A 43,266-nucleotide genomic window follows, 5' to 3' on the forward strand; every position below is an offset into this window, starting at 1 on the left:
AGTTCTTTATCCGACATAGACACCAACATATCAAACCGTCCGCTTCGATAATCGCAAAAGCGCATATTCTAAAAGCGGACATTTTTACTTTGGAGAAACCGGACATTTCTACTTTGGGCTTACAAAAATTATTTCGTATAACGTGTATTATGTTAATTTTAGATAATATTAACGATGTGGGAACTATGAATGAAAATAATTAAAGGTATTGAGTAATGCAAGATATTGGCGATCTATATCCAAATGGTGAAGTTGAAAAGAAAGTAATTCAAAACTTTGCTAATACTCTAGGTGTAGAATTCCCACCTGAATATATTAAACTTATTTCACAACATGATGGATTTTTCCCCAAATTAGTAGCTTTGATTTTGTTGATACTAATGGAGAGCTAAATATTTCTTGTATTGCTGAATTTGGTGGATATATACATACGCCTCGAATAGAAGGTATGCAGTTCCCTGAAGGTGACGATGACTATAGTGGCAAGTTAATTGGATTTGGTATGACGCCTGGAGGCGACTTTATTTGCTTTGATTACAGATTTCCATGGATAAAAGATCAACCTAAAATTGTCTTAGTCCTACATGATGATTTCTATGATTATGGTGTAAATGAGGATAAGAGAAAAGTTCTTTATTTAGCTGATAGATTTGAATATTTTATAAATTCATTACATGAATATATTGAATATATTGAATATTAAAAGGTTTCAAAAGACTATTTTTTATTTAAAATGATGGCTGTTATAGAAAATGAAGAAGCCTAGACCGAAGATCTGGGCTTTAAATTTAAAAAATATATAAAAATTAAGTCTATAGTATCAATTTTTTCAACTTCGCATCACGTGTATTATGCTAATTTTAGAGAAAATCAAGAATCAGTTGGAATAATCAATGACATTAAAAGCGTTATATATAGAACTTTATTATGGAGAATATTCTTATTCAGAAAGGAGAAAAAAATTAATTGAATATATTGATAACAATGAAAATATTCCTGCTGAATTACTTGAACTATATCCTAATTATGAACCACTATTACTCAGTGTAATACAGATAAAAGATTCTGAATTTTCATCCAATTGTTTAGAAGCCGAAATATTGGCAGCTAAATTCTTTTTAGGTGTTTTAGCTGACTATAAAAATGGTAATTTAAGCCCTCTTAAGCTATGTAAAATTTTTAGTAATTTAGAAAAAGGGTTCCTTGATGCACCAAGAGGACTTGAAAATAACATAGCTTACTATCCCGAATGGATAGGTGACCTCTATGACGCTTGTGACTGGTGCGATGAAACATGGACAATCGAAAATTCACCTCATTTAATAGATGCTATACAGCATCAGATTAATGTCATTCATGGGTGGCTTTTGAAGCCTATTTAACATCATAGAGGTTATAAGAAATAAAAAACCAAGACCTAAGATCTAGGCTTTAAATTAAAGCGCACAAGTTAGATATGATTCTTTGTCCATTTTTCTGTGAGATTTTGCGTCCATACTCATAAGAATATACATCTATCCAACATTCATCCCATATTCGCATATTTTAAGATCAATAAAAAAGTACTTTTTCAGCATTCACATGCATTCTCTGCTGAATTTAGTGCGCATTAAACCCAATCATCAACATATATTTTTTCAAATCAATCAAAGACAAAACTAAATATTCTCAATATGATAAAAAATGCGTCAATTAAAGTTGAAGAACATGAATACCAAGACAACACCGATACTCGTTACAGGCGCCACAGGCTATATTGCCAGCTGGGTCATTAAAAATCTGCTTGAACAAGGACATACAGTTCACGCCACCGTACGCGATCTGAATAAGAAAAAAAGCTTTGCTCACTTAGAGAATATCGCAAACCAAAGTACTGGCACATTCAAACTGTTTGAAGCCAATTTACTTACACCGCATGCCTTTGATGAAGCCATGCAAGGCTGTGAAATTGTGATCCATATGGCATCCCCTTTTGTAGTGACCAACTATAAAGATGCAGTAAAAGATATTATTGAGCCTGCGGTAATAGGCACAGAAAATGTATTAAACAGCGTCAACCAAACAGAATCTGTAAAACGCGTGGTGGTGACATCCAGTATTGCTTCAACTTATGGCGATGCGATCGACATTAAGCAAACAGCAAATAACCAATTTGATGAGTCTCACTGGAACACCACCAGCTCTGAAACCCATCAGCCCTATCCATATTCAAAAGTCATGGCGGAGCGCAAAGCTTGGGATATGCAAAAAGCACAAAACCGCTGGGAACTGGTTTGTGTCAACCCAGCGCTGGTTCTTGGCCCTTCACTAACTGCGATGACCAAGTCTGGCAGCGTTGAAGTGCTTGAGCAGTTTGCTAACGGTATGACCCTCGCAGGTGTACCGCCGATGTGGAATGGCATTGTAGATGTCCGTGATGTTGCGGATGCACACTTGCAAGCAGCCTTTAACCCAAATGCAAAAGGCCGTTATATTATCAGCGGCGGCACGCTCAGCCTGCTGGAAATGGGCAAAATTCTGCGCCAGCACTTTGGTCCAAAATTCCCCTTCCCGCGCAACCAGTTGCCTAAAGCCGCATTTAAATTGTTTGGCCCTCTTGCAGGTTTCCCACGAAAGTTTGTTGAACTGAATATGGGTTACCCAATTTACTTTAATGCTGAAAAAAGTAAAAAAGAATTGGGCATTGAGTACCGAAATATTCAACAAAGTGTGGTTGAACATTTCCAACAACTCCTCGATGACGGTGTGGTTAAGCAATATATTCCGTAAATCATTCATTTGCAAAAAAGCCACCTGACGGTGGCTTTTTATATAAAAAAACTAAACTAACTTAGAAATCAAAAGTCACGCCAACTTTATAGGTACGTGGACCACCCACTAAGGCATAACCTGAGTTGAATGTACCTTCCCAATATTGCTCATCAGTCACGTTATCAACATTGGCTAAGAATGTAGTATTTACACCACCCAAATTGGTTTTATAACGCGCACCTAAATCTAAAATTGTATAGTCTGGCAGTTTAAGTGTATTGGTTTCATTTAAGTACTGTTCACTCACGTAGTTTGCACGCGCATTAACATTCAAACCATCCACATACGGCACTGCATAATCCAAACCGAGTGTTGCGGTAAAGTCAGGAATACCATACACCGAATTACCTTGCTTAGTTACACCATTTTTCACCGCTGCTTTGGTATATTCAGCATCGATATAAGCCAAACTACCCATCAGATTTAGACCTGTATAAATCTCTCCTGAAAATGCCCATTCCACGCCACGTGAACGTGTTTCTGCATCATCTGTGGTAATTTGATTGATTGTACTATTGGGTTGACCATCAGAATATGAAGATACCATGGTCGATGGTTTTTCAATTTGATAAAGGGCAAATGTATTCAACCAAGAACCTGCTTGATATTTTGCACCCAATTCATATTGCTTAGTTTGGAATGGCGCAAAGGTGACATTATTGTTGGCATCTGCAGCGTTATTCACCGTTACACCTTCAGAAAGACCTTCAACATAGTTTGCATAAATAGAAAGATTCTCACCAAATGGTTTAACCACAACACCTAAGCTTGGGGATATTTTATCGTCTTGATAGCCTGTATTTTTCTGTAAATTCTTTGTGTCGATATCTTGATAACGTGCACCAACAATAAATTGCAACTTATCATCTAACATTGAAATCTGATCAGATACCGTATAGCTAGTATATTTATTATCTAAATTCGGTTTAACCACTGGGTACGCAGAAGGCATCCCTACAGTCGTGTTAGGAGCATACAAATTAGTTGAATCAATATTCTCTTGCGTCGCTTTCACATGCTGATCTGTTTCTTTGGTCAAATAATCAGCTCGGACATTTATAGCATGTTTTATAGCACCCGTATTAAACTTATAATGAATACCTGTATTTGCTGATGTAATCGACTCAGATGACCCTGTACGATAGTACTGTGAAGTAGCATGACCATCAGCTTGCCCTACGATAAGACGCGTACCAAAAATGTGTCCGCTATAGGCCTTTTCAATATGCCCTACACCCGCATACACATTTAAATCAGGCGTGAATGCATATTCACCACTTAATCCTACAAACTCACTGTCAGTATGACCTTCTAAATTCCTAAAGTAATTGGTATCGCCTTTAGGTGCATCCAGCACACCATTATAGGTATGCTTATGCGCATCTGCCACGCCGAACGCCACCATCGCAGGTGATCCACCATTACGATCATCACGTACCGCATAGGCATCAAAATTCAGTTTCAATTTATCGGTTGTATAGTCTGCAGCAATTGCACCTGATGCATGTTTATCTTCCATGCCTTCAATAATGTGCTCACCTTGACCATAAGCACCATTCACACGTAGACCAAATTCTTTTTCAGCACCAAAACGTCGCGAAACGTCAAAACCTGATTGGTAAAACCCACCTTCTTCCATCGAAGCTGAAACTTGAGTTTTTTCTTTATCTGCACGCTTAGTTTTAGCGATGACCACACCACCGACCTCACCAGCAGGCGACATACCTGCAACCAAGGCATTCGGGCCTTTTAAAACCGTTACCGAATCTAGAAATTCAGTCGGTACGCGTCCATAAGGCGCCATACCGTACATACCATTGAGTGCAATGTCATCGTGATTGATGTCAAAGCCACGAATATTAAAGTTTTCGTTTAAATGACCTTGGTTTGTTGTGATACGAACACTCGCATCATTTCTCAGCACTTCACCCACGGTGGTCGCTTGCTGTTCTTCAATTAATTTTTCACTATATGCAGCAACGCTAAATGGCGTATCAACAATTTTTTTATTTCCCAAAGCACCAAGGTCTGTCTGCGCTTTCAACTTACCATTTGCAAGTTGCTTTTCTGCAGGTACCTCAACTTCAATTGTTTCAAGCACGGTTCGCTCTGCTGCATTTACTACTGCAGATGTGCCCACCCCTAAGATCGCGATTGAAATCGCACGGACTAAATGAGTTTTTGGAAAATTGATCATTGTTGAACGCTTAATTTATTTTAATAAGAATCATTATTATATTTAGAATAATTCTTAACTGCATCATGATTCCCGATGATAATATTTTTTAATGAAAAATATAAATATTCATTTTTTATAAATTATCGACAACACAAATGTAAATAATTGTTTATTATTAATTTTATAAAAAATAAAAACACAAACTGTGCATGTTAAATTAAAGTTCTCAGGCAAACAAATGATTAATTAATATACAAATAATTTGAATTTTTACATGCTTTATAACCTTTGAATAGATGTATCCATTTACATCCTACGATTATTCAAAAGTTAATAAGGCATTTTGGTTAGTGCCTTTTAGCCAAATTTAAGTCTCTTTTTTAATTTTTTAACAAAAAAAAAGCGACTCAAAAGAGCCGCTTTTTTCTAACCGAAGTTAAACTCAAATTATTGAGCTTGACCAGGTTGAGCCACTACAGTACGGCTACCAGAAATCGTAGCGAATACGCGACGGTTCATAGCACGGCCTTCTTTAGTGTTGTTGTCAGCGATCGGTTGATCCCACGCGAAACCTTGAGTAGATAAACGAGCTGGGTCAACGTTGTATTCGTTAACAAGTGAAGATTTAACAGAGTTAGCACGAGCTAGTGATAAACGTTCGTTTAGAGCACGTGGACCAGTGTTATCTGTGTGACCTTCGATGTTAGCTGTAGCATTAGGGTATTCGCCTAATTTTTCAGCTACTTTAGCGATTTCAGGTTTGTATTGATCTTTGATGTTTGATTTGTTTGTATCAAAGAACACACGAAGTTCCATGTTAAGATCTTCAGTCAACTCTTGAGGAGCTGGAGCAACAGGAGCAACAGGAGTTACAGGAGCAACTTCAACTACAGGAGCAGCAGGTTTCAAGTGACCGCCAAGAACTACGTTAAGACCAGCTAAAGCTGTGTAGTTCCAGAATTTTTCGTCAAAGTGGTAAGTACCACGTGCTTCTGTACGAAGAGATAAAGCATCGTTCAAACGGAAGAACGCACCAACACCAGCATTACCTAAAGTACCTTCAATATCTTCACCATCAGCAATAGAGCCTTCTGGCGAGTATTTATAATGACCAGCACCTAAAAGTACGTATGGCTTGATTTTGCTATCGTAGTTTTTAGTGATCAAGTCAGAAGTTGCATAGAAGTTACCAGCAATATTTTGAGCTTTATACTCAGCACCCGCACCAGCACCGTCTACATCACCTTTAACTTGGCTATATTCAGCTTCGAAACCTAACCAAGGAGTAAGTTCAACACCAAGTGCTGCACCAACAAATAAATCGTCCTGTAATTCTGGACCATCTGTTAGCTTGTCATTGTTGTGTTGAGTGTCTTGGAAAGTGTAACCAAGCATTAATGGGGTAACAGTTACGCCCGCGTTTGCAGCAGCTAAAGGAGCAGCTACGAGCATTGCTAATGCAATACGACTCATTTTCATGGATTTATCCTCCAGAGATAACAATTGTTGTTCAAGCTCAAGCCTAAATTTTCGACTACCCTGAGATAGGCTTTCTTATACCCCAGTTTTTTTTTAAGCTATTTACGCTGAATCATACAAACACTTTATTCTTTTTCCAAGTGCTTGATTAATCTAATCAAGTAAATTATTGACAAAATTACTTACAATTTCCGTTGTAATTCGGTAAATTTTTACTCAATTTTGAGCAGTGAATCGCCTATTGTCACTTGCTATTTTCATTTTAACAGCTTTATCTAAAATTGAGTAATAAAATTCTATACTCAAAATTAATATCGCCATTAAAAACACATATAACACTAAACATATAAAAATAATATTAAATTTTGGATTAAATCAATGCTTTATAATAAAGAAACCGGCTTTACGTTATTTGAACTTTTAGTCTCAATTGCGATTATGGTCATTATCGTGACGATAGCTTTACCACATTTCAACAATTTAATGGCGCAGCGAGAAGCGAATAACATCAAATCGACTATTCAAAATCACAATGCATTCGCACGGGCTCATGCCACTATTTATCATTCCAATATTGTGATTTGTCCTAGTCTTGACTTTAAACTTTGCCAACCTAACAACTGGAACAGTGGTCTGATTATATTTATTGACAGTAATAAAAACCGTCAAGTCGATGCAAATGAAAAAATATTACGACAAGACAAACTCAACTTAAAATATGGCGATCTCTCTTGGCGTGGGACTCTACACATTCCAAGTCTCACCTTTCAAGCTAGCTCAGGTTTACCCAATGGTTCAAATGGCAGTTTCTACTACTGTTCAAAATCAGCACTTCAACCGATCCGGGCAGTCTTAAGTCGAATGGGACATATCCGATTTGAAAACCCAACCAGTTGCTAATTTGAGAACCGGTGAGTCCAAAGCAGCCTTTTAAATTTGCTTTATTCCTGTTCAATTTTACTTATACTGCTGACGTATTCAAAAATTAATGTATAAGAAAATGGAGACATGTAATGACTGATATCGTCATCGTGAATGGTGCCCGTACAGCAATGGGTGGTTTTCAAGGGAGTTTAGCCGCTGTCACTGCACCAGAATTAGGCGCAGTCACAATTAAAGCAGCCATCGAACGCGCGGGTTTACAACCGACAGATGTTGAAGAAGTCATTATGGGCTGTGTGCTTCCGGCTGGTCTGAAACAAGGTCCTGCCCGTCAAGCGATGCGTAAAGCTGGTCTTCCAGATTCAACTGGTGCCGTAACCATCAACAAGCTGTGTGGTTCAGGTATGAAGGCCGTGATGCAAGCGGCAGATATGATTAAGGCTGGTTCGGCTCAAGTCGTGGTTGCAGGTGGTATGGAGTCAATGACCAATGCCCCTTATGTTTTGACCAAAGCACGAGCTGGCTACCGTATGGGCCACGGTGACGTTAAAGATCATATGTTCTTAGATGGCCTAGAAGATGCAGAAACGGGCCGACTCATGGGTTCTTTTGCGCAAGATATGGCAAATACAAAAGGCTATACACGTGAACAAATGGATGACTTCGCCATTCGCTCGCTTAAACGTGCTCAAACTGCAATTACTGAGGGTTATTTTGCTGACGAAATCGTGCCTGTCACTGTTTCGAGTCGTAAAGGCGATGTGATTATCGATAAAGATGAACAGCCTTTTAACGCCAATATCGAAAAAATTCCAACACTGCGCCCTGCTTTTGCTAAAGATGGAACAATTACCGCTGCCAATGCCAGTTCTATTTCTGATGGTGCGTCTGCTTTAGTATTAACATCAGCAGAACAAGCATCAGCAAAGGGCTTAAATCCGCTCGCAAAAATTGTGGCTTATGCATCAAATTCACAGCATCCTTCAGAATTTACTATTGCACCTGTAGGCGCAATTCAAAAAGTTCTAGATAAATCGGGTTGGAATGTTGCTGATGTCGATTTATGGGAAATTAATGAAGCTTTTGCCATGGTCACGATGTGCCCAATTGATGAATTTAAATTAGATGCTGAAAAAGTAAATATCAATGGTGGTGCTTGTGCGCTTGGACATCCTGTTGGTTCTACCGGTTCACGCATTATCTTAACGCTGATCCATGCATTAAAACGTACAGGTGGTAAGCGCGGTATTGCAGCGCTGTGTATTGGTGGTGGTGAAGCAACTGCTGTGGCGATTGAATTGCTTTAATGCTCTGTAGACTCCCTTCGCAAAGGGCGATTTAGAGGGAATATTCTTTAATCCTCCCCTAACCCCTCCTTTAATAAAGGAGGGAGACTGAAAATCCCTCTGTAAGAGGGATTTTTTATGCTTACATTTTAGACATAAATTGTTCACATACAGGTCAGCAAAGGCTCTTAAAATAAATGTCAACATAATAAAAAATGGATGACCATTATGCAGCTCAATCACTACTTGAATTTTCAAGGCAATACCGAAGCAGCCTTTAATTTTTATCGCTCTGTACTTGGTGGAGAATTCCTCAATGTGATGCGTTATGGCGATATGCCTGCCGAGGAAGGCATTTCACTATCCGATGCAGATCGGCAAAAGATTATGCATATTTCCCTGCCAATCAATGAATTTACCGTGCTGATGGCCTCAGATGTCAACGAACAATTTTGTGCACAAACCAATCAACCCTTTACCTTAGGCAGCAATCACTATATTTCGATTAATTTAGAAAGCAGTGAACAAGCTGAAGCCAAACGATTGTTTGATGCATTGTCCAAAGGTGGCTCTATAGAAATGCCTCTCGAAAAGACCTTTTGGGGTGCGCTGTATGGCGCATTTACCGATCAGTTCGGTATTAAATGGATGGTCTTGCCAGCTTAAAAACGAATAATCACTCATTAAAAGTATTTCGATAAATAAAAAAGCCTCCCAAAGGAGGCTTTTTTTATCAATCAACGTACTTAAGCACCTGTTTGATAATGCGCTTGCGGCACAGCAGTTGAAGCTTGGTATGGATTGGTAAAATCACCTAAACCAGCAGCAGCTTCAGCTATATCTTTACCTTCTTTCACCACAAAAGTATCGAAACCTGAACGCTTCATGTAGTTCAACACGTCTTTGAATACATCACCTGTCGCACGTAGTTCTCCTTGGAAACCTTGGCGACGTAACAATGCAGCAAATGAGTAACCTCGACCATCGTTAAAACCGGCAAATTCGATGAAAATAGCATCTAACTGGTCAAGCGGGAATTCATTGGTTTCAGGTGAAGCATCCACCGTTACGAAAAGTGCTTTTTTACCAGTTACATTCGCAAGTTGATCTAACTGCTCAACCGTTAAAACCACGTCACCTTGTGGCAACACACCATCTTCACCAATGAGTTGGTAAGTATTGTCTGCAATCGAGCCATCTTTAGAGAGGACTTGTAGTGCTGTATTAAGCATATGCACGCTCCTTAAATGGTTGGATGCCAACACGGCGGTAAGTATCAATAAACTCTTCGCCTTCAGTACGAAGGTCTAGATAAGTATTTAAGATCTCTTCGATAATGTCAGGTACAACTTCAGCTGCAAATGATGGGCCTAAGATGTCACCAATCGATGCATCATGATCGGCATTACCACCTAAAGTGATTTGATAGAACTCAGCACCCTTTTTGTCTACACCTAAAATACCGATGTTACCGACATGATGGTGACCACACGCATTCATACAGCCAGAGATGTTTAGATCCAATTTACCTAAATTGTAAATGGTGTCTAAGTCATCAAAACGACGTGTAATGGCTTCAGAAATTGGAATCGATTTCGCGTTCGCCAATGAACAGAAATCACCACCAGGGCAGCAAATGATGTCAGTTAAGAAACCGATATGCGCACGTGCAAGATTGTGTTGATCAAGGATCTTCCATAGATCAAACAAATCTTTTTGCGGTACATCTACAAGCGCAATATTTTGCTCATGTGTGGTACGGAACTCACCAAAGGTATATTTATCAGCCAAGTCAGCAATTAGGTTCATTTCTTCAACGGTCATATCGCCCGGTGCAATACCCGCACGTTTCAAAGAAATCGTAACGATGCGATAACCTTTGACTTTATGTGCATTGGTGTTGATGTTGAACCATTGTTTAAATTTCGGCTCTGCGGCAAATTGCTCTGCGAAGTCTTCATCTGCATAATCTTGGTAATCAAATGGTGTGAAGTTCTCATCCATTTTCGCCAAGGTATCAGCATCAATTTTTAACGTTTTGATGGTATGTGCAAATTCAGCTTCCACTTTCTCTGCAAATACTTCTGGTGTTAATGCTTTCACCAAAATTTTGATACGCGCTTTATATTTGTTATCACGACGACCGTGTAAGTTGTATACACGAAGTACCGCTTCTAAATAAGCAATCAAATCTTCACGTGGCAAGAAGTCACGAATAAAGCTACCAATCACTGGTGTACGGCCTAAACCACCACCAACTTTGATTTTATAGCCAATCTCGCCTGCTTCATTTTTCACGATATACACACCGATATCATGGAAAGACGTTGCCGCACGATCAGTTTCTTCCAGTGCTGAAACTGCAATCTTGAACTTACGTGGCAAGAAAGCGAATTCTGGGTGGAAAGTTGACCATTGACGAATCAATTCACACGTTGGGCGTGGGTCAGCAATTTCACCCGCAACCACACCTGCATATTGGTCAGTAGTTGTGTTACGAATACAGTTACCCGAAGTTTGAATCGCATGCATTTGAACAGATGCGAGCTCTTGTAACATATCAGGCACATTTTCTAGTGCAGGCCAGTTAAACTGAATGTTTTGACGAGTAGATACGTGCGCATAACCACGGTCATAGTCCTGAGCCAATGACGCAATTTTACGTAATTGTTTAGAATTCATCAGGCCATAAGGTACTGCAATACGTAGCATCGGTGCATAACGTTGTACATAAAGGCCGTTTTGAAGACGCAGTGGACGGTATTCATCTTCCGTCAATTTACCTGCTAAATAACGTTCCGTTTGATCACGGAACTGTGCAACACGTTCATTAACCAGTTGCTGGTCAAAATCAGTATATAAATACATGGCGTACAGCTAGTAATTTCTATTATAACAATGCACAGCATAACGAGATTTTATCTATCAAGAAAATGCGTTTTTTACATATTTAATAGCGATTTTATTGATAAGACTGTCGCAATTTCACTGATATAGCGGAATTCGATCATTTATCTTTTATTTATTAATATATTGAATTATTTTTCCATTACTTAGCATAAATTTACATAAAGAATTCCAGCCAATAAAAAGCCCGATAAATCGGGCTTTTTACTTAGCGATGTAAAATCACTTATTTTTTATCTGGCAAAGCATACGCAACAAGGTAATCACCAAGTTTTGTACCAAATGAACCATGACCACCAGCCATGATCACAACATATTGTTTACCATTTGCTTCATAAGTCATTGGAGTCGCTTGACCACCTGCTGGTAGACGACCTTCCCACAAAGTATCACCATTCGTTACATTAATTGCACGGATATAGTTATCTTGTGTTGCGCCTACAAACATGACATTACCAGCAGTCGAGATTGATCCACCAAGACCTGGTACACCAATTTTCACAGCAGGTAATTGGAACAATTTCGGTAAACTGTCACGAATTGTACCAATACGTTTTTTCCAGACCACTTCATGTGTATTTAAATCTACACCTGCAGTAAAGCCCCATGAAGGTTGTTTACAAGGTAAGCCAAGTGGTGACAAGAAAGCTTTGATTTCCACACCATAAGGCACGCCATACATCGGTTGCACGCCTTGTTCAGTACCCGCACCTTTCGCAGTTTGCTCACGGTTTGGATCTGTAGGAATCAACTTAGTGACAAATGGCAAGCCAATTGGGTTCATCACAGCAACTTGACGGTCTTGGTTCACCGACATACCACCCCATTCGAATACCCCAAGGTTACCTGGGAATACCAATGTGCCATTTTCAGAAGGTGGTGTATAAATACCGTCGTAGTTTAATGATTTGAAATACACACGACACATCAACTGGTCAAACATAGTGGCACCCCACATTTGTTTATCAGTCAATTTATCTTTTGGTGCTAAATCAAAATCAGAGAACGGTTGAGTTGCAGAATAATGCTCACCTTTAGTTTGTGGACCACGTTTTACAGTTTGTGGAACCGCTTTTTCGGTGATTGGCACAATCGCTTTACCAGTACGACGGTCAAGGACGAATGCATTACCTGTTTTGGTTAAGACATAGATCGCAGGAACAGTATTACCTGATTTATCTTTGATATCTGCCAATGAAGGTTGTGATGGTACATCCATATCCCACAAATCATGATGTGTGGTTTGGAAGTTCCAAATCAATTTACCAGTCGATGCATTAATCGCAAGCATTGAGTTTGCATAACGTTCATCTAAAGGCGTACGGTGACCACCGAAGATATCCGGAGTACCCACACCTGTTGGAACATAGACGATATCTAATTTTTCATCATATGCTAAAGGTGCCCATGCGTTTGGAGAAGCAACAGAGAAGGTTTTTCCTTCGCCAGGCATAGCATTCGGGTCTTGTGCACCCGTATCAAAGATCCATAATAATTCACCAGTATTAACATCATAACCACGGATGACACCAGATGGCTCTTTAGTCGAGAAGTTATCAGTTGTTGAACCGCCAATCACAATGGTTGTGCCAGTAACCACTGGAGGTGAAGTTGGGATATAACCGCCCGGATACGGATAAGGCATATCTTTTTGTAGATCGACTTCGCCGTTATGACCAAAATCACTACATGCTTTACCTGTGTCAGCATTGACTGCAACCAAACGACCATCATTTACAGGCAAGATCACTTTGCGCGGACATTCAGTTGAAGTCGAGCGTTTGTTCTCTAAGCTTTTTGCAAACTGAGTGGTATTTGCAGCGTCAAAATAAGACACACCACGACATGTTAAATGTTGATAGGTATTGTCCGCTTTAAGTTTAGGATCGAATGCCCATTTTTGTTTACCTGTCGCAGGATCAAGTGCAATTAAACGTTGGTGAGTTGTACACATAAACATGTCATTGCCGACTTTAATCGGAGTGACTTGGTTTGTGGTTTCACCTGAGTCATTTTCTGTTGGTAACTCACCTGTACGGAAAGTCCATGCTACTTCTAAATCTTTAACGTTGTCGCTATTGATTTGGGTAAGTGGAGAATAACGTACACCACCTTGTGTACGACCATAGGCAGGCCAATCTTCAGGAGCAATACCCTCAATCGCTTTGGCAGTTTGAGGTTGTGCATTTTTAATTTCACCGTTAATTTCTTGCGGATCATTAAAAATTGAATAGATCATTACGATAATCGCAATCACCAGTGTGCCTGATAATGCAATTTTCGCCGTTTTGCCATTTTCCATGCCGCGTGTCACGGCAGGAATCAGTAACCAAAGGCCCAATAAGCCTAAAATATCAAAACGCGGTGCAAGTGCCCAAAAGTCAGAACCTGCTTCCCAAAGTCCCCAAATCACTGTACCCAGCATCAACGCTGCATAAATGTATAAAGAACTGTTTTGAATTTTTCTTAAGTATATTGCTGAAGCCAGCATTAACAGGCCGGCGATTATGTAGTACCAAGAACCGCCAAGGACTGCCAGCCAGATACCACCAATCAATAGAACTAAGGCGAAAATTGCCATCACAACGACGGTAAAAGTTCGCATCCCAGTTCCAGTAGATGGGTTGCTCATGTTGACCACCTCTATTGTCGAATGTTGTATTCGGTGCGTGAAACACATTCAACACACCACCATTTTTATGTCGCAAAGAGAAGTTGTTACAAAAACAATTCAAGAGGAAATATCGTAATTTTTCTCAGAATTACCGAATTGCTTTTATAAGAACTCTAATTTGACATCAATTAAAATGCTGTTTGAAATTTGATACCGCCGACCCACGCATTCTCACCATTTTTGTAAGCACCGACGTGACGGATATATTGAATATTTGGACGAATAGTCAGCCAGTTTGCTGCATGAATACCGTAGTAAATTTCTGCGTCATACTCTTCACTTTGTAGACCGCGTGCATCAACGCTGTTATTGGCATCATTCACATCATCATTAATGCTGATACGACCTAAACCAATCGCAATTTCATCCTGAGGACGTGCATCGAATGCACCTTTGTAGACCAAGCCAATGTTTTGCATATCACTCACATTGTTGGTGTCTGAGTCATGCACGGTGACATTCACAAAACCGCTTAAGCCACGTGAAGCATCGTCTTTGTGTGCTGTCAGTTGTTGTTTCGCCACAATCCAACCACCTTGATGGTGATCTTTTTCATTTACTGGGCTATCAATGACATCGGCATCAGCGGTACTGTAGTAGTAACCTGCACGGTATTCACCCGGTAGCTTTTGTGTCCCCACTTTTGGAGTCCACACCACTTCAGCAGGAATAATCGCACCTTTAGAACCATCAGTACTCAAGTTCCAACCTTTACCACGTTTTAGATTTTCAGGGTTGTATTCATACACACCAGTTTGTACATAAAATTCTGGGTTTACGTTGTATTTAACACGAGCCGCCCATTGTGAAACTGGCCAGTTGTACCATTGGTCGCCCACCCAGTTACCTACTTGTGAACCACATAAAGCTAAGTTCTGAAAATCACAATCGAAACTGTTAAAATCCTCACCCTCACCAAAACGTCCGACTTTGATATCTAATTTTTGATCAAAGAATTTTTTCTTGATCCAAAAGTCTGTTAAACGCCAAGTTTGACCGCGACCCCATACCTCTTGTGCTGAGCTTAAATGTCCATTTTCAACACCTGTAGATTGGCCATTTAAAGCACCAGAGGTTTGAGAGAGAGATCGACCATTACGCTCTGTAATGTTAATTTGCGCTTCGGTATCCTTCCAGCCTGCTATCTCTTCTAAGTCTAAGTGAGCACCTATAACAAATTGATCTGCATATTCAGTGCCATGACTTGAAGCATGCTTTGCATCTAACAAAGTGGCTAATTCGCCACCATAACTAAAACTAAAATCGTAACCTTTCTGTTGAAGCGCTGTTCGTTGACCGTTCCAATCACCGAACATCCATGGGCTTTCAGAACTGAAAGCATCTGCAGCAGTTGCCGCTTGGGTTGCTGAACCCGCAAGCATTATTCCGAGGCTAAGATATAAAGATCCAAGTTTACTCACAGCTATTTTCATTTGGAGACCTATATACCAATTGTGTTAATAGCTCATATAATACTCTCACATTTGTATAATTTATTTATTTTTTTGTTAACAACGCTCAATATTTATATGGATATTTATCTAATTAAGAGATTTTAAAGGTTTTATTGTTTAACTTATCACCTTTTTTCATACCATTCATAACCAATTATCCGCACCTAAAGTTTTACCCACATGGGTATAAATCAATGCTGATCTAGAAAATTTAATTGGGCATGCCAGTTGAGTTTGTGTCATTGTGTCGCCTTCTTGTAGCGGAACTTCAACACACCAATGCCGCTCTTGGGCCAATTGTGAATTTAGAGCTTCATCCAAACTTAAAACTGGCTCCACACAGACATCTTGAGTGGCAAAGATCATTTTCCACTCATCCCATGTTTTGGTCAGTATCTTGCTGGCAACTGCATGCTTAATTTCAGTCTGATATTGTGAATCAAATGACATGCCTTGCGTCGCTAAAGCGGGTAAATCTAGAATTTGCGCCAATCCATGTAAAAACTGCGGCTCTAGACCACCTATAGACAGATAACGACCATCTTGAGTTCGATAATAGTCATAGAAACTTCCGCCATTCAGATGTGCAGTTTCTGCCGCGGTTACCGCATTGGCAGCCAATACGCCAGCTGCAGCCATATTGTTCAATGCGACGGCACAATCGGTCATGGAAATATCAATATATTGCCCTAAACCGCTACGGTAACGCTCAATCACCGCAGCTAAGATGCCAGTAATTGCATGCATTGATCCGCCTGCGACATCGGCGATTTGAATCCCCATCGGTGGCGGGCCACTATCTTGGCGTCCGCTATGACCTGAAATGCCTGATAAAGCCAAGTAATTGATGTCATGCCCTGCGCGGTCTTTGTAGTGCCCAGTTTGACCATAACCCGTAATCGAGCAGTAAATAAGTCGCGGATTAATTTCGGCCAAATCTGCATAATCCAAACCCAGGCGTTGCATGACACCTGGACGAAATTGTTCTACGACGACATCAAAATCTGAAATTTTGGCTTTGATCAGTTCAATGCTTTTCGGATCTTTTAAATCCAAAGCGATGGATTGCTTGTTGCGATTTAAATAACTATGCGCTGTAGCTTGCCCATTGGCATAAGGTGGCATCAAACGAACCAGATCGGGACGCGTCGGTGACTCAATATGCACAACTTCCGCACCCATATCAGCCAAATACAAGGTCGCAAATGGTCCTGGGAGTAATGTCGAAAAGTCGAGTACTTTCAATCCTTTTAAAGCAGCTTCCATGGATATTTTTCTCTAATTGTGTAGATTTTTTATCCATGGTAGAAATATAAAATGATTAAAACAATGTCATGTTCAGCCATTTACCTTGATAGTTTCGGCAATTTACCATGTAAAAATGGCAAAACCGCTGTTGTAAATTGCCATGATTTCTTTTTTTAGCGTCATTTAGGTCAAACATTTGTGAACATTAAAGAGACTGAAGGATTAAACATGAGTCGTGATACGATCAGTATCCATTTCGTCAACGCAGCCTTAACTGGTGTGAAACGTCTCGGCATGGATGTCGAAACTTTATTGTCTCATGTTGGCATTGAGGCTGAACTTCTACGCCAACCCAAAGCCCGTATTTCACCTGAACAATACACACGTTTTATTAAAATGTTGTGGATGGTGACCCAAGACGAACATGTCGGTTTTGATATTCAACCGCGCCGCTTGGGTACTTTTGCCATTATGTGCCAATTGATTATTCATGCAAAAACCCTTGGTGATGCACTTGAATTGTCTTCGCAGTTCTACAAACTGTTTGGTGATGAATGGTCAGTGACACTAGAACGTGATAAACACGAAGCACGTTTAGTTCCTCAAATTCCAAAATCTATGGACCCAGACCATTTCATTACAGAAAGTATGCTGATGATTTGGCATGGTCTCGCTTCTTGGTTGATTGAACGTCGTCTGCCTTTAGAACGCGTACACTTCGGTTATGAACGTCCTGAACATGCTGACGAATATGATGCCTTGTTTTTTGCACCTGTCATGCAGTTTGATACACCACGAACTGAAATTACATTTGCAGCGGATTATTTAGATTTACCCATTCGTCAAAACGAAGAAACGCTTGAAGAATTCTTAAAAGCGGCTCCTGCACAGTTATTGGTTAAATTTAAAAATACCAATTCATTAACGTCTCGTATCCGTGATGTGCTGAAGAGTCAAATTGGCGAAGAAATGCCAACCTTGAACGATGTTGCTTCAATGCTGTATCTATCGCCACAAACACTTCGTCGTCGTTTAGCCGCTGAAGGTAAGAGCTACCAAGGTGTGAAAGATGCCTTACGTCGAGATGCTGCAATTCACTTATTGCTTAATCCAGACTTAACGCTTGAAGATGTTGCACAGCAAGTCGGCTTTAGTGAAACCAGTACTTTCCACCGTGCATTTAAAAAGTGGACCGGTGTAACACCAGGCCTATACCGCCAATTACATGGTTATCACTAAGCATCATTCAAAACTAGTATTCTCTAAAACCTGATCTCGATCAGGTTTTTTATTTCGGAAAATCTGCGCGTTGTTTTTGACAAAGCAATGGATCGACAGGCGTAATCACTCGTTTGCCATCCTGTATCCGATACATTTCTGCCTTGGTCACATGATCATTTCGATCATACTCACAGGCTAAACCGCCCGTCCCTTCATCTGAAGGATGAATGCCATAGATCATATAAATATAAAAACCGATCATGCATACAAAACCTAAGCAGCCTGCAAAAACAAGCAAAGCCAGACCTTTCAACACTCGCTTCACATTTTTATGCATAAGTAGATCTTCAATTTCAACTAAATCGATAGCAACTGATCTTAGCCGATCCTCGCTTTCAATATGCAGGTTGATTTTGACCTTATTTAGCAGCAAGCGTTGACCAAAAATATCAAACGACTCGCCCGTTCTCATCATTGCACTGGCTTGATTAATCCGTACACTCAAAAAACCAATAAAAATTTATAGATCATAGGGACAGGATTATGAGCGAGGCTTACATCATTGATGCCATTCGCACGCCCCGCGGAAAAGGAAAAAAAGACGGTTCACTACATGCCGTTAAACCGATTAGCCTACTGACCGGTTTATTGAACGAATTACAAAACCGACATCAATTTGACACCGCTGCAGTTGACGACATTGTACTGGGCTGTGTAACCCCCATTGGTGACCAAGGCGCAGACATTGCCAAAACCGCAGCCATTGCAGCAGGTTGGGACAATGATGTGGCAGGCGTTCAAATCAACCGTTTTTGTGCATCAGGTTTAGAAGCTGTGAATATGGCAGCGCAAAAGGTCCGCTCTGGTTGGGAAGACCTTGTGGTGGCTGGCGGTGTAGAGTCGATGTCTCGTGTGCCAATGGGCTCAGATGGCGGCCCTTGGGCGCTCGACCCTGAAACCAATATGGCCTGTGATTTTATTCCGCAAGGCATTGGGGCAGATTTAATTGCCACCATTGACGGTTACAGCCGAGCAGATGTGGATGCCTTTGCAGCCAACTCTCAGCAAAAAGCCGCAGCAGCTCAAGCCAATGGTTATTTTGACCAATCTGTCGTTCCTGTTAAAGACAAAGCAGGCGTGACAGTTTTAGCCAAAGATGAATTTATTAAACCAACGACCACAGCAGAAGGCTTGGCCAAACTCAACCCAAGTTTCGCCATGATGGGTCAAATGGGCTTTGATGCCATCGCCTTGCAAAAATATCCTGAAGTCGGCGCAGTCAACCATGTACACCATGCAGGGAACTCATCGGGCATCGTTGATGGTGCTGCCGTAGTATTGCTTGCCTCTGAAAAAGCGATCAAAGAACAAGGCCTAAAACCGCGTGCCAAAGTGCTTGCCACTGCATTGGTGGGTGCAGACCCAACCATTATGCTGACTGGCCCTGCACCTGCTGCACGTAAAGCCTTAGCCAAAGCTGGCTTAACCATTGATGATATTGACCTATTTGAAGTGAACGAAGCTTTTGCAGCAGTCGTGATGCGTTTTATTACCGAACTCAAGGTTGATCCTACCAAAGTCAATGTGAATGGCGGTGCAATTGCATTAGGACATCCGCTGGGTGCAACAGGCGCCATGATTTTAGGCACCCTGATGGATGAACTAGAACGCCAAGGTAAAAAACGCGGTTTAGCAACCTTGTGTGTGGGCGGTGGTATGGGCATCGCAACGATTATTGAGTTGGTATAAGGAGAATAAAAATGAGCGCAATTCAATTTGAAAAAAATGCCGACAATATCGTCATTTTAACTTTAGATTCTCCAAACCAATCTGCCAACACCATGAATGCAGACTTCCGCACGGCACTGGCTGAAACGGTAGACAAACTGCAAGCAGATGAAAATATTGTAGGGATTATTTTCCGTTCCGCAAAAAAAACCTTCTTTGCCGGCGGCGACTTAGACGAACTGATTCAAGCTACACCTGAACATGCAACTGAATTCTTCAATATGATTGAAGAGATGAAAGCCAAACTACGTTATATCGAAACCCGTGGCATTCCAGTTGTGGCAGCTTTAAATGGCACAGCGCTTGGCGGTGGCTGGGAGTTAGCACTCGGCTGTCATTATCGTATTGCGCTTAATGATGCTAAGGCTAAATTTGGCTTGCCTGAAGTGACCTTAGGCTTACTGCCGGGCGGTGGCGGTATCGTCCGTATGGTACGTTTATTGGGTCTGCAAAATGCATTTCCACTCTTAATGGAAGGCAAACAAATTGGTGTCGAAAAAGCCAAATCATTAGGGCTGATTCAAGACACTGCAGATAGCCTTGAAGAATTGATGGACAAAGCCATTGCGTGGGTCAAAGCCAATCCAAAATCACAGCAGCCCTTTGATGTAAAAGGCTATAAAATTCCGGGCGGTACGCCATCGACTCCTGCTGTGGCGCAAATGCTCGCCATTGCCCCCGCTATGCTGCGTGACAAAACCAAGGGCTGTTACCCTGCGCCTGAAGCCATTATGTCGGCTGCTGTTGAAGGCGCTCAGGTCGATGTTGATACGGCGCTCACGATTGAATCACGTTACTTTACTTACCTTGCAACCGGTCAAATTTCTAAAAATATGATCGGCACCTTCTGGCATGGTCTCAACGCTATTAAGTCTGGTGCAAGCCGTCCAAAAGACGTCGCGAAATGGCAAGCCACCAAAGTTGGTATTTTAGGTGCAGGCATGATGGGTGCAGGCATCGCTTATGCCACGGCATCAAAAGGCATTGCAGTTGTACTCAAAGATGTTTCTGTTGAAGCAGCTGAAAAAGGTAAAGCCTATAGCCAAAAACTGCTAGATAAAAAAGTATCTCAAGGTCGTTTAAGTGCAGAAAAACGTGATCAAGTTTTAGGACTGATTCATGCCACTGCAGATGCTGCCGACCTACAAGGCTGTGACTTGATCATTGAAGCTGTGTTTGAAAATGTCGAACTGAAAGCCAAAGTGACGCAAGAAACAGAAACCTATCTGGCAGATAGCGGCATTTTTGCATCCAATACCTCTACTTTGCCTATTTCAGGTTTAGCCAATGCATCTCAAGATCAAGCTAAATTTATCGGTCTGCATTTCTTTAGTCCTGTCGACAAAATGCAATTGGTCGAAATTATTAAAGGTAAAAACACCTCGGCTGAAACCTTAGCCAAAGCCTATGACTATGTACAGCAAATTGGTAAAACACCAATTGTGGTGAATGACAGTCGTGGCTTCTTTACTAGCCGTGTCTTTGGCACCTTTGTGCAAGAAGGTTTACGTCTATTGGCTGAAGGCGTACACCCTGCCCGCATTGAAATGGCTGCACTAAAAGCTGGCATGCCTGTAGGCCCATTGGCGATTCAAGATGAAGTGTCTTTAACGTTGTCTGAGCATGTTGCGGCCGAGACCCGTAAAGCCCTACAAGCTGAAGGCAAAGACCTACCACGTTCAGGTGCGGATGAGGTGATTCAGACGATGATTCATGAGTTCGGACGCAAAGGTAAAGCTGCCGGCGCAGGCTTTTATGAATACCCTGAAGGCGGTAAAAAGCATCTCTGGGATGGCTTGAGCAAATGGCAGAAAGATAATGCTATTTCTGAACAGGAAATGATTGACCGCTTCCTGTTTGTACAGTCACTCGATACCTTACGCTGCCTAGAAGAAGGTGTTTTGGAATCGACTGTCGATGGCAATATCGGTTCAATCTTCGGGATTGGTTTTGCCCCTTGGACAGGTGGTGCACTTCAATTTTTAAACCAATATGGTTTGGAAAAAGCGCTATTACGTGCCAATACACTAGAAGCAAAATATGGCGAACGCTTCAAAGCACCGCAATTGCTGAAAGACAAAGTGGCGAAAGCTGAGCAGATTTAATTATTCATTTTGAGCATGCAAATTTTGCTGTTCAATCACATCAAAAGGAGCTTCGGCTCCTTTTTATTTTCCTTCTCAGTCGCGTGTTTGCAAACAAGCCTAGAATTTACGCGAACTCTCATCAGTTTTATGTTATAAAGTAACAAGTTTTTTGATTTCTTTTTATCCGATTGAGTAGCTTGTTATGACAGATCATACTTCTCCTGAAAAATCACCATGGGGCTGGAAAGCACTGATTATCTTCTGTATTTTAGGTGCGCTATTCATGGGTATTTTCTGGCTTGCTGTGACCAATGAACCAGACTATATGCCGAGCCAACAGAAAAAAGACAATACTCAACAGCATGCATTTAAAAATGCCCCTGTGATGTCAGAAGAAGCGTTGAAAAAGGCGCAAGCTGATCAAGCAGCTCGTGAAGCATCTGCACCGACTGCAGCAGATATGCAGATGACCGAAGAACAACATGCACATATGGATGACATGAGCCCTGAACCTACTGCATCGAATGATCATGGTCACTAAGCTTTGACCCAATCTATGCAAATAAAAAACGCTTAAAATATTAAGCGTTTTTTATTTATAGCTGTCCAATTTTAAGTATTTAAGCCAAAGCCATATACATATCTTGATGCGGAATACCACAATCTAAATATTCATCACCTTCAACAACAAAACCCAACGCTGCATAAAAAGGGATAGCATGCACTTGTGAAGATAGTTTTAAATATTCACGTTGCTCTAATGTCGCTTGTTGAATGATGGCTTGCATCAAGATTTTACCAATCCCCTGACCGCGATGAGCCTTTAAAATAGCAACACGACCTATACTGTTATTTTTCAACAAACGTGCAGTTGCAATAGCTTTCATCCCATTATGAACAATAAAATGCAGTGAAATCGCATCTTCTGCATCCCATTCATCTTCGGGCGATATCTGCTGTTCTAAAATAAAGACCTGTTCACGTATCGGCCGAGCTGCAGATGCCAGTTGCTCCCACGGACCAAATTGAATATTTAACCGCTGCATCCCTTCATCCTTTAGCATTTACAGCCAATATCTTGCTGGTCCCATTGATCATTCAACAATAATTCTAACGAATGCTTTTGAATGCCATACATGTCTTTTAAAGATTGGATCTGTGCCAATACCGCTTGATCAGGTTCGACATAGTCTGCACGTTTGGTTGCCAAGATCATTTTATTTTTACTGGTATGTTCAAGTGCCACAAATTCAAAGACTTTGGTTTCATAACCATATGCTTTCAATAAAAGTGCACGAATCGTGTCGGTTAGCATTTCTGCTTGCTGGCCGGCATGAATGCCAAATTGCAACATCGGTGCAAGTACTTGCGGCGCTTTCAATTGCGGACGCAGTTCTTTATGACAACACGGCGCACACATGATCATTTGCGCATTTAATCGAATACCGGTATGAATCGCAAAGTCCGTTGCCACATCACAGGCGTGCAGCGCAATCATGACATCTAAGCGCTCAGGCGCATATGTACGCACATCGCCTTGGAAAAAATCGAGTTTGCTAAAATTCGACTGCTGCGCAACGCTTTGGCAAAATTCCACCATTTTCGGATTCAGCTCAACCCCTGTCACTTTAGGCACTTGCTGGTGTTTTGCTAAATAATCATATAGTGCAAAAGTCAGATAGCCTTTACCTGAACCAAAATCCACGACATGTAGAGATTGATCGGTCTCTTTGATCTGACTTAAAGCACCTGAAAAAATTTCTACAAATTTATTAATTTGTTTCCATTTACGCGCCATGCTCGGAATAATTTGTGCTTTGGCATCCGTAATGCCCAATGGCTGTAGAAAGAAACTGTCTTGATCCATAGCGATGTTTTGCTCGATCATGCCCTTGCTGCTCCGTAGGATTTTTCCCTAAAGCAGGCTGCTTTTTGCTAATGCTTAGCATGGCTTTCTTTTTATTTTTCTTAAGCTGAATTTCTTCATCTAAGGTCATCAGGTTGGCTTGCTTACAACAACTCAATAAACTTTCGACTTGTTGATATGCAGATGCGATTGGATAATTTTTGGTGATATCTTGAGTTTTGTAACGATATAAACAGCTGAGAAATGACTCACCTTGCAGCGAAATGACTCGCAAGGTCATTTTTTCTAATTGGTCTAATTCACCTTTATACTGACTCAAAATCATGCGATCAAAACGCTGTGTTTCAATGGCTTGCTGAAAGGCTGCTAAAAATTGCTGCTCTTGCGTAGAGGGAGAAGCCAATGATGACATAATATAAACCTAGATAAATTTGCAAAACAATTTTAAATCTTCTTACACCAAAAGCAAAATTGAATTACTATACATGTGTATATTTAAATTATTATAAAAGATACGTTATGAATCCTCCCCATCTTTTAGCTTATGACCAAGCTGAAGAAAGACTGAATTTCTATACCCATGCTTTCGGTGCAGCGTTGTCGGCCATCGCAGGTATCCTACTGATTTTAAAAGGATCATATCTTCCAACTGGACAATGGCTTGCACTTTGGGTGTATGCATTCAGTATGCTGTTATTGTTTTCAGCGTCGAGTCTATATCACTTCGCAGAATCTCCTGAGCGCCGTGGTTGGTACAAAAAACTCGACCATACCGCAATCTATTATTTAATTGCAGGTACTTATACCCCGTTTCTGGCAATCGCACTGCCTACCGCAAAAGCGCATTATTTACTCATTGCACTGTGGGTTATTGCCGCTATTGGAACACTATTCAAATTAATTTTCATTCATCGTTTTCAAAAGATTTCGTTGATTGCTTATTTGGTGATGGGATGGCTTGCAGTACTGGTAATGGATGATATGCAACGCTTTTTATCTGATCAAGCTTTAACCTACCTGATCATTGGCGGGCTATCTTATACAATCGGTGCATTGTTTTATGCCTTAAAAAAGGTAAGATATACACACGCTATCTGGCATATTTTTGTATTGATAGGTGCAGGATCACATTTCCTGTCGATTTATCTCTACGTGATATAACCCGCTGACACTGCATTCTTTAGTGACCCTAATTCCGCAGTCCGTAAGTTGGTATTTCGTATTTTTTTAAGAAATTACGCCTTTTTTAAAAAGATTACGCTTTTAAAACTAAGTTCAATTATTTTTAGTAAGTGTAAGGTCCACCATGGCGTCTTCAAGTGCTGCTGCCACTGAACAGCAACCAACAAATTCAAAATTCCGCGTACTTACAGCTAGTCTTGTAGGTACCACAATCGAGTTCTTCGATTTCTATATCTATGCAACTGCGGCTGTAATTATCTTCCCGCATCTGTTCTTCCCTGCAAGTACAGATCCAACAACCGCAACGATCCAATCTCTAGCAACGTTTGCAATTGCCTTTATTGCTCGCCCGATTGGCGCAGCATTCTTTGGCCATTTAGGTGACCGTATCGGTCGTAAAGCCACATTGGTTGCCGCACTCCTCACCATGGGGATTTCGACGGTATGTATCGGCTTGCTTCCAACCTATGCTCAAATTGGTATCGCTGCTCCGCTCATGCTTGCGCTTTGTCGTTTAGGTCAAGGTCTTGGTTTAGGTGGTGAATGGTCAGGTGCCGTTCTGCTTGCAACTGAAAATGCGCCAGAAGGCAAACGTGCTTGGTATGGTATGTTCCCACAATTGGGCGCGCCAATCGGCTTTATTCTTGCAACAGGCTCATTCTTGACCTTAGGTCACTTCATGTCTGAAGCTGAGTTTATGCAATGGGGTTGGCGTATTCCATTCATTGCAAGTGCGCTATTGGTTATTGTCGGTCTGTGGATTCGTTTAAAATTACATGAAACACCAGCGTTCCAAAAAGTATTGGATAAGCAAAAAGAAGTAAATATTCCGTTCAAAGAAGTGATCACTAAGCACTGGGGGATGTTAATTCTCGGTACGATTGCCGCGATTTGTACATTTGTAGTGTTCTACTTAACCACAGTATTCGCTTTACAATGGGGTACAACCCAGCTTGGTTACACACGTGAAGATTTTTTAAAACTTCAACTGGTTGCCACACTTTGTTTTGCTGCCTTCATTCCACTTTCTGCTGTATTTGCTGAAAAATTTGGTCGTAAAACGACTTCGATTGCGGTATGTGTTGTATCTGCATTGTTTGGCTTAGTCTTCTCAAGCATGCTTGAGTCTGGCAGTACTGCGATGGTGTTCTTATTCCTATGTATCGGTCTTGCGATCATGGGTTTAACCTATGGTCCAATTGGTACGGTATTGTCTGAAATCTTCCCAACGTCTGTACGTTACACAGGTTCAGCTTTAACCTTTAACATGGCAGGTATTTTTGGTGCATCTTTCGCACCACTGATCGCAACTAAACTTGCAACTGGCTATGGTTTATATGCAGTAGGTTACTACCTAACTGCGGCATCAATCCTTTCATTGATCGCGTTCTTAATGATTCGCGAAACCAAAAATGATGATGTGAATAATCAGGTTTAATCTGCACATAATAAAAAAGCCAGCACATATTGCTGGCTTTTTTATGTCTCAAATTGAGTCAATGAACTGATGAATACTCTGTAGTTGACAGCATTTTAAATAATTAAATTCATGCATGCAGCTTAGATCCCACTGAGTAGCAATACACATCTTATGTTGCAAGACACGGTCATTCACTTAATTTCAAACAGCAAATGAATGGCACGATTCAATTTTATTAACCAAACAAGGCCTGTAGCTCTACATCAAGAAGAACATTCACCAAACCGTTTAGCGATAATGAACGGTAGTTTTTGATTAAACCAACTCGATAATATCAATGGTCGGTGGCACAAGAAAACGGAAAGGTACCCCAACCATGCCCGTACCAACAGTGACAAAGACATCTGCATTGTCATGCTGATATAGCCCTTTTTTATGACCTAAAATCGACACTTTTTTCATTACATAATCGGTCAACCATGGCAATTCCACTTGTCCACCATGGGTATGACCCGACAACATCAATGGTCGTCCTGGCAGTTTAGGTACCATATCAACGGTATCTGGATTATGCGACAAAATGATCCAAGGCTTATCCTGTGGCAATTCTGGCAAATAGCGCATATCGGCTTTACCTGCCCATAAGTCCCCAACGCCTAATAAGCGAAACTCATTAAACTCAACCACCTGCCCTTCGATGTCCACCACATGATTACTTTCTAATGCATGTTTTAACAGCGCTTGAATAGGCGGACCGGGATATTGCTCATCATGATTACCATTCACCGAATAAATCGGAGCAATAATTTTTTTTAGTACGGCCAGCTCTTCAGCTAACTTATTTTCTGGCTCGTAAGTCCAATCCCCTGCAACCACGACCAAATCAGGATTTTGCGCATTGATTTTATCGACGATCATTTTTAACTGACGTTCATGACCTGAAAATAAACCAATATGTAAATCACCAATTAAAGCAATGCGAACTGGCTTTAATAATTGTCGTGTTTCGTTTAATTGATATTGGCATTTTTTCACCTGAATCATGTGCGGCTCGATAAATCGGGCATAGCACAAAAGCCCCGTAACAGCACCGACAAAAATCGCTTCATGTAGTGAATAATAGCCACTCCAGCCTGCATAAAAGCTAAAGAAGAATAAAGGGATAAGTAAATACGAAAGATAGAATGCCAACAAATGTACGAAGGCTTTAAACGGATGAATCGTTTCCGTGCGTGACTGACTTAACCAAGCTTGGGAAATTGCCCAAACGCCCAGCACAGCCAACCCGATATAAAAATACATCACTACGGAATCTAATTCCCACATACATTTGCTCTACAATTTGCCTAACGAGAAAACTCGGTCACTATATTTATCTTTTCACAGCTGACACTTATACTCAAATCAAATTTTTTAGTATGTCTAACAGTATGAACTCAGCTACACCGAAACAGCAAAATTTGCCCTTCATACACAACCGCACTAAGGCGGTTTTGCTGAGTTGTAGCCTTGTTTTGACTTTATCTGCATGTAGTACCTTGCCTAAACAGCACACTCAACCTGTGGAATATGCCTTTAATACTCCTACAGACGATACTAGCCTTGCCAAAATTGTGTTGCCGCTACGGGAACAAAATCCTAACTTAACCGGTTACCACGTTCTTTATGACCCATTAGAAGCCTTAGCGGCTCGAATCGAGCTAATCAATAAAGCCGAAAAAAGTTTAGATCTACAATACTATATTTGGGATAACGACAAAATTGGTGCTTTGGCCCTACATGCCATGATCAAAGCTGCAGATCGTGGGGTGAAAATTCGTTTATTGGTCGATGACAACAATGCCAAAAAAATGGAAGGCATTTATATGGCACTCGACCAACATGCCAATATTGATGTCAAACTGTATAATCCCTACCGCTTCCGACATTTCCGCCCTGTCGATATGGTGCTGGATCTAAAACGCATCAACCGCCGTATGCACAACAAAAGCTTTATTGCAGACAATCAAATTGCTCTGATTGGTGGTCGCAATATGAGTAACCAATACTATAACGTCAGTGATAATTATCAATTTTCCGATGTCGACGTCATGTTGGTCGGTGCGGCATCCGATGAAATCATTCATTCTTTTGATGAATATTGGAATGATGATTATGCCTTTCCAGTACGCCAATTGGTCAATCCACGCCACTATAGCTTGCGCTTTGACAGTCTCAAACAACAACTCGATGACTATAACCAAGAAGCCACTGTGGTCAATTATTTGGACTTAGCCAACCGTTCACATGCCTTTGATGACTGGCTCAACAATAAAATCCAATTTGACTGGGTCAAAGCCGAAGTGGTCAAAGACTCCCCGAGCAAAATCAAATCTAAGGCCAAAAAAGAAGAGCATCTCAACTTTCAGCTGCTCAACCGTTTAGATAAACCGGAGCAAAGTGTCGATATCGTTTCAGCCTACTTTGTTCCAGAAAAACAAGGTGCGGAACGCCTAAAAAACCTCAGTGCCGATGGCGTGAAAGTCAGAGTTTTGACCAACTCATTCCAGGCCAATGACGTGCCATTGGTTCATGCTTTTTATAGCAAATATCGCCAAGATCTATTGGAACACGACGTTCAACTCTATGAATTTCTCTCTAGACCTGATGCAGAAAACCTCAACACCAATACCAAAGAGTTGGCGGAAAAATCTAAAGTTAGTCTGAAAGGTTTAAGCCGTTCGAGTCTGCATGCCAAACTGATGGCAATTGATGAAAAACAAGTTTTTATTGGTTCATTTAACTTTGACCCTCGCTCAGCATATTTAAATACTGAAATTGGGGTATTACTGAATAGCCCACGTTTAGCCAAAGCCGTCCACTACACCATGGATGAAAATTTGAGTAAATATGCCTATAAGTTGGTGCTCAATGCAGACCAACAAATCAATTGGAAAATTAAGCTATCAAATGGTCAAACGCGTATTTATCCACGTGAACCGAAAATCAAGTGGTGGCAAAAAGCAGGAGTGAAATTTGTTTCTTGGTTGCCGCTCGAAGGCTTTATGTAAGGATCGTGCTGCAAAGGCATCCCCTTGCAGCCTGTATCATTAAATTATTTAGCTTCAACTGGAACTGGCGCTTTAAGAACTTTGGCTTGAAGCTCTGCTAATCCCTGATTCATTTTTTGCTGCACTTCTTGTGTCAGACTGTCAACAGTATGACCTGCCGAATCAATTGCGGGCAATGTCATCAGATGCGCTGTGACTTTCGGCATTTCTAAGACATTTTTGACATGTCGATCAAAGCTAATGTCTCCGACATAGGGCGCAATATTATCGAGTTCACCGTCCTGATTCACATAGCAAATTAAGCAAATTTGGACTGGACGTTCGGCTTCAATTGCCGCACCTAAAATACGACCATGAATTTTTTTAATTTTGCTGCCATCTGAAGTGGTGGCTTCTGGGAAAAAGAGTACCGGCGTATCTTGTTTTAAGAAGCCCGTAATTTGTTCTTTAATTTTAATTGAGTCGCCAGAACCACGCTTAATAAATAAGGTGCCACCGCCTTTCGCCAAATTACCCAGTACCGGCCATTTTTCAATTTCAGCTTTCGCCAAAAAGAAAACACGTGCGCCAGAACCCAAAACTGCCACATCTAACCATGAAATATGATTACTTACCCAAAGGGCTGGTTGACGTGGAATTTCGCCATGCACTTTGACTTCAAGATTAAATACTTTGCATAACTTGCGACAAAAATACTGCACATAGCGGGTATTTTGCGGGTTATTCGGGTCTTTATACAATTGATGACGATAAACCAAATAAAAACCCTGCGTCACGGCAACAGCTGCTGCACCGACTTTTTTACAATACAAATAAAATTTTGAAAACACATTAATTTGCGGTGTATTGACGATTTGAGGTTGATTCATAAACGGTTCACTAAAAGGACACGGTGCCACAATTTGGCGTAAATTTTCATCATCATATACCGAAGACAGTTTTTTTGCATTGATCATAAAAACCGAAGTCGAAGATAATATTTTCCCATTTTAATCGTTTTTAAAAATCAAATATGATTTTTATATCGGTTTTAAAGGTTAAAATTATGAATCATTCACATTCAGATACCCCTCCTATTTCTTCATGGCAAGCTTTAAAAGCCATTGCTGGTTTTTCACTGATATATATGAGTGTGCTTTTTTTACTGGCACTGAGCTTTCACAGCTTTCTCTAATTGAATAGCACAACATACAGCAACTTAGCCATTAATCCCTCACTTAGATTAACCCTCGCACTGCATTTTCGCCTAAAATGAATCTTTAAATAGGAGTGTGTGCTGAGTGGAAAATTTAAATCAACATCAAGCGAGCGGTGAACGCGTAATTTTAGTCAGCGTAGCAGTACAAATGCTCGCAGACCTTGATGCCGAAGAATTCCACTTACTTGCTCAATCTGCAGGTGCCAATATTCTGCAACATGTGCATGCACAGCGTATTAAGCCTGATGCCAAATTATTTATTGGCTCAGGGAAAGCTGAAGAAATTGCCGAAGTGGTTGCAGAGCATGAAGCCGAATTGGTCATCTTTGACCATGCCCTCACCCCTGCCCAAGCACGTAATCTTGAACGCATCATGCGTTGTCGTGTGGTCGATCGTACAGAATTAATTTTAGATATTTTTGCCCAACGCGCACGTACCTATGAAGGTAAGTTGCAAGTTGAATTGGCCCAATTACAACATATGGCTTCACGACTGATTCGTAGTCGTGGCGATCTCGATAGCCAAAAAGGTGGGATCGGCCTACGTGGACCGGGTGAAACGCTGCTGGAAACTGACCGTCGGCTACTCAAGCTCCGTATGGGACAACTCAAAGCGAAACTTGAGAAAGTCCGCCAAACACGTATGCAAGGTCGTGTGGCACGTCAAAAAGCTGCTGTTCCAACCGTGTCATTGGTGGGTTATACCAATGCGGGTAAATCGACCTTATTTAATAATTTAGCAAAAAGTGATGTCTATGCAGCAGACCAACTTTTTGCGACACTTGACCCAACTTTACGCCGTCTACATTGGGATGGCATCGGCAACTTAGTTCTCGCAGATACTGTAGGTTTTGTGCGTAATTTATCGCACTCACTGGTCGAGTCGTTTAAAGCCACCTTAGAAGAAACGTTGGAGGCGACCTTATTGTTACATGTCATTGACTCCAGCAGTCCGGACATGATGGAACAAATCGAGGCTGTCGAAAAAGTACTGAAAGAAATTGGTGTCGATGTTCCGATTCTGCGCGTTTATAACAAAATTGATGTCAGTGGCGAAGATCCTAAAATCATCTATGGCAAGCCACATCAGCCGGAACGTGTCTATGTCTCAGCACATAGTGGTAAAGGTCTTCCCTTATTACGCCAAGCGGTTCAAGAATGCTTAATGGGACAGATTCAAAGCTTTGAAGTCCGTCTAAAACCGGCTTATGGCAAATTAAGAACACAACTGTATGCGCTCAATGTGATCCAAAATGAAAGTTATGATGAACAAGGCAACTTAATTTTGCACGTCATCATTGCCCCGCATAAGTTAGAACAACTGATTAAACAGGCGCATTTACCCATCGAAGAAATCTTGGGAACGCGTGCGCAACAATTTCAACGTCCACTTGAAGAATTTGAAATTAAAGACTAAATCGGTTAAAACTTGATTAGTATAATTTTAACGAAAGACAAAAATGGACTGGATCAAGCGCATCGACTGGAAAGCCTGGATAGGCACCATTGCATTAATTATTATTTTCCGTGAAGGCGCGGTCTGGGTCATGAAGCAATTCAATCACCCAGAATTAGGCAATCTAGTCGGTTTGATTGCCCTCTTGATCGTGCTTTCATTTTGGAGAAAATTCAACAAAATTCCAGCCAGTTTGGTCGATACCAATAATAAAATCATGAAAGAAAGTGCCTTTGCCTTCTTACCCATTAGTGCAGGCTCATTGCTGATGATGATGCATTTAGGTGATGAAATTCCAATGTTTTTGATTGTTCTCTTTGTCAGCACCCTCATACCGCTGTGGGTCTACGCAAAAATGTCTAAGAAATGGCTATAGGAGAATCAACATGCTTTCAATCATCTCTGGATTCATCATTACCCTGATCGCCTATCTTGTCGCAAAACCTATTAATAAAAAATTACCGCAAATCCCCGTGATTGTGATTGGGATGTTTTTCGTCATTGGTATGCTCTATCTTTTTGGCATTTCCTATGAAAGTTATATGGCACAGGTCAATCCACTGTTCAATAACTTACTCGGCTATGTCACAGTGGCCTTGGCCATTCCTTTAGCAGCAATGCGCTACGATGACTTGCCATTAAAAGCCGTGGGCGGGATTTTAGTCTTTGCCAGTATCAGTGCCGTTGCCCTCCCTATGGGGCTGGCTTATTTATTGCATTTGTCAGATCCAACCATTATGGCTTTTGCTACACGGGCAGTGACCACCCCAATTGCCATCAACATTGCGACGCTGCTGCATTCCCCGATTCCTTTGGTGATTTTGATTGTGATTTTATCAGGGGTGATTGGCGCAGCATTTTCACCCATCATACTCAAAAATATTCATGATGAACGTGCATCAGGACTCGCCTTAGGACTTGCTGCACATGCGATTGGCACAGCTCAAGCTTGGCAGCGCGGCAGCATTGCTGGGCGCTATGCAGCATTTGGCATGGCGGTAAATGCAGTCTTCACAGCAATCTGGTTGCCAACTTTCATACTCTATCTACAAAATATGTGACTGAGCAATCACTTTTAAATGATTGTTTTGTATAAAAAATAAACTTAATATAAATTCAAGGGTACGCCACAACACATTGAACGATGTGCTGTGGATGTTACATTTTTGGTAAAGTCACTTTTGTGCAACATGTCAACTTTCCCGAATAAAATGTAAATATTTATGCTTAGAGTAGTTGCTCTAAGTTCAAATATTACCTAGTATGATCAATAAACCCTCACAAAGTGTATTGATAAAGGATTATTAATATGATCGAAAAAAGTTTGAAATGGGCTGCATTATTCGGTGCCGTAGTCACAAGCTCTGCACTTTATGCTCAAGATCTTACAGGGACTTGGCAACAAATTGACGATAAAACCGGTTCGCCTAAAGCACTGATCGAAATTCGAAAAGATGCCAAAGACACCTATACCGGCAAAATTGTCAAAGTGACGCCACGTCCGGGTTATACACCAAAGGAAAAATGTGTGAATTGCCCTGCACCTTATACCAACCAGCCTATTTTAGGGATGGATGTATTTAAGGGGCTGAAACTTGAAAGGGAAAATACCTACTCTCAAGGGAAAATTATTGATCCTTTGGCAGGCAAAATTTACAGCTTAAAAGGCAAAATTTCTGCCAATGGTAAGCGCTTACATTTACGTGGATATCTGGGGATTTCCGCGATTGGTCGTACACAGACATGGATTCGCGCTGAATAAATTTTAAATTTATTCAGTAAATTGATTTGACATAGGTGAACCACCTACAGGGAATATCTGATGAAAAAATTAAAAGTGAGCCTCTTATTCTTAGCTGCTGTAATGAGTGGTTCAGCTTTTGCTCAAGACCTTTCAGGGACTTGGCAACAAATTGATGATAAAACAGGTTCACAAAAAGCCATTATTGAAATCCGTAAAGAAAGTAATGGCACATTCGTGGGTAAAATCATCAAAGTGACGCCGCGTCCGGGCTATACACCACGCGACACCTGCGTAAACTGCCCTGCACCCTACAAAAACAAGCCAATCTTAGGCCTTGATATCTTAACAGGTTTAAAACATATTGAAGGCACTAATAACTACGACAAAGGCCGTATTATTGACCCGCTTTCAGGCAAAGTTTACGACACAAAAATCCGTTTAAATGCCAGTGGGAAACGCCTAACTTTACGGGGTTATATGGGTGTTTCTGCACTTGGTCGTAGCCAAACTTGGATTCGCCAAGAGTAACCTCAAACAAGTAAAAAAACCGCCGACATGGCGGTTTTTCTTATTCCGAATATCTTCAAATTATTTTTAAATTAAAGTTGACTATTCTCATAAACTTTCTAACATACGTGCTCATAAATCATGCTTCTCGGGGAAAAGCGATTATGTTTAAAAAAATATTATTCAGCCTATGCACATTCGGTTTGATGAATGTCGCATTTGCAAATGACATTGCCGGCACGTGGCAACAAATTGACGATAAAACAGGAGCTGCCAAAGCGATTATTTCGATTCATAAAGAATCCAATAATACCTATACCGGTAAAATTATTAAAATTACACCACGTCCGGGCTATACACCGCAAAAAAACTGTAATAAGTGCCCTGCGCCTTATACCAACCAACCAATTCTCGGTATGGAGATTATTAAAGGTTTAAAACAAGTTAATGACACAAATAATTATGAAAAAGGCCGTGTTATCGACCCATTGGCAGGTAAACTTTACGATGCAAAAATTCGTTTGAATAGCACGGGGAAACGTCTCACTTTACGTGCAAGTATTGGTGTTTCAGTACTTGGCCGTAACCAAACTTGGATTCGTTTAGACTAATCCTCACACCAATAAAAAAGCCGCATCAATGCGGCTTTTTTATTTTTAAATACTTACATTACAGGATTATCGACAGCAAACATGTGCTGATCTTCTAAACGATAGGCCATCAACTGATTGCCCCAGACACATCCGCCATCCACATTTTGGATTTTTGCTGAAATGCTTTTTCCTTGTAAAGCAGCCCAATGACCAAAAAGAATTTGATGGGTCTGAGCTGCTTGTGACTCAAACTCAAACCATGGCTTAAAACCCTTCGGCATAGGGTCATCGAGTGAATCTTTAAAACTGAACTCTAATCGACCTTCTGCATCGGTTAAGCGCATGCGGGTCAAATAGTTGGTAATACAGCGTAAGCGCGCATGACCAGACAAATCATCCGACCATAGGTTCGGCTCTTTACCGTACATCACTTGAAGAAACGCATCGACCACATCAAAGTCGTCATGACCAATCACCGCTTCCACTTCCTTTGCCAAGTCTGCGGTTTGCTGCGCAGTCCAATTCAAAGGAATACCCGCATGAGTCAAAATGGTTTGCTCATTCGGAAATAGACACAGCGGCTGCTTGCGTAACCAATCAATCAAATCATCACTTTCTAAAGCGTGAATCACATCATCGATATTGTCTTTAGGATTGATATCCTTAATACCACGAGCGCATGCCAGCAAAGTCAGATCATGATTGCCCAGTACCGTCGCCGCAACTTCACTATCCACTAATTTTTTGATGAACCGCAAAGCGCCTACCGTGTTTTCACCCCGTGCGACGAGATCACCGGCAAACCATATAAAATCTTGGTCTGCATCAAACTTGATCTCTTTCAGTAAAGCTTTTAATGCTTCAAAACAGCCTTGAACATCACCAATGACATAGTTATAGCGAATATTGCGAGTCATAATTATTTAAGCCACCATTTGATCTGCTAATGCGACAAATTCTGCAAGTGTTAGGGTTTCAGGACGCGCCATTGGATCAACCCCTGCATTTTCAAAACCATCTTCAACCAACATGCCTTTTAAGCTGTTACGCAAGGTCTTGCGGCGCTGAGTAAAGACATGTGAAACCAAACGCGCAAGCGCTTTTTCATCTTTCGCCACAATCGGTTTAATAGCATAAGGCTCTAAACGGAATACCGCAGAGGTGACTTTTGGCGGCGGATTAAACGAACCCGGCGGCACTTCAAATAAAAACGTCGGTTTACAGAAGTATTGGATCATCACCGATAAACGGCCGTATTCTTTGGTATTCGGTGAAGCGGTAATACGGTCCACGACTTCTTTTTGCAGCATGAAGTGCATGTCTTTGACTTTGTCGCCAAACTCCAAGAGATGAAACAGCAGCGGTGTCGAGATGTTATACGGCAAGTTGCCAACCACACGCAGTGGACGGCCTTCGGCAAACAGCTCGGTAAAGTCATATTTCAGCGCGTCGGTTTCAACAATGGTCAAGCGCTCGGGATGAGGCACACGGCCCGGCAAACCTGCGGCTAAGTCACGGTCCAGCTCAACCACAGTTAAAGCATCGCATTCACCAATTAAAGGCGATGTAAGCGCAGCAAGACCGGGACCAATTTCGACAATATTGTCACCAGTACGCGGATTTACCGAACGCACAATTTTGGCAATAACACGTTGATCATGTAAGAAATTCTGTCCAAACCGCTTACGCGTGTGATGCCCTTCATCTTTTGGGTTTAGGGCATTAATTTGATACATAAAATTCTCCGCATAGGTTTATTACAACGATTACTGACTTGATTCAAATTCACTCAAGCGAGCAAAAATTTCTTCGGACTTGGTCACATTATCCCGAGCCGCTTTAATTACACTGAGCAATGGCTCTCTTTGTTGCAACAAAGCCATTGTTTCAGATTTCATCATTTCTTCAGTTTCCGCCTGAATAGAGAGCAAACTTTCACGCATTTCAGCATTGTTTACGCGCTCTACACCCAGTTCGGGATTACCATTCAGTTGAGCCTTCAAATAAAGATTGAAAGTTTCAAAATCTGCTAAAAAGTCATCTAAATCGTCTGGATGAATAGAATTCACATCATTTAACTTCAGCAAAGAACTCAACATTCGTCCCGCAATATAGACTTGATTTTTGGCAATCATTGCTTGAATAGCTGAATTGTTTACTCTAGCCATCTTATCAGCCAGAATGTTATATTCAGCTTGAATACCCGGAATGGTTTCACTTACAAGAAGTTGAGATTCATATAGCGCACTCAGGCTATTTTGATGCTGTACAAGCAGATCAATATTAGCATTGATTGCCTGTCCATCTTGAAGCATTTTATCAGCACCATCACGATTCGCATATTTTTTATGCACCGCAGTCAGCGCTTGATTAAATTTTTGCTGATTATGTTTAAAGCCATCCACGGCAGCCGGTGATGCAAAACGTATAAATCCTTCCGTCTGTTTTGGAATTTGCAGCGATAATACTTTTAATTCACAAGAATGATGATCTGTAGCGAGCGTTGAGCATGCTGACAGCATCAACGCTAACGCAATCCCAAAAAATGGGCGAATGATCGATTTCGCCCTAAGCATCTTGTTATTTTCCTGTTTTATTTTTGATAATTTTTTACTATTATTCATATAAAATTCAAACCTTTATTATTAAGTTTCGTTATTTTTCGCACTTGCTAATTCTAAAGCCAAATCAACCGCCACCTGTAAACTCGAACTTTTAGCAAGACCAGTTCCAGCCAGTGACAGTGCTGTGCCGTGATCCACTGAAGTCCGAATAAACGGTAAGCCCAAAGTGATATTGATGGCTTCGCCAAAGCCCTGCGACTTTAACACAGGTAAGCCCTGATCGTGATACATCGCCAAAACCGCATCGGCATCTTTTAAATTTTCAGGGGTAAATAAGGTATCAGCAGGTAAGCTCAGGCTCATATTCACCCCTTGAGCGCGATAACGCTCTAGCACCGGATTGATCACTTCAATCTCCTCCATGCCCAAATAGCCATCTTCACCCGCATGCGGATTTAAACCGCAGACTAAAATATGCGGATGATCTTTTTTAAATTTGGTTTTTAAATCATGAATTACAATATCAATGACTTGATGCAAACGTTCTTGAGTAATGGCATCGGCTACATCACGAAGCGGTAAATGTGTAGTTGCCAATGCGACACGGAGCGTTTTGGTCGCAAGCATCATCACGACACGATCAACGCCTGCAAATTCTTGATAAAACTCCGTATGTCCGCTGAAATGGATACCGGCATCATTAATAATCGACTTTTGCACAGGTGCAGTTGCAACACCTACACTTTTGCCAGACATCGCATAATCTGCAGAACGACGTAATTGTTCCAACACATAGGCTGCATTATTCACATCTAACTGACCTGCAATAACAGGTGTAGTTACAGGTACATGTTCCACATAAAGCTGACCTAGAGCTGCCGAACCCTCCTGCCCAACATAGTCAATCAGTTCAACTTCGAGCTTTAACTGTTGAGCACGCTTGAGCAGCAAATCTTTATCAATAAGAACCACAAGTGGCCTTTCATCTATTCGATTGGCTAAGCTCAAACAAATATCAGGTCCGATACCTGCGGGTTCACCGCTCGTGATATATAAAGGCAGCATGGGTCTATCCTGTGTGTGCAATAGCATTATTATACTGTGTGATGCACATGACAGACCTAATTTTATTGACTAAAAATATCGGACTAAAACTCAAAAATAACCGCGTTGTGCGACATTGTATGGAATGAAATCGAAAGCAAAACCTGAAATGCCAATGATCCAAATCAGTGCAATAAGAATTACAATGCCGCGCTGAACGGTCGGTACATGCTGCGGGTAGTTCGTTATCAGCCAAAAAACATACCGCCCACAAGCAATAATCCAATCAACAGATAAACCAATAAATAACTAAGGAAAAATAAAGTGAGCATCATTAACAAAACGATGATTGCGCCATCCGCCCCATGCAAAGACACCAAATACAAAAAAGTTGGGCTTAAAATCAAGGTGCTACATAAGCCCATTAAATACCACCAATGTCGCCAAAATAAGGGGTCAGGTGTGGTTTTTAACAGATTAGAATTCGACATGATTTACATTCACCCGCATTTTTTATAATTTCTGGATTATCTGCTGTTTATTGCTGAAGAAATATACTACAATACAGCGCTTGAAATTTTATATTTTCATTTGTGATTCTTCACGTATTCGTATAGAATCGCGTCTCCTTTTGTTTGGACAGCTTCCATAGTCCAAACCAACTATAATAGGTAGTGGTTTAATGAAAACTCTCAGCGCTAAGCCAGCTGAAGTTCAACACGACTGGTACGTTGTTGATGCTTCTGGCAAAACTTTAGGTCGCCTTGCGACTGAAATCGCTCGTCGTTTACGCGGTAAGCACAAAACTTCTTATACTCCTCACGTTGACACTGGTGACTACATCGTTGTTATCAATGCTGAGCAAGTTCAAGTGACTGGTAAAAAATCACTTGATAAGAAATATTATCGCCACACTGGTTTCCCTGGTGGTATTCGTGAAACTAATTTCGAAAAATTAGTTGCTCACAAACCAGAAGAAATCTTCGAACGTGCTGTAAAAGGCATGTTGCCAAAAGGTCCTCTTGGTTATGCAATGATCAAGAAAATGAAAGTGTACGCTGGTACTGAGCATCCACATACTGCTCAACAGCCACAAGTTTTGGACATCTAAGGGATACAGCACATGGCTACTAACTATGGTACAGGTCGCCGTAAGACCGCAACTGCACGTGTTTTCCTATCAGCTGGTACTGGTAAACTCGTAATCAACAACCGTTCTTTAGAACAATATTTCGGTCGTGAAACTGCTCGTATGGTTGTTAACCAACCACTTGAGCTTTTAGAAGCTACTGAGAAATATGACCTTTACATCACTGTTGCTGGTGGTGGTATCGGTGGTCAAGCAGGCGCTATCCGTCACGGTATTACTCGTGCATTGATCGCTTCTGACGAAACTCTTAAACCTGCTCTTCGTCAAGCTGGTTTCGTTACTCGTGATGCTCGTGAAGTTGAACGTAAGAAACTTGGTTTACGTAAAGCTCGTAAACGTCCTCAATTCTCTAAACGTTAATTCGTTTACCGAATCGGACAAAAAACCTTGGCTTATGCCAAGGTTTTTTTATATCTTGATTTTTATGAAGATGATGCAAATATAACAACGAACCGATAAACCAAGAGACTCAAACTCGCAATTAAGCATATAACCGACAGTGTTAGTGTAATTGTACAGATGGTGATTTTGTTTTTTTGTTCAGGGCTATCATCCTCTGCTCCATAATCAGAGGCATAACCTCCAGCGAGTGCCGTATAAAAGCCAATGCCCATAAAAATAACAGCAGCTAAAAATAATAATTTTTGTACAAGTGCAATGGTCATCATGCGGTGACGATCAGGTAAATGAATGACATGAAAAGCTATCAGATAAAATCAAATAAAACAAAACTGTAATTTTCACTGTAGCTGCATTGATATTGCTAAAGTCCCCGTGATTTTACTGTCTAATTTTAGTATCCTATCTTATTCATTTCTCATCGTCTCGGATTATGTCAGTCGAAAATGCACCTCTTCAAGGGATTACGCTTTACAGTCATGCGGATGACTTTCGCTCACACTGGATACGCTATGTACTTGCAGAGAAGCAAATCAAACATAATTTAATTATTGCTGATGATGAAGACGAAGATCTTGCAAGTTTAAATCCCTACAATCAACTTCCGATGATGATTGAAAATGGCCTAAAACTCTATAAAAGCAGTATTATTGCCGAATATCTGGATGACCGATATCGTCAAAATAAACTGTATGCAGATGCACCCATGCCTCGTGCAGAGCAACGTCAATATGTATGGCGCTTCGAACAAGATTGGTTAAGACTGGCTGATATTATGCTTCGCCATCCCGATACCCTCGATGAAAAAGCCAAGCAAAACGCACAAAAACAATTACGTGATACACTCATTTCACTAACCCCCTTGTTTCAGCATTATCCTTATTTTATGTCTGAACAATTTAGCATGTTAGACTGTATGCTCGCGCCTATATTTCTGCGCCTAAAAGCCATGGGTATTGAGCTTCCCAAACAGCAATGCCGCCCTATATTTCTCTATTGCCAACGCATCTTTAGCCGTCCAGCATTTATCAAATCAATGACATTGCAGGAAAAAAATCGCTATAGCGAGCTTTTAGTAAAAAATTAATTTTCCATAAATATTCGAGTAAGCATTATGTCTGAACAGGAACTACAACTCACTCCAACACGTCCATACTTAACACGGGCACTTTATGAATGGATTTGTGAAAACCAACTTACCCCCTACCTACTTGTCGATGCGACACAGAATGGTACGATGGTGCCAGTTCAATATATTCAAGATGGCCAAATTGTCCTGAATATCGCACCTCATGCAACGCATGCGCTACACATGAGTAATGAGACGATTACTTTCTCTGCACGCTTTGGTGGCGTTTCGCAAAACCTCTATATCCCCTTTTCTGCTGTTCTAGGCATCTATGCACGTGAAAATGGTCAAGGCATGTTCTTCGATCCTCAAGAATATGAAGGTATTCAGAATGATCAAAATGCTTTAAAATCAAACGACCAAGAACAACAAGAGCAACCGAAGAAAAAACCGGGTTTAAGGTTGCTCGATTAAAGAATAAGGAAGCGAATAATGGCTTTTGATTTAGTACAATATTTTGTCGAACAAATAGAATCTCAAAAGCCTACGCTTTTAAGTCATTTAAATCGTGAAGAAAAACGACAACATTTACGTGAAATTAATGCTTTAACCTTAGGTGAATTGATTCATCAGCTACGCATTAATGGTGAAAAGGTTTATCAAGAAATTACTCAGCCTGATGAACTCTATATTCAGGAAGTTTCACGTCATCTCACCACCAACCCTTCAAATGCATCAACATTAGAACGCTCTGAACTCGAAAACCTAACTACAGAAGTTTTTCATTTACAATTAAATGAATTAAAACAACTTCATGATACAGGCTCACATTCACCGCAAAGTATTCGAGAATTACTCAACGGACAAATTGAACATCTTTCTGGTCAAGCGGATGATTGGGTTTGGTCAACAAACAACCTAACAGAGCTCCTTGGTTCTAAACCAAATCTTCAAGAAGAGATATCATTAGAGGCATCAATGAAGGAGTTCAATCAAATGGTTAATCAACAACATACACAAGAAGACGTAACAACTGAAGTACAAGTACCGACTTGGTCAAAAATTGTAGAGCCAGTAGTTGCAGTGGTGATTCTATGGATTTTGGCATCTGCAGCATGTAATATTTTTGCTTAATTGACTTCATTTCTCTAAATCTATGACCTGCTTTTTAAGCAGGTTTTTTTTAATCGAATATTTAGGATATTGATATTTTAAATATAAAATTTACCCGATAAAGGTAGCCAAATAATGATCCCAGGCAGTATCGTGGACAACCTATCCCTCTAAATTCTTAAAATATTTCTGCTCAAAGGCTTCTGGGCTTAACCAACCATTTGCAGAGTGCCTTCTCACTCGATTGTAGTAAATCTCAATATAGTCAAACAAGACAACATTGGCTTCTTTTCGGGTCAAAAATACACTGCCATGTACCACATGACCTTTAAATGTGTGAAAGAAGCTTTCTGTTACTGCATTATCCCATGAGCAATATACTGCGCAAGGCCTCGTCTAGACATGCTTTGGATGCAGTTATTCATCAATAATAGCGCTCTAAAATCACGACTACAGTGCTGTGAGCCTTGGTCAGAATGGACCATGATATTCGTTGGATACCCGCCCACAATTCAAATTATGCAGTCATTGGCTTATGTTAGCCTGGATGATTTCAGAAGAACGAACCATTCATGAAATTTTAAATAAACCCTTTTATCATCCAACTTTAGAAGAAGGGTTAAGAACTGCATTAAAGCATGCACGACGTCAGTTAAGATAATTTTATCGTTTTAGGTCGATTTATAGCGTTGGATTTCCAACGCTTTATTATCGCCCCTTTTTATCTTTTTTCCACACATAAAAAAACACCCCCTGCACTAGTCAGAGGGTGTTTCGAATAATGAGCTGGCGATGACTTACTCTCACATGGGTAACCCCACACTACCATCAGCGCTAAGAGGTTTCACTTCTGAGTTCGGGAAGGGATCAGGTGGTTCACTCTTGCTATTGTCG

The 43,266-nt window shown here is 40.9% G+C and carries 42 protein-coding genes, 1 rRNA gene and 3 pseudogenes; 26 read left to right on the plus strand and 20 right to left on the minus strand.

Features of this window, described 5'->3' with window-relative positions:
* Positions 1–215: 215 nt before the first annotated feature.
* From FTU16_RS16550 to FTU16_RS13755, 4 genes are all read left to right on the plus strand, one after another.
* Entirely contained in the window at positions 216–392 is a 177-nt protein-coding gene (locus FTU16_RS16550) for an SMI1/KNR4 family protein (RefSeq protein ID WP_257225319.1), read from the plus strand.
* A 56-nt stretch (positions 393–448) separates the two neighbouring features.
* The gene (locus tag FTU16_RS16555; RefSeq protein WP_257227143.1) at positions 449–703 is read left to right on the plus strand and encodes an SMI1/KNR4 family protein; all 255 of its coding nucleotides are present in this window, start codon (positions 449–451) and stop codon (positions 701–703) included.
* 190 nt (positions 704–893) lie between these two features.
* Complete coding sequence (locus FTU16_RS13750; protein WP_180055253.1) at positions 894–1,382, plus strand: hypothetical protein; 489 nt, start codon at positions 894–896, stop codon at positions 1,380–1,382.
* Positions 1,383–1,683: 301 nt separating this feature from the next.
* The gene (locus FTU16_RS13755; protein ID WP_373683903.1) at positions 1,684–2,769 is read left to right on the plus strand and encodes an SDR family oxidoreductase; all 1,086 of its coding nucleotides are present in this window, start codon (positions 1,684–1,686) and stop codon (positions 2,767–2,769) included.
* Positions 2,770–2,830: 61 nt separating this feature from the next.
* Here FTU16_RS13755 and FTU16_RS13760 read toward each other — a convergent pair whose 3' ends face one another.
* Entirely contained in the window at positions 2,831–5,008 is a 2,178-nt protein-coding gene (locus FTU16_RS13760) for a TonB-dependent siderophore receptor (RefSeq protein ID WP_180163485.1), read from the minus strand.
* A 429-nt stretch (positions 5,009–5,437) separates the two neighbouring features.
* Positions 5,438–6,469, minus strand: coding sequence for an outer membrane protein Omp38 (gene omp38 / locus FTU16_RS13765; protein ID WP_180163486.1), 1,032 nt, complete (start codon positions 6,467–6,469; stop codon positions 5,438–5,440).
* A 378-nt stretch (positions 6,470–6,847) separates the two neighbouring features.
* Here omp38 and FTU16_RS13770 point away from each other — a divergent pair, with 378 nt between their 5' ends.
* The 3 genes from FTU16_RS13770 to FTU16_RS13780 all read left to right on the plus strand — a co-directional run bounded on the left by FTU16_RS13770 (position 6,848) and on the right by FTU16_RS13780 (position 9,303).
* Positions 6,848–7,369 carry a GspH/FimT family pseudopilin gene (locus FTU16_RS13770; RefSeq protein WP_180163487.1) on the plus strand — a complete coding sequence of 174 codons (522 nt, stop codon included), beginning with the start codon at positions 6,848–6,850 and terminating at the stop codon, positions 7,367–7,369.
* 113 nt (positions 7,370–7,482) lie between these two features.
* Positions 7,483–8,658: a thiolase family protein gene (locus FTU16_RS13775; RefSeq protein ID WP_180026710.1), complete on the plus strand. Its 1,176-nt coding sequence runs from the start codon at positions 7,483–7,485 to the stop codon at positions 8,656–8,658.
* Positions 8,659–8,865: 207 nt separating this feature from the next.
* On the plus strand, positions 8,866–9,303 hold the full coding sequence (locus FTU16_RS13780; RefSeq protein WP_180163488.1) for a VOC family protein: 438 nt from the start codon (positions 8,866–8,868) through the stop codon (positions 9,301–9,303).
* 80 nt (positions 9,304–9,383) lie between these two features.
* Here the strand turns inward: FTU16_RS13780 and FTU16_RS13785 are convergent, their stop codons facing one another.
* From FTU16_RS13785 to FTU16_RS13805, 5 genes are all read right to left on the minus strand, one after another.
* Positions 9,384–9,869, minus strand: coding sequence for a DUF934 domain-containing protein (locus FTU16_RS13785; protein WP_180163489.1), 486 nt, complete (start codon positions 9,867–9,869; stop codon positions 9,384–9,386).
* Complete coding sequence (locus FTU16_RS13790; RefSeq protein ID WP_180050285.1) at positions 9,862–11,505, minus strand: nitrite/sulfite reductase; 1,644 nt, start codon at positions 11,503–11,505, stop codon at positions 9,862–9,864. Before FTU16_RS13790 ends, FTU16_RS13785 begins: the two co-directional genes overlap by 8 nt.
* Before the next feature lie 265 nt (positions 11,506–11,770).
* Positions 11,771–14,176, minus strand: a complete 2,406-nt coding sequence (locus FTU16_RS13795) for a glucose/quinate/shikimate family membrane-bound PQQ-dependent dehydrogenase (protein WP_180005117.1) — start codon at positions 14,174–14,176, stop codon at positions 11,771–11,773.
* A gap of 170 nt (positions 14,177–14,346) precedes the next feature.
* Positions 14,347–15,600, minus strand: coding sequence for a carbohydrate porin (locus tag FTU16_RS13800; RefSeq protein WP_257221018.1), 1,254 nt, complete (start codon positions 15,598–15,600; stop codon positions 14,347–14,349).
* A 216-nt stretch (positions 15,601–15,816) separates the two neighbouring features.
* Entirely contained in the window at positions 15,817–16,938 is a 1,122-nt protein-coding gene (locus FTU16_RS13805) for a CaiB/BaiF CoA-transferase family protein (protein ID WP_180089371.1), read from the minus strand.
* A gap of 210 nt (positions 16,939–17,148) precedes the next feature.
* Between FTU16_RS13805 and FTU16_RS13810 the strand changes: the two genes are divergently transcribed.
* Positions 17,149–18,159 carry an AraC family transcriptional regulator gene (locus tag FTU16_RS13810; protein WP_078190094.1) on the plus strand — a complete coding sequence of 337 codons (1,011 nt, stop codon included), beginning with the start codon at positions 17,149–17,151 and terminating at the stop codon, positions 18,157–18,159.
* A 49-nt stretch (positions 18,160–18,208) separates the two neighbouring features.
* Here the strand turns inward: FTU16_RS13810 and FTU16_RS16560 are convergent, their stop codons facing one another.
* A complete protein-coding gene (locus FTU16_RS16560) occupies positions 18,209–18,646 on the minus strand; it encodes a hypothetical protein (protein WP_257227144.1) in 438 nt (145 codons plus the stop codon).
* 38 nt (positions 18,647–18,684) lie between these two features.
* On the opposite strand from FTU16_RS16560, the gene FTU16_RS13820 reads away from it, so the two are divergent.
* The 3 genes from FTU16_RS13820 to FTU16_RS13830 all read left to right on the plus strand — a co-directional run bounded on the left by FTU16_RS13820 (position 18,685) and on the right by FTU16_RS13830 (position 22,557).
* Entirely contained in the window at positions 18,685–19,890 is a 1,206-nt protein-coding gene (locus FTU16_RS13820) for an acetyl-CoA C-acetyltransferase (protein ID WP_180163490.1), read from the plus strand.
* Between the two features lie 11 nt (positions 19,891–19,901).
* Positions 19,902–22,034 (plus strand): 3-hydroxyacyl-CoA dehydrogenase NAD-binding domain-containing protein, encoded by a 2,133-nt coding sequence (locus tag FTU16_RS13825; RefSeq protein WP_180163491.1) that lies wholly within the window; start codon positions 19,902–19,904, stop codon positions 22,032–22,034.
* 184 nt (positions 22,035–22,218) lie between these two features.
* Positions 22,219–22,557, plus strand: a complete 339-nt coding sequence (locus FTU16_RS13830; protein WP_078194261.1) for a hypothetical protein — start codon at positions 22,219–22,221, stop codon at positions 22,555–22,557.
* 79 nt (positions 22,558–22,636) lie between these two features.
* Here the strand turns inward: FTU16_RS13830 and FTU16_RS13835 are convergent, their stop codons facing one another.
* Both FTU16_RS13835 and FTU16_RS13840 read right to left on the minus strand, forming a co-directional pair.
* Complete coding sequence (locus FTU16_RS13835) at positions 22,637–23,062, minus strand: GNAT family N-acetyltransferase (protein WP_257227146.1); 426 nt, start codon at positions 23,060–23,062, stop codon at positions 22,637–22,639.
* A gap of 11 nt (positions 23,063–23,073) precedes the next feature.
* Positions 23,074–24,295, minus strand: a pseudogene (locus FTU16_RS13840) (SAM-dependent methyltransferase).
* A gap of 107 nt (positions 24,296–24,402) precedes the next feature.
* Between FTU16_RS13840 and FTU16_RS13845 the strand changes: the two are divergent.
* Both FTU16_RS13845 and FTU16_RS13850 read left to right on the plus strand, forming a co-directional pair.
* Complete coding sequence (locus FTU16_RS13845) at positions 24,403–25,044, plus strand: hemolysin III family protein (RefSeq protein WP_078194264.1); 642 nt, start codon at positions 24,403–24,405, stop codon at positions 25,042–25,044.
* A 145-nt stretch (positions 25,045–25,189) separates the two neighbouring features.
* Positions 25,190–26,503 carry an MFS transporter gene (locus FTU16_RS13850; RefSeq protein ID WP_180163493.1) on the plus strand — a complete coding sequence of 438 codons (1,314 nt, stop codon included), beginning with the start codon at positions 25,190–25,192 and terminating at the stop codon, positions 26,501–26,503.
* A gap of 297 nt (positions 26,504–26,800) precedes the next feature.
* Here the strand turns inward: FTU16_RS13850 and FTU16_RS13855 are convergent, their stop codons facing one another.
* Positions 26,801–27,811 carry a metallophosphoesterase gene (locus FTU16_RS13855; protein ID WP_180005126.1) on the minus strand — a complete coding sequence of 337 codons (1,011 nt, stop codon included), beginning with the start codon at positions 27,809–27,811 and terminating at the stop codon, positions 26,801–26,803.
* 104 nt (positions 27,812–27,915) lie between these two features.
* On the opposite strand from FTU16_RS13855, the gene FTU16_RS13860 reads away from it, so the two are divergent.
* Positions 27,916–29,535, plus strand: coding sequence for a phospholipase D family protein (locus FTU16_RS13860; RefSeq protein ID WP_257227147.1), 1,620 nt, complete (start codon positions 27,916–27,918; stop codon positions 29,533–29,535).
* A gap of 44 nt (positions 29,536–29,579) precedes the next feature.
* Here FTU16_RS13860 and FTU16_RS13865 read toward each other — a convergent pair whose 3' ends face one another.
* A complete protein-coding gene (locus tag FTU16_RS13865) occupies positions 29,580–30,404 on the minus strand; it encodes a 1-acyl-sn-glycerol-3-phosphate acyltransferase (protein WP_180009229.1) in 825 nt (274 codons plus the stop codon).
* 411 nt (positions 30,405–30,815) lie between these two features.
* On the opposite strand from FTU16_RS13865, the gene hflX reads away from it, so the two are divergent.
* From hflX to FTU16_RS13895, 6 genes are all read left to right on the plus strand, one after another.
* Complete coding sequence (hflX, locus tag FTU16_RS13870; protein ID WP_078190104.1) at positions 30,816–32,150, plus strand: ribosome rescue GTPase HflX; 1,335 nt, start codon at positions 30,816–30,818, stop codon at positions 32,148–32,150.
* 43 nt (positions 32,151–32,193) lie between these two features.
* Complete coding sequence (locus FTU16_RS13875) at positions 32,194–32,565, plus strand: hypothetical protein (protein WP_078194269.1); 372 nt, start codon at positions 32,194–32,196, stop codon at positions 32,563–32,565.
* Between the two features lie 10 nt (positions 32,566–32,575).
* Positions 32,576–33,250 (plus strand): LrgB family protein, encoded by a 675-nt coding sequence (locus FTU16_RS13880; RefSeq protein WP_078190106.1) that lies wholly within the window; start codon positions 32,576–32,578, stop codon positions 33,248–33,250.
* A gap of 248 nt (positions 33,251–33,498) precedes the next feature.
* The gene (locus FTU16_RS13885; RefSeq protein WP_168379557.1) at positions 33,499–33,951 is read left to right on the plus strand and encodes a DUF2147 domain-containing protein; all 453 of its coding nucleotides are present in this window, start codon (positions 33,499–33,501) and stop codon (positions 33,949–33,951) included.
* Positions 33,952–34,011: 60 nt separating this feature from the next.
* Entirely contained in the window at positions 34,012–34,461 is a 450-nt protein-coding gene (locus FTU16_RS13890; RefSeq protein ID WP_168379558.1) for a DUF2147 domain-containing protein, read from the plus strand.
* A gap of 143 nt (positions 34,462–34,604) precedes the next feature.
* Complete coding sequence (locus tag FTU16_RS13895) at positions 34,605–35,051, plus strand: DUF2147 domain-containing protein (RefSeq protein ID WP_180163495.1); 447 nt, start codon at positions 34,605–34,607, stop codon at positions 35,049–35,051.
* Positions 35,052–35,104: 53 nt separating this feature from the next.
* On the opposite strand, the gene FTU16_RS13900 is transcribed toward FTU16_RS13895, so the two are convergent.
* From FTU16_RS13900 to FTU16_RS13920, 5 genes are all read right to left on the minus strand, one after another.
* Positions 35,105–35,950 (minus strand): symmetrical bis(5'-nucleosyl)-tetraphosphatase, encoded by an 846-nt coding sequence (locus tag FTU16_RS13900; protein WP_180163496.1) that lies wholly within the window; start codon positions 35,948–35,950, stop codon positions 35,105–35,107.
* 6 nt (positions 35,951–35,956) lie between these two features.
* On the minus strand, positions 35,957–36,769 hold the full coding sequence (gene rsmA / locus FTU16_RS13905) for a 16S rRNA (adenine(1518)-N(6)/adenine(1519)-N(6))-dimethyltransferase RsmA (protein ID WP_180066995.1): 813 nt from the start codon (positions 36,767–36,769) through the stop codon (positions 35,957–35,959).
* A gap of 30 nt (positions 36,770–36,799) precedes the next feature.
* A complete protein-coding gene (locus FTU16_RS13910; protein WP_180066997.1) occupies positions 36,800–37,657 on the minus strand; it encodes a pilus assembly protein PilJ in 858 nt (285 codons plus the stop codon).
* Between the two features lie 21 nt (positions 37,658–37,678).
* Positions 37,679–38,662 (minus strand): 4-hydroxythreonine-4-phosphate dehydrogenase PdxA, encoded by a 984-nt coding sequence (gene pdxA / locus FTU16_RS13915; RefSeq protein WP_180163497.1) that lies wholly within the window; start codon positions 38,660–38,662, stop codon positions 37,679–37,681.
* Positions 38,663–38,889: 227 nt separating this feature from the next.
* Complete coding sequence (locus tag FTU16_RS13920) at positions 38,890–39,132, minus strand: hypothetical protein (RefSeq protein WP_180060224.1); 243 nt, start codon at positions 39,130–39,132, stop codon at positions 38,890–38,892.
* 191 nt (positions 39,133–39,323) lie between these two features.
* On the opposite strand from FTU16_RS13920, the gene rplM reads away from it, so the two are divergent.
* A complete protein-coding gene (gene rplM, locus FTU16_RS13925; protein WP_004722943.1) occupies positions 39,324–39,752 on the plus strand; it encodes a 50S ribosomal protein L13 in 429 nt (142 codons plus the stop codon).
* Between the two features lie 12 nt (positions 39,753–39,764).
* Entirely contained in the window at positions 39,765–40,151 is a 387-nt protein-coding gene (rpsI, locus tag FTU16_RS13930; RefSeq protein ID WP_078190115.1) for a 30S ribosomal protein S9, read from the plus strand.
* Positions 40,152–40,213: 62 nt separating this feature from the next.
* Here rpsI and FTU16_RS13935 read toward each other — a convergent pair whose 3' ends face one another.
* On the minus strand, positions 40,214–40,459 hold the full coding sequence (locus FTU16_RS13935) for a hypothetical protein (RefSeq protein ID WP_180163498.1): 246 nt from the start codon (positions 40,457–40,459) through the stop codon (positions 40,214–40,216).
* A gap of 164 nt (positions 40,460–40,623) precedes the next feature.
* On the opposite strand from FTU16_RS13935, the gene FTU16_RS13940 reads away from it, so the two are divergent.
* From FTU16_RS13940 to FTU16_RS13950, 3 genes are read left to right on the plus strand one after another with little or no spacing between them, the layout of a single operon-like run.
* Positions 40,624–41,277 carry a glutathione S-transferase N-terminal domain-containing protein gene (locus FTU16_RS13940; RefSeq protein WP_180163499.1) on the plus strand — a complete coding sequence of 218 codons (654 nt, stop codon included), beginning with the start codon at positions 40,624–40,626 and terminating at the stop codon, positions 41,275–41,277.
* A gap of 27 nt (positions 41,278–41,304) precedes the next feature.
* The gene (locus FTU16_RS13945; protein ID WP_180041717.1) at positions 41,305–41,733 is read left to right on the plus strand and encodes a ClpXP protease specificity-enhancing factor; all 429 of its coding nucleotides are present in this window, start codon (positions 41,305–41,307) and stop codon (positions 41,731–41,733) included.
* A gap of 18 nt (positions 41,734–41,751) precedes the next feature.
* Positions 41,752–42,393, plus strand: coding sequence for a hypothetical protein (locus FTU16_RS13950; protein ID WP_180041715.1), 642 nt, complete (start codon positions 41,752–41,754; stop codon positions 42,391–42,393).
* Positions 42,394–42,534: 141 nt separating this feature from the next.
* Here FTU16_RS13950 and FTU16_RS13955 read toward each other — a convergent pair.
* A pseudogene (locus FTU16_RS13955) lies at positions 42,535–42,875 on the minus strand (IS3 family transposase); the annotation flags it as partial.
* 32 nt (positions 42,876–42,907) lie between these two features.
* On the opposite strand from FTU16_RS13955, the pseudogene FTU16_RS16565 reads away from it, so the two are divergent.
* A pseudogene (locus FTU16_RS16565) lies at positions 42,908–43,033 on the plus strand (hypothetical protein); the annotation flags it as partial.
* Between the two features lie 123 nt (positions 43,034–43,156).
* Here the strand turns inward: FTU16_RS16565 and rrf are convergent.
* Positions 43,157–43,266, minus strand: a 5S ribosomal RNA gene (rrf, locus tag FTU16_RS13960); the annotation flags it as partial.

The sequence above is a fragment of the Acinetobacter sp. YH12069 genome (assembly GCF_013419675.1).
GTDB classification, from domain to species: Bacteria; Pseudomonadota; Gammaproteobacteria; order Pseudomonadales; family Moraxellaceae; genus Acinetobacter; species Acinetobacter amyesii.

Bases quoted from the DNA above. Each gene is read 5' to 3' on its own strand.
- FTU16_RS16550 (WP_257225319.1), top strand. From the start codon at position 216: ATGCAAGATATTGGCGATCTATATCCAAATGGTGAAGTTGAAAAGAAA.
- FTU16_RS16555 (WP_257227143.1), top strand. From the start codon at position 449: ATGCAGTTCCCTGAAGGTGACGATGACTATAGTGGCAAGTTAATTGGA.
- FTU16_RS13750 (WP_180055253.1), top strand. From the start codon at position 894: ATGACATTAAAAGCGTTATATATAGAACTTTATTATGGAGAATATTCT.
- FTU16_RS13755 (WP_373683903.1), top strand. From the start codon at position 1,684: ATGCGTCAATTAAAGTTGAAGAACATGAATACCAAGACAACACCGATA.
- FTU16_RS13760 (WP_180163485.1), bottom strand. From the start codon at position 5,008: ATGATCAATTTTCCAAAAACTCATTTAGTCCGTGCGATTTCAATCGCG.
- omp38 (WP_180163486.1), bottom strand. From the start codon at position 6,469: ATGAAAATGAGTCGTATTGCATTAGCAATGCTCGTAGCTGCTCCTTTA.
- FTU16_RS13770 (WP_180163487.1), top strand. From the start codon at position 6,848: ATGCTTTATAATAAAGAAACCGGCTTTACGTTATTTGAACTTTTAGTC.
- FTU16_RS13775 (WP_180026710.1), top strand. From the start codon at position 7,483: ATGACTGATATCGTCATCGTGAATGGTGCCCGTACAGCAATGGGTGGT.
- FTU16_RS13780 (WP_180163488.1), top strand. From the start codon at position 8,866: ATGCAGCTCAATCACTACTTGAATTTTCAAGGCAATACCGAAGCAGCC.
- FTU16_RS13785 (WP_180163489.1), bottom strand. From the start codon at position 9,869: ATGCTTAATACAGCACTACAAGTCCTCTCTAAAGATGGCTCGATTGCA.
- FTU16_RS13790 (WP_180050285.1), bottom strand. From the start codon at position 11,505: ATGTATTTATATACTGATTTTGACCAGCAACTGGTTAATGAACGTGTT.
- FTU16_RS13795 (WP_180005117.1), bottom strand. From the start codon at position 14,176: ATGAGCAACCCATCTACTGGAACTGGGATGCGAACTTTTACCGTCGTT.
- FTU16_RS13800 (WP_257221018.1), bottom strand. From the start codon at position 15,600: ATGCTTGCGGGTTCAGCAACCCAAGCGGCAACTGCTGCAGATGCTTTC.
- FTU16_RS13805 (WP_180089371.1), bottom strand. From the start codon at position 16,938: ATGGAAGCTGCTTTAAAAGGATTGAAAGTACTCGACTTTTCGACATTA.
- FTU16_RS13810 (WP_078190094.1), top strand. From the start codon at position 17,149: ATGAGTCGTGATACGATCAGTATCCATTTCGTCAACGCAGCCTTAACT.
- FTU16_RS13820 (WP_180163490.1), top strand. From the start codon at position 18,685: ATGAGCGAGGCTTACATCATTGATGCCATTCGCACGCCCCGCGGAAAA.
- FTU16_RS13825 (WP_180163491.1), top strand. From the start codon at position 19,902: ATGAGCGCAATTCAATTTGAAAAAAATGCCGACAATATCGTCATTTTA.
- FTU16_RS13830 (WP_078194261.1), top strand. From the start codon at position 22,219: ATGACAGATCATACTTCTCCTGAAAAATCACCATGGGGCTGGAAAGCA.
- FTU16_RS13835 (WP_257227146.1), bottom strand. From the start codon at position 23,062: ATGCAGCGGTTAAATATTCAATTTGGTCCGTGGGAGCAACTGGCATCT.
- FTU16_RS13845 (WP_078194264.1), top strand. From the start codon at position 24,403: ATGAATCCTCCCCATCTTTTAGCTTATGACCAAGCTGAAGAAAGACTG.
- FTU16_RS13850 (WP_180163493.1), top strand. From the start codon at position 25,190: ATGGCGTCTTCAAGTGCTGCTGCCACTGAACAGCAACCAACAAATTCA.
- FTU16_RS13855 (WP_180005126.1), bottom strand. From the start codon at position 27,811: ATGTGGGAATTAGATTCCGTAGTGATGTATTTTTATATCGGGTTGGCT.
- FTU16_RS13860 (WP_257227147.1), top strand. From the start codon at position 27,916: ATGAACTCAGCTACACCGAAACAGCAAAATTTGCCCTTCATACACAAC.
- FTU16_RS13865 (WP_180009229.1), bottom strand. From the start codon at position 30,404: ATGAATCAACCTCAAATCGTCAATACACCGCAAATTAATGTGTTTTCA.
- FTU16_RS13875 (WP_078194269.1), top strand. From the start codon at position 32,194: ATGGACTGGATCAAGCGCATCGACTGGAAAGCCTGGATAGGCACCATT.
- FTU16_RS13880 (WP_078190106.1), top strand. From the start codon at position 32,576: ATGCTTTCAATCATCTCTGGATTCATCATTACCCTGATCGCCTATCTT.
- FTU16_RS13885 (WP_168379557.1), top strand. From the start codon at position 33,499: ATGATCGAAAAAAGTTTGAAATGGGCTGCATTATTCGGTGCCGTAGTC.
- FTU16_RS13890 (WP_168379558.1), top strand. From the start codon at position 34,012: ATGAAAAAATTAAAAGTGAGCCTCTTATTCTTAGCTGCTGTAATGAGT.
- FTU16_RS13895 (WP_180163495.1), top strand. From the start codon at position 34,605: ATGTTTAAAAAAATATTATTCAGCCTATGCACATTCGGTTTGATGAAT.
- FTU16_RS13900 (WP_180163496.1), bottom strand. From the start codon at position 35,950: ATGACTCGCAATATTCGCTATAACTATGTCATTGGTGATGTTCAAGGC.
- rsmA (WP_180066995.1), bottom strand. From the start codon at position 36,769: ATGTATCAAATTAATGCCCTAAACCCAAAAGATGAAGGGCATCACACG.
- FTU16_RS13910 (WP_180066997.1), bottom strand. From the start codon at position 37,657: ATGAATAATAGTAAAAAATTATCAAAAATAAAACAGGAAAATAACAAG.
- pdxA (WP_180163497.1), bottom strand. From the start codon at position 38,662: ATGCTGCCTTTATATATCACGAGCGGTGAACCCGCAGGTATCGGACCT.
- FTU16_RS13920 (WP_180060224.1), bottom strand. From the start codon at position 39,132: ATGTCGAATTCTAATCTGTTAAAAACCACACCTGACCCCTTATTTTGG.
- rplM (WP_004722943.1), top strand. From the start codon at position 39,324: ATGAAAACTCTCAGCGCTAAGCCAGCTGAAGTTCAACACGACTGGTAC.
- rpsI (WP_078190115.1), top strand. From the start codon at position 39,765: ATGGCTACTAACTATGGTACAGGTCGCCGTAAGACCGCAACTGCACGT.
- FTU16_RS13935 (WP_180163498.1), bottom strand. From the start codon at position 40,459: ATGATGACCATTGCACTTGTACAAAAATTATTATTTTTAGCTGCTGTT.
- FTU16_RS13940 (WP_180163499.1), top strand. From the start codon at position 40,624: ATGTCAGTCGAAAATGCACCTCTTCAAGGGATTACGCTTTACAGTCAT.
- FTU16_RS13945 (WP_180041717.1), top strand. From the start codon at position 41,305: ATGTCTGAACAGGAACTACAACTCACTCCAACACGTCCATACTTAACA.
- FTU16_RS13950 (WP_180041715.1), top strand. From the start codon at position 41,752: ATGGCTTTTGATTTAGTACAATATTTTGTCGAACAAATAGAATCTCAA.